Source organism: Sphingomonas sp. RIT328, from assembly GCF_000632225.1.
Classification (GTDB): domain Bacteria; phylum Pseudomonadota; class Alphaproteobacteria; order Sphingomonadales; family Sphingomonadaceae; genus Sphingomonas; species Sphingomonas kyungheensis.
This window is the reverse complement of record NZ_JFYV01000021.1, coordinates 1-56261: the sequence shown is the minus strand read 5'-3', so window position 1 is coordinate 56261 and position 56261 is coordinate 1. Positions and strand designations below refer to the sequence as shown.

The following is a 56261-nucleotide window of genomic DNA, read 5'->3' as shown; positions in this document are numbered from 1 at the left end:
GCCAGTCTAGCCGGGGGATTATTGCCAAGGTCTTGTTAGAACGTTGCTTTTGTCGCCCTGCTGGCACGGTTCGGCGCGGCGTCGGCAAACCCGGGCGTGCCTCGTCACCACTTCGTTGCAACACGTGGCGCAGGCGGCGCGACCGTCGATGTCAGCGGTCCTTCCAGGGGTGAGCGAATGCGACCATGGCGGGTCGCCGCGTCCCGGCGGCCCGGTACGAGCTATCCCTTCATCGCCAGCGCCCGCGCGTAGAGGATCTTGCGATCGAGCCCGAACGCCTTGGCTACCTCGCCCGCCGCCTTGGCGACGGGGAGCCGGGTCAGCGCCTCGGCGAGCGCGGCGTCGGCGTCGAGCGGGTCCGGCGGCGGCGGTGCGATCGGCGGGGCGATGACGATGACGATCTCCCCCTTGGGCGGCGCATCGGCATAACGGGCGGCGAGCTGGTCGAGCGTCCCGGTGACGGCTTCCTCGAACCGCTTGCTGATCTCGCGCGTCACCGCCGCGTCGCGATTGCCGAGTCCCTCCGAAAGCGCGGCGAGGCAGGCGGCGAGTCGGGGCCCGGACTCGTACAGCACCAGCGTCGCGCGCACCGGGGCGATCTCGGCGATCGCCTGCGCCCGCGCCTGGGCCTTGCTCGGCAGGAAGCCGACGAAGAGGAAGCGATCGGTCGGCAGGCCGGCGAGCGTCAGCGCCGCGATCGCCGCGCACGGCCCCGGGATGGTGACGACATGCCGTCCGGCGGCACGGGCATCACGCACCAGTTTATAGCCCGGATCGGAGATCAGCGGCGTTCCCGCGTCGGAGACGAGCGCGACCGACTCGGTCGCCATGCGCGCGATCAGGCCGGGGCGCATGCCTTCCGCATTATGGTCGTGATAGGGGATCATCGGCCGCTTGACGCCGATATGGCGGAGCAGCCCGGCGGTGACGCGGCTGTCTTCCACCGCTATCACGTCGGTGCGGGACAAAATGTCGGCGGCGCGCGGTGATAGGTCAGCAAGATTGCCGATCGGCGTCGCGACGATGTAGAGCCCGGCTTCTAAAGGTTCGGATATGGCCACGGGGGACGTCATGGCAGAGGCAGCGACACTTGGACAGCCGGGGATGACCCGGCGCTGGCTGCGGCGAAGCGTCGCCCTGGTCGCGGCGAGCCTGCTCGCGGCCTGTTCGACGGTGGTGCCGCGTGCACCGGTGACCGCGCCCGACCGGCCGACCCGGCCGGCGGTCAATCGCCCCGAGCCGGTCGAGGCGGGGCTGCCGCGCGATACGCAGCGCAACCGCGTCGCGCTGCTCGTGCCGCTGTCGGGCAGCAACGCCGGCGTCGGTCGCTCGATCGCCAATGCGACGATGCTCGCGGTGCTCGATACCGGCACCGACAAGGTGCGGATCACCAATTACGACACCGCGACCGGTGCGGCGGCGGCGGCGAATCGCGCGATCGGGGAGGGCGCGCAGCTGATCCTCGGGCCGCTGCTTGCCGACGACGTGCGCGCGGTCGCGCCGATCGCCAAGGCGGCAAACGTGCCGGTGCTGAGCTTCTCCAACGATTCGTCGGTGGCGGGTAACGGCACCTATCTGATGGGCTATGCGCCGTCGCAGTCGATCGATCGGGTGGTGCGCTATGCCGCCGGTCGCGGCGTGACGAGCTTCGCCGGGCTGATCCCCAACGGCCTGTACGGCGAGCGTGCCTCGACCGCCTTCCTCCGCTCGGTCGAGGGAGCGGGGGGATCGGTCGTCTCGCTGCAGACCTATGGCCGCACCGCGGGCGGCATCGCCGGCGCGGTGACGCGGCTCACTGCCAAGGCGCCCTATGGCGCGGTGCTGATCGCCGACGGCGGCACGAGCGCCGCCACCGCTGCACCGCTGATCAAGCGCGGCAGCGGTGCGACGACGCACATCCTCGGCACCGAATTGTGGAATTCGGAGACGAGCATCGCCGCCAAGCCGGCGCTCAACGGCGCCTGGTTCGCGAGCGTCGCCGACGGGCTCTATCGGCAATATGCCGCCAAATACCGCGCCCGCTACAATGCCGCGCCCTATCGCCTGTCGAGCCTGGGCTATGACGCGGTCCTGTTGACGGTACGGATCTCGCGCGACTGGCCGGTCGGGCGACCCTTCCCCGAGGCGCGCCTGCGCGACGCCGACGGCTTCGCCGGGATCGACGGCGCCTTCCGCTTCGGCCGGGACGGCATCGCCGAGCGGGCGCTGGAGGTGCAGGAGATCCAGAACGGCACGACCGTGACGGTCTCGCCGGCACCGGCCGGGTTCGGGAAGTAGGGTGACCGGCCGGATGACCGGCGGCTGAGCGGCAGGCTTGGGTTCACGCGAAGACGCGACGACGCGAAGATGGTGCGCGTGAGTGCCGTGCTGCACTTGCACCATCGACGGTGGGACCGCGCGCTATCGTGTCGTGCATCTTCTCCGCGCCTCCGCGCCTCCGCGTGACCATCTGTTTCGTCGTGTCCTGGCGGCTTCGCACGAATGACCCGGCGTCGGCACGCTGCGCGATCGGCATTTTGACTCATGCGGAGGCGCGGAGGCGCGGAGGCGCGATCGGGAAGGGTGCTGGCTTTCCCTGACGGTACGAAGCGACGTTGGAATATTGCTATCGCGCGAGAGCGTTGATCTTGCATCAGTGCTCCCGCGGAGGCGGGAGCCCAGTGTTCTTCACGCCGTCAGCCATTGCTCTGCTTGGCCACTGGATTCCCGCCTGCGCGGGAATACTGCGAAACGTCATCCCGGACGTGTCTCGGCATCCATTGCTCCGCTAGAGCGTAAGGCGTTGCTTTCGCGGCACGGTGGACCCCGGAACACGTCGGGGGTGACGGCGCATTTTGGGCGAGGCCAGGACTTTTGCAGAGGTCTTGCCCGCGCGGGAATACTGCACCTTGAGCAATCGTCGTCGCAAAATGAAAGGACGCGGCTTCGCGGCATCGCCGTGAAGACTGGCGGCCAGCCCTATCCTCGCACCTCCGCATGCAGGACGAAGCCGGCAGCAGGGACGCCAGCGGGCGCCCCCCGATCACCCACTCACGCCAGCACCGCATCGCGCACCACCAGCGGCAGGATCGCGTCGAGCAGCAGCGTGCCTGCCGCCGTCACGATCAGTCGGGCGTCGGTGCGGGCGACGAGGCCTTGCGTCTCGAGCCGTGCCACCGCGCTCCAGTCGACCGGCGCCTCGCCGCCGGCGAGCGCGGCGACATGGGAGAGGTCGACGCCCTCGCGCAGCCGCAGGCCCATCACCAGCGCCTCGCTGGCGCGGTCGTGCGCGATCAGCGGCTCCTCGATCTGCAGGCCGTGGCCGTTGCGTGCCACCGCGGCGAGCCAATTCTCCGGCTTCTTATGGCGCTGCGTCGCGAGGCCGCCGCGGCGGCCGTGCGCACCCGGGCCGATGCCGGCATAGTCGCGGTAGCGCCAATACGTGAGATTATGGCGGCTCTCCGCGCCGGGGCGGGCGTGGTTGGAGGTCTCATAGGCGGGCAGGCCGGCGGCGTCGGTCAGCGTGCGCGTCGCCTCGAACAGATCGGCGGCGGCATCGCCGTCCGGCAGCACCAGCCGCCCCTTCGCCGCCTCCGTCGCGAAGCGCGTCCCCGGCTCGATGGTCAGCTGGTAGAGCGAGAGATGCTCGGTGCCGAGCGCCAGCGCGCGGGCGAGCTCCGCCTCCCAGTCCGCCAGCCGCTGGCCGGGCAGGGCGTAGATCAGATCGAAGCTGACGCGCGCGAACGCCGCCTGCGCGGTGGCGAGCGCCGCCAGCCCCTCGTCGACGCCATGCGCGCGATCGAGGAAGCGCAGCGCCGCCTCGTCGAGCGATTGCAACCCGAGCGAGACGCGGTTGACCCCCGCCGCGGCGATGTCGGCGAAGCGCGCCGCCTCGACCGAGGAGGGGTTGGCCTCGAGCGTGATCTCGATATCCGCGGTCGGCGGCCAGTAGCGCTGCGCCGCGTCGAGGATCGCGGCGACGGTGGCAGGCGGCATCAGCGACGGCGTGCCGCCGCCGAAGAAGATCGAGCCGAGCCGCCGCCCCGGCAGCGCCCGCGCCTCATGCGCCAGATCGGCGAGCAGCGCGTCGCGCCACGCCTGCTGATCGACGCTGTCGCGGACGTGGCTGTTGAAGTCGCAATAGGGGCATTTGGACACGCAGAACGGCCAGTGAACGTAGAGCGCGAGCGGCGTCTTGTCGGAATCCATGATGACGCCGATATGGCGGCGATGATCGCAAAACGCCACTCATGGCTCGCCGCGGCGATGCTGCTGCTCGGCTGTTCGCAGGTGCCCGAGCGGCCCGAGCGGGTGGTCGAGCCGCGCGCCGCCGAAGGGCCCGCCCCGCGCGGATCGCTGCTGCTGCGGCAGGCGATGCTCGCCGGCCAGAATGCGGCGCGGGCCGATGTCGGTGTGCCGCCGCTGACGTGGAGCGAGCCGCTCGCCGCCGCCGCTTTGTCCTATGCGCAGGAGATGGCCCGCACCGGCCGCTTCGCGCATGCCGACCAGCCGCAGGGGATGACCCGGCAGGGCGAAAACCTGTGGATGGGATCGCGCGGCGCCTATCGGTTCGACGAGATGGTCGGCCATTGGGTCGCGGAGAAGAAGGACTTCCTCAACCTGCCCGTGCCGCAGTCGAGCCGCACCGGGCGCTGGCAGGACATCGGCCATTATTCGCAGATAGTCTGGCGCGGCACGACGCAGGTCGGCTGCGCGATCGCCAGCAATGCCAAGGACGATTATGTCGTCTGCCGCTATTCGCCGCCGGGCAACGTCTGGGGGTCGATCGCCTATTGAGGCCGCTCACCCGCGGTTTTCGTAGCGTCTGGCGATCTCGCCGCTGGTCTTTTCGATGCCCGGATAGATGGTGCTCGACTTGATGTTCATCCAGTGCAGCGTGGCGAGGATCGCCGCCTTGTTGCGGATCGTGATCCGTCGGACCTCCAGGTTGCTGTGCCCGGTTTCGGGCAGCAGCGCGTCGTGACCGAAGAGCAGGAAGGCGCCGGACTGCGAGGCGATCCGCGCGTGAGTGTTGCGCCCCTTGATGAAGACGATGCCGCTGAGATCGGCAGGGTTGATGCACGGCTTGAAATACGGTTTCTCCGCCCGGATGACGTGCAGCAGGCGTTTGGCTTCGTCGGTCTCATTGAACTCGGCGATCGACAGATCGGTGCGCATCTTGTTCTTATGGTCGTCTTCCAGCATCGCGAGATTGGCGATGCAGCTGACGGTGTCCGAGTCGAAGAATTTGATGTCGGCGCGCTTGGTGGTGATGATGACCACCTGACCGTCGACTGCCTCGCCCGCCGCATCCAACGGGCTTTCCGAGCAACAGAAATAGAGTGCGACGAGCGGATTGGACGTCACGTCGAGCAGGCGCGTCGGCAGGCCGTAATGCTGCATGCGGACCAGCCGGTCGATCATGAAGGTATCGGAGCGGAATTCGTCGGGATGCGCGGTCAGCAGTTCGCGGACCATCACCGCCTCGTTGCGCAGATACCGCGGCACGCCGCCGTCCGGATGGCGCCGGAACAGCGAGGGTTCGAGCGCGTAGCGATGATCGGCATGGCCGCGGTAGAAGACGTCTTCGGCGTCGATGGTCCCGCCGAGCACATGGGCCAGGAAGCTCTCGACGCTGTCGGCGACCGGATAGGCGACCGGGACCTCGCCGGCCGGCTCGAGCGTCACCGGCTGCGCCGCGGCGCCGTGACGGCGATCGGTCAAGCCGAGCGCGAGGAGGCTATCCTCCAGTGCGCCATCCTTGATCGCCCAATGCGTGCGGGTGAATTCCCATTTGCCGAGATGCAGCGCCCCTTCGAATGCGTCGCGGTCCTCGACCGGCAGGCAGCCGAAATGACGGTCGAGCGCGAAGGTGTAGCGGATGACGTTGCGGTCGACCCGCAGATCGGAGACGCGGCCGGTCCGCATCGTGACATAGAGGGTGCCGGCGTCGGTGGAACGCAACTCGCTCATGAACACGGCCGGCAAGCTGCCGACCTGCGCCAGACTGGCCGCATCGACCGGTTTCAACCGCTCGGCGATCGCGACGTCGGTGTATTCGAGATAGCGGGAGAGCGGGAAACTGGCGACGTGCGGCTCGCCGATCGGTACGTCCCAATCCTCGTCGCGTCCCATCATCACCAGGTTGAACATGGATTTACCGTCGCTTGCCTCGTCCGATCACCCTTGTGCAGGATGACGGTCGGCGAGGGGCGAAAGACCGCGCCGTTATGGAGGAAACGGCACCCGGTCGAAGCTATCCGATCATCGCCGTCGTGTATGGCGCATAGACCCGCCACCCCAGCGTCGCGTACAGAGCGGCGCCCATCTGCGTCGCGGTGAGCACCTGCCGCGCGGCGGGATCGGCCTGCGCGCCCAGCGCGAGCATCAGCGCACGGCCGAGGCCGCGGCGGCGATGCGCGTCCTCCACCACGATCCGGTCGTAGACGAAGATGCCGTCATGCTGCGCCGCATAGCCGCTCGCCGCCGCCGCGCCATCGTCGGTGGTGATGACGGCATGCATCACCGCGCCACGTCGCGTCACGCTCAGCCGGTAATCCATTGGGAGGACGGGGACGGCCGCCACCGGCCGATCGGGCACCATCATGCAATTGGCGTCGGTGATCGTCCAGCCGGGCGGCAGCAGCGCGCGAAACGTCGCCGCGTCGGCGCATAATTTGACGAAGATGCCCGGCGCATCGATCGACCCGAGCAGTGTGGTGAGGCCCGGCCCCGGCGTGGCGAAGAGATAGCGCCGGCGCTCGATCGTGCCGCCGGTATCGACGCGCCAGCCGCCGTGATCGTCGACCGGCGCGGGTAGGTCGCGCGACAGCGAGCGGGCGGCGAGCCAGCCCCGCACCAGGACCGGATCGACGCCCGCCATCGCCTTACAGCACCGCGGCGACCAATTGCCGGAAGGCATCGGCGCGGTGGCTGATCGCATGTTTGGCGGCGGCGTCCATCTCGCCGAACGTCTGCTCGCCGCCGATCGGCAGGAACATCGCGTCATAGCCGAAGCCGTTGCCGCCGCGCGGCGGCCACACCAACGTGCCGTCGACGCGGCCTTCGAACCATTCGACATGGCCATCGGGCCAGGCGAGTGCCAGCGCGCAGACAAAATGCGCAGCGCGCGGCATGTCGGGCTCTTCGTTGAGCCGATCCTCGACCAGCCGCATCGCCAGATCGAAGTCCTTGGCTTCCCCCGCCCAGCGCGCCGAGAAGATGCCGGGATCGCCGCCGAGCGCATCGACGCACAGGCCGCTGTCGTCGGCGAGCGCAGGCAGGCCGGACAGGTCCGCCGCCTGCAACGCCTTGAGTTCGGCATTGGCGACGAAGGTGGTGCCGGTCTCCTCGGGCTCGGGCAGGTCGAGTTCGCCCGCCGACACCGGCTCGATGCCGTAGGGCCCGAGCAATTCGGCGATCTCGCGCACCTTGCCGGCATTGTGGCTGGCGATCACCAGCCGGCCGGGGCTGAGCTTGCGGATCGCCTGCGGCGTATCGCCTTCGCCGCTCATCGGCTCGCCCGGTCCTGCGCCGCGAAGATCTCCGCGCAGCCGATCCGCGCGAGGCGGAGCAGGCGGAGCAGTGCCTCCTCGTCATAAGTGGCGTGTTCGGCGGTCGCCTGCGCCTCGGCGATATTGCCGTTTTCGAGCAGCACGAAATTGCCGTCCGCATCCGCCGCTGAATCCTCGGCATAATCGAGGTCGAGGACCGGCGTACCCTGGTAGATGCCGCAGCTGACCGCGGCGACCTTCTGCCGGATCGGATCGGCGGTAAGCTTGCCGCTGGTCAGCAGCGTGTTGACCGCGAGGCGCAGCGCCACCCAGGCACCCGAGATCGCCGCGGTGCGCGTGCCGCCGTCGGCCTGGATCACGTCGCAGTCGAGCGTGATCTGGCGTTCGCCGAGCAGCTTCATGTCGACCACCGAGCGCAGCGAGCGGCCGATCAGCCGCTGGATTTCCTGCGTGCGGCCCGATTGCTTGCCCTTGGCGGCCTCGCGGCTGCCGCGGGTGTGGGTGGCGCGGGGCAGCATGCCATATTCGGCGGTCACCCAGCCTTCGCCCTTGCCGCGCAGGAACGGCGGCACCCGCTCTTCGAGACTGGCGGTGACGAGCACCTTGGTGTCGCCGAAGCCGACCAGCACCGATCCTTCGGCATGGCGGGTGAAATTGGGTTCGATGCTGATCGTGCGCATCTGGTCCGGGGCGCGGCCGCTGGGGCGCATGCAATTCTCCTCGTGGGTCTCTTTGCGCAGCCCTAGACGGCGGGGCGGGCCCGCGCCAGTCGCCAGATGGCGAACGGCCAGCCGCCGCTGTTGCCGCATCGCGCGGCACGTCTACATAAGGAGTCATGGCTACGCCCGTCACCGAACTGACCGATCGTGCGCGCGACATCTTCCGCGCGGTGGTCGACGGCTATGTCGCGAGCGGGATGCCGGTGGGGTCGAAGACGATCGCGGTCGCCTCGGGGCTCAACCTGTCGCCCGCGTCGATCCGCGGGGTGATGCAGGAGCTGGAGGAGCTGGGACTGCTCGCCAGCCCGCATACCAGTGCCGGCCGCATCCCGACCGAACGCGGGCTGCGGCTGTTCGTCGACGGCATGATGCAGGCGCTCGAACCGTCGGCGGAGGAACGCGCGGCGATCGAGGCGCGCGCCGGCCATCGCGGCCCGGTCGAGGAGGCGCTCGCCGCGACCACCGCGGCGCTGTCCGGCCTGTCGGCCTGCGCCGGGTTGGTGATGGTGCCCAAGCGCGAGCTGGCGCTGCGCTCGATCGGCTTCGTCGCGCTGTCTCCCGATCAGGCGATGGCAGTGCTGGTCAGCGAAGACGGATCGGTGGAGAACCGCGTCATCCGATTGCCGGCGGGCATGACGCCCTCGGCATTGATAGAGGCGGGCAATTACATGACCGCGACCTTGTCCGGCCTGACGCTCGCCGAGGCGCGCGCGCGCGTCGGGCGGCAACTCGCCGAAGGCGAGGCGGCGCTGGACGGCGCGGCGCGTGCGCTGGTCGAGGCGGGGCTGGCGGTGTGGAGCGAGGATGGCGCGCGCCGCCCGGTGCTGATCGTGCGCGGGCAGGGGCGGCTGATCGACGCCGCCGCCGCCGCGGATCTCGACCGGGTGCGCGACCTGCTCGACGATCTCGAGGGCAAGCAGGACATCGCGCGCCTGCTCGACAGCGCCAGCGCCGGTGACGCCACCCGAATCTTCATCGGCGCGGAGAACAATCTGTTCGCGCTGTCGGGCTCGTCGGTGATCGCCCGGCCGTTCCGCGGGGCGGGCGGACGGGTGATCGGCGTGGTCGGGGTCATCGGCCCGACGCGGTTGAACTATGCGCGCGTCGTGCCCATGGTGGATTTCACGGCGGCAACGCTCGCCCGTTTGATGGGCTGAACACAGGGACCTACATGACCGAAGACACCAAGATCGACGTGGACACGCTGCGCCAGGATACGGCGGAGGCCGCTCCGGAAGTGGCCGAGCATGACGATAGCGCCGCGCGGATCGCCGACCTCGAAAACCAGCTAGCCGATGCCAAGCAGCAGACGCTGTATGCGCAGGCGGAAATTCAGAACGTCCGTCGCCGCGCCGAGAAGGAAGTGGCCGACGCGCGTAACTATGCGACCACCTCGTTCGCGCGCGACATCCTGTCGGTCGCCGACAATCTGGCGCGCGGCCTGTCGGCGATCCCCGCCGATCTGCGGGAGGACGAACGGCTCAAGGGGCTGATCACCGGACTGGAAGCGACCGGGCGCGAGCTGGAGAGCGTGTTCGCGCGCAATGGCATCACCAAGGTCGAGGCGATGGGCGCGCTGCTCGATCCCAACAAGCATCAGGCGATGATGGAAGTGGCAAGCGATGCCGAGCCCGGCACGATCGTGCAGGAAATGCAGGCGGGCTATATGCTCAAGGACCGATTGCTGCGGCCGGCGCTGGTCGGCGTGGCGAAGAAGCCGGCGTAAGGCGGATCGGCCGGCCTTCGTGGGCCGGCCGGGTTCGAGCGCGAGGTCGACGCGCGGTGGGTTTGACTGAGGCCCTTTGCCTGTCGGCCAATAGGACCAACAGGTCGTCAGACCTGCGCCGCCCTGAGCACCGCGTTGATCCGCGCCTGCCAGCCGGGTCCGGTCTCCCGAAATTTGGCGAGCACGTCGCGGTCGAGGCGTAGCGTCACCTGCTGCTTGGTCGGTGCCGCCTGCGCGCCGCGCATCCGCATCCGCTCGCGCCGCTCGATCAGCGACTGTTCGAGCGCTTCTTCGGTGATGTCAAAGTCCTCAGGATCGTTCGGATCAGCGGGGATTGCGATGGTATCCGCGAGCTTCTGCATCGTTACTTCTCCTCACCGAGATGAACCTCGTCGTGTTTGCGCGCTCGACGAAGACGGCCGTCCACAGGCGGTCGTCGACCATGCCGACCGCTTTCCAACGCACCTCGCCATCTTCCGGTCGCGGGGATGGAATGCGCAGCACGCCAGCGTCAGCGAAGATCCGCGCGCCGAACGCCAGCGGCACGCCGTGCTTGGCGCGGTTGATCACGTCCTTGGCCGGATCGAACGTGACGTCCATGGCTGATTGTAACTACGATCAGCCTGTCAATCAAGTGGACGCTATGTGCCTGATCCGGCTAGGATCGCTGCCATGAACCCCAATCTCACCATCGATCGCCCGACCTTCGTCACGCATCTGGAATGCTCGCTGACCGGCGAACGTTATGAGGCGGACCGGCTGCATGGCCTGTCGCGCGCCGGGCGGCCGTTGCTGGTGCGCTACGATCTGGCAAGGGTGCAGGCGAGCCTGTCGCGCGAGGCGCTGACGGCGCGGCCGACCGATCTGTGGCGGTGGCGCGAGCTGCTGCCGGTGCGGCGGACGGACGATATCGTCAGCCTCGGCGAGATCGAGACGCCGCTGGTGCCCTTGCGGCGCTGCGTCGACGGGCCCGACGTCTGGGTCAAGGACGAGGGGCGGTTGCCGACCGGCAGCTTCAAGGCGCGCGGACTGGTGATGGCGGTGGCGATGGCCAAGGAGCTCGGCGTCACCCGCATCGCGATGCCCACCAACGGCAATGCCGGCGCGGCGCTGGCGGCCTATGCGACGCGGGTGGGGATCGAGACGATCGTCTTCTGTCCGGAGGATACGCCCGAGGTGAACGTGCGCGAGATCGCGATGCAGGGCGCGCGGGTGTGGCGGGTCAACGGCCTGATCGACGATTGCGGCGCGATCGTCGGCAAGGGCGCGGCGGAAGGGCGCTGGTTCGACTTTTCGACGCTGAAAGAGCCCTATCGGATCGAGGGCAAGAAGACGATGGGGCTGGAGCTCGCCGCGCAATTCGGCTGGCACCTGCCCGATGCGATCTTCTACCCGACCGGCGGCGGCACCGGGTTGATCGGGATGTGGAAGGCGTTCGACGAGCTGGAAGCGCTCGGCTGGATCGGATCGAAGCGGCCGCGCATGTATGCGGTGCAGGCGAGCGGTTGCGCGCCGATCGTCCGCGCGTTCGAGGCGGGCGAGGAGCATGCCGAGCGCTGGGAGGACGCGCATACCGTCGCCGCGGGCATCCGCGTGCCGCGCGCGGTCGGCGACTTCCTGATCCTGCGCGCGGTGCGGGCGAGCGGCGGCAAGGCGGTGGGCGTGGGCGATCCTGCGATCCTCAAGGCGGTCGACGATGCGGCGCGCAAGGATGGACTACTGCTCTGCCCCGAGGGCGGCGCGACGCTCGCCGCCTATCGCGATGCGCTGCGGACCGGCGAGGTCGACGAGGAGGAGCGCGTCGTGCTGTTCAATTGCGCGACCGGGCTCAAATATCCGATGCCCGAGGCGCCGCGGACGCTCGACCGGCATGGGGTGATCGACTTCGACGCCTTGTGAGGGATGATGCACCACTTCGGGAGAGGGTGACGCGTCACCCCCCAACCCTCGTCATCCCCCAACCTTCGTCATCCCGGCGAAAGCCGGGATGACGAAAATGAGAGGGCCTCTTTCAACGTCAGAGGATCCGGATCGAGGGATCCGAAACCGCCCGCCGTTGCTCACCGGAACGGCAGCAACGTCTCATATTGCGCGAGCGGCGGTGCGCCGGGGACGCGGGCGCCATGGCGGAGGAGGAAGGCGTGGCGGACGATCTCGCCCTGCTGTTCGATCCCATAGCGGTGCAGCGGCTGGCCGGGCTTGATCGCATAATCGTAACGGCACCAGGGATGGCGCGCGAGCGGCAGGAAGATGCCGCGCTGATGCTGCCAGATGTGCACCATCTCGTGGATGAACAATCCCTGGTCGGTCAGCGCCGCGGTGCCAAAATCGTCGCGCCACTGCGAGCCCTTGGGGTGGAAATGGATACAGCCGCGCGGCGCCATCACCGTGTCGCGCGGCTGGAAGAAGGCCCATTTCGTCCGCGACAGCCGCACCGCGTCATAATCGATCGTGTCGTGGAAGACCGATCGGGCGAGGTCGCGTTCGGCGGGCGTGAGCGGGCGGGCGGGGGCGCTCATTCTTCGTCATCCCCGCACAGGCGGGGACCCGGACGCACCGGTCGTTCGTCGGCCGCGCCGACGGTGTCTACACGCACCTGCCCGCGCCGGATGGACACTGTGGCTCGGCCGCCCATTCTCAGAACGACGGTGCCGGCGCCGCTGCCGCCACCGCCGTCGCGCCGACATAGATGCGCCCGCCATTGGCGAAGTTGAGCGTCAGATTGTAGATCCGCCCCGCCTTGGCCTTGGGGTTGATGTCGAACAGCATGACGTGGCGGCCACCGGGGGCGAAGACGACCTTGGCCTTGGCGGGGACCGCGACGCTGGCGAGCGGTGTCATCGCCGCCATGCCGCCGGCCCCGGTCATGCTCTCGTGCATTTCGCCGCGGACGGCGATGTCGGCGGAAACGTCGATCAGCGTCGCGTCGGAGCGGCCGCCGTGCAGCGTGAAATAGGCCGCGCCCGGCCGACCCGGCACCGCCGGCAGCCGGATCCAGGCATCATCCGCCGTGACCCGCTCCGGCCCGCCGCAGCCGCCCAGCGCCGCGACGAGCACCAGCGCCACTCCCACTCCCGTCCGGCGCATCCCCGGCTCCTTCCCGCAAAAGCGATCGTTTCCTTCGCAAGCCCTATGGCGCACGCCGTCTTGCGGCAAGCGGAACCCCACCTATATCGCCGCCATACATCGGAGCCTTCCGCTGCCGTAACGGGGCAAAGGTTCCATGGTTTTTGTATGTGAGGGGCTAAGCAAGCACACATGGCTAAAGTAATCGGTATCGACCTCGGCACGACCAACAGCTGCGTTGCGGTGATGGAGGGCGGCAAGCCCAAGGTGATCGAGAATGCGGAAGGCGCGCGCACCACGCCGTCGATCGTCGCCTTCGCCAAGGACGGCGAGCGGCTGGTCGGCCAGCCGGCGAAGCGGCAGGCGGTGACCAACGGCGACAACACGATCTTCGCGGTGAAGCGCCTGATCGGCCGCCGGTTCGACGATCCGATCACCAAGAAGGACACCGAGCTGGTCCCGTACCATATCGTCCGTGGTCCGAACGGCGACGCCTGGGTCCAGGCCGGCGGCAAGGATTATTCGCCGTCGCAGATCAGCGCCTTCACGCTGCAGAAGATGAAGGAAACCGCCGAGAGCTATCTCGGCGAGACGGTGACGCAGGCGGTCATCACCGTGCCGGCGTACTTCAACGACGCGCAGCGTCAGGCGACCAAGGACGCCGGCCAGATCGCCGGCCTCGAAGTGCTGCGCATCATCAACGAGCCGACCGCGGCGGCGCTGGCCTATGGCCTCGAGAAGCAGGACGGCAAGACGATTGCGGTCTACGACCTCGGCGGCGGCACCTTCGACGTCTCGATCCTCGAGATCGGCGACGGCGTGTTCGAGGTGAAGGCGACCAACGGCGACACCTTCCTGGGCGGCGAGGATTTCGACAACAAGCTGGTCGATTATCTCGCCGAGGGCTTCAAGAAGGATGAGGGCATCGACCTCACCAAGGACAAGCTCGCGCTCCAGCGCCTCAAGGAAGCGGCCGAAAAGGCGAAGATCGAGCTATCGTCGGCCGCCTCGACCGAGGTCAACCTGCCGTTCATCACCGCCGACCAGAACGGCCCGAAGCATCTCGTCAAGACGATCAGCCGCGCCGATCTGGAGCGTCTCGTCGACGACCTGATCAAGCGCACGATCGAGCCGATGAAGAAGGCGCTCGCCGATGCCGGCGTCAAGACCGACGACATCAGCGAAGTCGTCCTCGTCGGCGGCATGACCCGCATGCCCAAGGTGCGCGAGGCGGTGAAGCAGTTCTTCGGCAAGGAACCGCACACCGGCGTCAACCCGGATGAGGTCGTCGCCATGGGCGCCGCGATCCAGGCGGGCGTGTTGCAGGGCGACGTCAAGGACGTGCTGCTGCTCGACGTGACGCCGCTGTCGCTCGGCATCGAGACCCTGGGTGGCGTGTTCACCCGGATGATCGATCGCAACACGACGATCCCGACCAAGAAGTCGCAGACCTATTCGACCGCGGACGACAACCAGGGCGCGGTGACGATCCGCGTCTTCCAGGGCGAGCGCGAGATGGCGGCGGACAACAAGCTGCTCGGCCAGTTCGATCTGGTCGGCATCCCGCCGGCGCCGCGCGGCGTGCCGCAGATCGAGGTGACGTTCGACATCGACGCCAACGGCATCGTCAACGTCTCCGCCAAGGACAAGGGCACCGGCAAGGAGCAGCAGATCCGCATCCAGGCCTCGGGCGGCCTGTCGGACAGCGACATCGACCAGATGGTCCGTGACGCCGAGCGCTTTGCCGAGGAAGACAAGAAGCGTCGGGCCGGCGCCGAGGCGAAGAACAACGCCGAATCGCTGATCCACACCACCGAGCGGCAGCTCGCCGACAATGGCGACAAGGTCGATGCCGCGCTCAAGGGCGAGATCCAGTCGGCGATCGATGCCGCCAAGGCGGCGGTCGCGACCGGCGATGCCGATCAGATGACCGAGAAGAGCCAGGCGCTCGCCCAGTCGGCGATGAAGCTCGGCGAGGCGATCTACAAGCAGGGTCAGGCCGATGCCGCGCCCGAGTCCGCCGGTGCCGAGGCGCCCAAGGACGATGTGGTCGACGCCGAATTTTCGGAAGTCGACGACCACAAGGCGTAAGTGACGTCAGGCCCCTTCTCCGGTGGAGAGGGGGCCATGTCTCCGGGGGCGCCGCCCTGGACTATCGTCTCGCGCTAGAGGACCGGCATGAGCAGCACAGTCGATTATTACGAATTGCTCGAATGCGAGCGGGGCGCGGACGGGGCGACGATCAAGTCCGCCTATCGCAAGCTCGCGATGAAATACCATCCGGACAAGAACGCCGGATGCAAGGACAGCGAAGCCAAGTTCAAGGCGGTCAGCGAGGCCTATGAGGTGCTCAAGGACCCGCAGAAGCGTGCCGCCTATGATCGCTACGGCCATGCCGCCTTTCAGAACGGCGGCGGCGGCGGTCCGCAGGATTTCAGCGGCTTCTCCGACATCTTCGAATCGGTGTTCGGCGAATTCATGGGCGGGGCGCGCGGCGGTGGCCGGGCCCAGCAGCGCCGCGGCGCCGACCTGCGTTACGACATGGAAGTGACGCTCGAGGAAGCCTATCACGGCAAGGCAACCGAGATCACCGTCGACGTGTCGGCGCAATGCGACACCTGTCACGGCTCGGGCGCCAAGCCCGGCACCCATGCGTCGACCTGCCGCCAATGCAACGGCCATGGCAAGGTGCGCGCGCAACAGGGATTCTTCGTCGTCGAGCGGGCCTGTCCGGTGTGCCAGGGCGCGGGCGAGATCATCGCCGATCCGTGCGGCGACTGCCGTGGCGAGGGCCGGGTCGACAAGACCAAGACGCTCAGCGTCAACGTGCCGCCGGGCGTCGACGAGGGCACGCGCATCCGCCTGTCCGGCGAAGGCGAGGCGGGACCGCGCGGCGCGCCGGCGGGCGATCTCTACATCTTCCTCCATGTCAAACGTCACCCGATCTTCGAACGCGAGGGCACGACGCTGTTCGCGCGCGCGCCGATCAGCTTCACCACCGCGGCGTTGGGCGGCGCGCTGTCGATCCCGGGGCTCGACGGGCGGACGCACGACATCAAGATTCCGGCGGGCATCCAGTCGGGCAAGCAATTGCGCCAGCGCGGCGCGGGCATGCCGGTGCTGCAAGGCCGCGGCCAGGGCGATCTGGTGATCCAGATCGAAGTCGAGACGCCGACCAAATTGTCGGTGCGCCAGCGCGAATTGCTCGAACTGTTCCGCGAGACGGAGACGGGCGACGAATGTCCCGACAGCCAGGGCTTCTTCGCCAAGCTGAAGGGCGTGTTCGCGGCGGAATAGGATGGGCCGGGCGGGCGCAGCCATCTTGCGCGCGTCCGGCAAATCCGGAAGATGCCGGCTCGGCTTGACGGGGGTGGCATGCGCGGACAGGTTTTGGGTGTCGACCAGCGAAGTGGCGACGGACTCGTCGCTGGCGAGGATGGACAGCGGTACCGCTTCACGCCGGCGGATTGGGCGCAGCGCGGCGAGCCCGCGATCGGTGTCACCGTCGATTTCGAAACCGCCGGCGACCATGCGCTCAACGTCTTTCCGCTGCCCGTGCCCGGGGGCGATCGGCACGTCCTCGCTGCGCCGCCGACGCGGGTGGTGGCGAGCGACCGCAACAAATTCGTCGCCGCGCTGCTGGCGTTTTTCCTCGGCACGCTCGGCGTGCATCGTTTCTATCTGGGGCGCACCGGATCGGCGGTGACGATGCTGGTGCTGACCTTCACCGTCGTCGGCATGCTGGTCAGCGGCCCTTGGGCGCTGATCGACGCGTTGCGCTATCTCTTCATGTCGGAGCGGGAGTTTGCCGTACGCTATGCGCGCCCTGCTTGAACGACTGTGCCCCTCGGCCCGGTCGGGCAAAGGGGCTGTCGGTCTGGCTTACAGCGTCGAGATGATCATCCCGACCACCAGCGCCTGAGCCGCGATCGCCAGCACACTGCTGGCCGCGGTTTCGAACATACGCATGGACGGTCTCCGATGCCGGAGGAATATCCGGCAAGAGGGAGATGGTATTTATTGCTTTTAAGCGCAACTTTGTTGCTTGCATGCGAGGATGCGTTTCCCGCAACCGTAACAAGAGCTGCGCCGCAGCGTAGATCTCATATCTTGCCACGGTCCGCCGCGCGCTGTCAGACTGGCGCTTTGTCCTCGGAGACCGCCATGTTCCGTGCCCTGTCCCTCGCCACCGCGATCGCGCTGACCGCGGCGCCCGCCGCCATCGCCGACGCGCGTGTCGCCGCGCCGCGCCTGACCCAGACCTCGTTCGAGCAGCTCAAGCAGCCGCTGCCTCTGCCCTATGACGCCAGCGCGGATGCGACCGCCGCGGTTGCCGCTGCCAAGGCGCGGGCGCTCAGGGGCCACAAGAAATTGCTGATCGATCTCGGCGGCAATTGGTGCCTCGACTGCCGCTTGCTTGCCGGGGTGATGGAACTGCCGGCGATGCGCGGCTTCGTCGCGCGTCATTATGAGGTGGTCACCGTCGATATCGGCCGGTTCGACAAGAACCTCGCGATCCCGGCGCATTACGGCATCAAAGGGCGGCTCGCCGGCGTGCCGGCGCTGCTCGTCGTCGATCCGAAGACCGACCGGCTGGTCAACGCCGGACGCGAGACCGCGCTGGCGGATGCGCGCTCGCTGTCGCCGCAGGGCCTCGCCGACTGGCTGGCGCAATGGGTGTGAGCTAAATCCTCCCCGGCATGGGGAGGTGGCACCGCGCAGCGGTGACGGAGGGGGGCTTCCACAGGCGCGGCGCGTCTGGAAGCCCCCTATACAGTGCCGGGGAGGAGTGGTTCAGCCGAACACCCGCGCGAAGATCGTATCGACGTGCTTGAGGTGATAGCCGAGGTCGAACTTCTCCTCGAGCTGCGCCGGCGACAGCGCCGCGGTCACCTCGGGGTCGGCCTTGAGCAGGTCGAGCAGCGACAACTGCCCGTCCGACTCCCACACCTTCATCGCGTTGCGCTGGACGAGGCGATAGGAATCCTCGCGGCTCACCCCCGCCTGGGTCAGCGCGAGCAGCACGCGCTGTGAATGGACGAGGCCACCCATCTTGTTGAGGTTCTTGTCCATCCGCTCCGGATAGACGAGCAGTTTGTCGATCACGCCGGTCAGCCGGGCGAGCGCGAAGTCGAGCGTGATCGTCGCATCGGGGCCGATATATCGCTCGACCGACGAATGCGAGATGTCGCGCTCATGCCACAGCGCGACATTCTCCAGCGCCGGGGTGACATAGCCGCGCACCATCCGCGCGAGGCCGGTGAGATTCTCGGTCAGCACCGGATTGCGCTTGTGCGGCATCGCCGACGAGCCCTTCTGGCCGGGCGAGAAATATTCCTCCGCTTCCAGCACCTCGGTACGCTGGAGATGGCGGACCTCGGTCGCCAGCCGCTCGATCGACGAGGCGATGACGCCGAGCGTCGCGAAGAACATTGCATGCCGGTCGCGCGGGATGACCTGTGTCGACACCGGTTCGACGGTCAGGCCGAGCTTGGCGGCGACATGCTCCTCCACCGAGGGATCGATGTTCGCGAAGGTGCCGACCGCGCCCGAGATCGCACAGGTGGCGATATCGGCCCGCGCCGCCACCAGCCGCGCGCGGCAGCGGGCGAACTCGGCATAGGCCTGGGCGAGTTTGAGGCCGAAGGTGACCGGCTCGGCATGGATGCCGTGGCTGCGGCCGATCGTCGGCGTCATCTTATGCTCGATCGCGCGCCGCTTGAGCACGGCGAGCAGCGCGTCGAGATCGGTGAGCAGGATATCGGCGGCGCGCGCGAGCTGCACCGCGAGGCAGGTGTCGAGAACGTCGGACGAGGTCATGCCCTGATGCATGAAGCGCGCCTGGTCGCCGACATTGTCCGCGACCCAGGTGAGGAAGGCGATGACGTCATGCTTGGTCACCGCCTCGATCGCATCGATCGCCGGCACGTCGATCGCCGGATTCGTGCGCCACCAGGCCCATAGCGCCTCGGCGGCATCTTTCGGCACGACGCCGAGCTCGGCGAGCGCATCGGTGGCATGGGCTTCGATCTCGAACCAGATGCGAAAGCGCGCCTCGGGCGTCCAGATCGCGGTCATCTCGGGGCGGGAATAGCGGGGGACCATGATGTTCCTTCGTCCAGGAGTCCGCCGCGCCCCTAGCAGCGTCGCCGCGCCGCCACAAATGCTCCGGCGCGCGTCAGATCAGCCCCTGTGCCTTGAGGCTGACGTGGCTGTTGCGGCCGATGATGATGTGATCGTGGACGAGGACGCCGAGCGCTGCGCCCGCATCGGCGATCGCGCGGGTGACGGCGACGTCGGCGCGGCTCGGCGCGGGGTCGCCGGAGGGATGGTTGTGGACGAGGATGATCGCCGCCGATCCCAGGTCCATCGCGCGCCGCAGCACCTCGCGGACGTGGACCGCCGCCTGATCGATCGAGCCTTCGCTCATCACCTCGTCGCGGATCAGCATGTTGCGTGTGTTGAGGTGGAGCACGCGGAACCGCTCGACCCCGCCATAGGCCATGTCGGCGCGCAGATAGTCGAGCAGCGCCTGCCAGTTGCTCAATATCGGCCGGTCGAGCGTCTCGCTGCGGAGCAGCCGCACCGCGATCGCCTGGACGATCTTGATCGCCGCCGCGGCGGACGCGCCGACGCCCTTGACGCGGGTGAGCGCCGCGGCATCGGCGGCGAGCAGCCCGCCGATGCCGCCGAACTCGCGCAGCAGCGCCTTGGCGATCGGCTTGGTGTCGATCCGCGGGATCGCCAGCATCAGCAGATATTCGATCAGCTCATGGTCGAGCAGCGCTTCGCCGCCGCCGCCGAGCAGGCGCTGGCGCAGCCGTTCGCGGTGACCGGCGGTGTCGTCCGGCGGGGGAGGGGGCGCGGCCATCGCGCCGGAGGCTATCGTCGTGCCGGGACGGACGCAATTGCGTCGATGCGCCGCCCCCGCCTATGAGGGGTGGTGATGGGAGAGGGCGAGGACGATTGGACCGAAGCGTCCCCGCCACGGCGGGTCGCGGGATGGCGGCGACGACAGCGGGTTGCGCTGCTCGTCGGCGGGACGCTGTTCGTCGGGCTTGCCGGCCTGTGGATCGAGCGCAAGCCGATCGCCGGCCGCGTCATCGATTCGGAACTCGGCAAGCGCGGCGTTGTCGCCCGCTATGACGTGCACGACCTCGGCTTCGGCCGGCAACGGCTGACCCATGTCGTCATCGGCGATCCGCGTGACCCCGATCTGGTCGCCGACTGGCTCGAGACGCGGACGCGGATCGGCCTCGACGGTGCGCAGCTGACCGGCGTGCGTGCCGGTCACGTCCGGCTGCGCGCGCGGATGGTCGACGGGCGGGTGACGCTGGGCGAGATCGACAAATTGCTGCCCGCGCCATCGGGCAAGCCGTTCGCGCTGCCCGCGCTCGACGTTGCGCTCGCCGACGCGCGGCTGCGTCTCGAAACGCCTTATGGGGTCGCGGGCCTGCGGCTGGCCGGGCGCGGCCGGCTCGACGGCGGCTTCGCCGGGACGCTGGCGGTGGTCAGCGATGGCCTCGCGCAAGGCGGCTGCGGCGCGCAGGGCGTGCGGGCGGCGTTGAAGGTGTCCGTCACCGCCGCCGCACCGCGGCTGAGCGGCCCGGTGCAGGTCGCCGCGGTCCGCTGCGCCGGGGTGACGCTGGCGCGGAGCGGCGCGAGCGTCGACGTGCGGCTGTCGCCGGCGCTCGATGGCTGGCGAGGCGATCTGCGGCTCGCCAGCGGCGCCATCGCAGGCGCGGGCGCGCGCAGTGCGGGGATCGACGGCACGATCCGCTTCGCCGGATCGGCAAAGGCGACCGAGGGCGCGGTCGACCTCGTCGCGCGTCAGGCGACGGTCGCGCCGCTGCAGGCCGGGCGCGCCGCGATCCGCGGCCGCTATCGCCTCGGCGAGCAGCAGGCGTTTACGGGGAGCGTCGCGGTGCAGGGTGCGGTCATCGACGCGGATCGACTGCCCGCGCCGGTCGCCGCCGCCGGTACGCCGGTCGCGCCGTTGCTCGCCGCGGCGACCCAGGCGCTGCGCCGCGCCGCGCAGGGCTTCGACGGCAAGGCCGACGTCAGGCTCGTGCAGGCGAACGGCCGCGGGCAGGCACGGGTTACCGCGGCGACGGCGCGGGCGGCGAGCGGCGCACGGATCGATCTCAACGGCGGTAGCGGGGTGAGCATCGGCTGGCCCGGTATGCCGCTGCGGCTCGATACCCGATTGGCGCTGCAGGGCGGCGGCCTGCCCAACGCGCAGGTCGCGTTGAGTCAGCCGAAGCCGGGTGGCGCGATCTCCGGCCGTGCGGTGATCGCGCCTTATGCCGCCGGCGCGGCGCGCGTCGCGCTCGCCCCCGTCCTGTTCCGGACGATGCCGGGCGGCGCGACGCAGGTGACGACGCGCGCGACGCTGTCGGGGCCGCTCGGTGACGGGCGCGTCGACGGGCTGGCGCTGCCGCTCGACCTGCGCTGGCAGCGCGGGCGGCTCGTCGCCAATCCGGGGTGCACGCCGCTGGCGATCGCGCGTCTCGCGATCGCCGGGCTGGTGCTCGATCCGCTGCGCAGCGAATTGTGCGCACTGTCGGGCGGGCTGGTCACGCTGGATCGCGGCGCGCTGACGGGTGGCGCGCGACTGCCGGCGACGCGATTGACCGGGCGGCTCGGCACGACCCCGATCAGCGTCGCGGCGAGCGGGGCGGAGGTGCATCTCGCCGACCGCGGCTTTACGCTGACCAGCGTCGCGGCGCGGCTCGGCGCGCCGGAGCGGGTGACACGGATCGACCTTGCGGCGCTGACCGGTCGGATCACCGCGGGCGGCGTCGCCGGACAGTTCACCGGTGGCGCCGGGCAGATCGCCAACGTGCCGTTGCTGCTCGGTGCGGCGGCGGGGGATTGGTCGCTGCGCAAGGGGGCGCTCAATCTCGCCGCGACAATGACCGTCGACGATGCCGCGCCCGATCCGCGCTTCAAGACGCTCGCCGCGCGCGACGTCACCCTGTCGCTGATCGATGGCGCGATCGCCGCGCGCGGCACGCTGTTCGAGCCGACCGCGGACGTCAAGGTCGCCGACGTGACGATCGATCACCGGCTGGCGAGCGGGCAGGGCAAGGCGGATATCGCGGTGCCCGGCATCACCTTCACCAAGACGTTCCAGCCCGATCTGCTCACCCGGCTGACCTTCGGCGTCGTCGCCGACGTGCGCGGCACGGTGAGCGGCGAAGGTCATATCGGCTGGGATGCGGCGGGCGTCCGCTCGACCGGGCGGTTCGCCACCAAGGACACCGACCTTGCCGCCGCCTTCGGGCCGGTCACCGGCATCAGCACGACGCTGACCTTTACCGATCTGCTCAACCTGGTCAGCGCGCCGGCGCAGGTCGCGACGATCAAGACGGTCAATCCCGGTATCGCCGTCACCGACGGGACGATCGTCTACCGGCTGCTCCCCGATCTGCAGGTCGGCATCGACGGCGGTCGCTGGCCGTTCGCCGGCGGCACGATGACGCTGCTGCCGACGACGCTCGACTTCACCGAGACCGCGGCGCGGCGGCTGACCTTCCGGATCGAGGGCGCCGCCGCCGACCAGTTCCTCGAACAGTTCGACTTCAAGAACCTCACCGCCACCGGCGTGTTCGACGGTGAGCTGCCGATGGTGTTCGACGCCCAGGGCGGCCGAATCGAGGGCGGGCGGCTCGTCGTGCGGCAAGGCGGCGGCAGCCTCGCCTATGTCGGCGACCTGTCGCAGAAGGACCTCGGCCTGTGGGGCAATATCGCGTTCCAGGCGCTCAAGTCGCTGCGCTATCGCAACCTGACGATCGGCATGAACGGGCCGCTCGCCGGCGAGATGATCACCGAGGTGCGCTTCGCCGGGGTGACGCAAGGGCAGGGGGCGAAGAGCAACTTCATCGTCAAGCGGCTGCAACGGCTGCCGTTCGTGTTCAATATCCGGATCAAGGCGCCGTTCCGCGGGCTGCTCGATTCGGCGCAGTCGTTCTACGACCCGAGCCGGTTGATCCAGCGCAACCTGCCCGCCCTGCTCGAACGCCAGCGGCAGCAAGAGCAACAGGGCGCGCCCATTCAGCCTTCGGCAAGCGCAACCGTGCCACAAGCGAAACAGGATTGAAGATGGGGCAGCGAATCACGACCTTTGCAAGCATGACGAGGCTGATGGCGATCGGTCTGACGGCGACGACGGGCGGCTGCATCAACGTGTCGGCGCCCGACAAGCCGATCGAGATCAACCTCAACATCAGCGTGACGCAGGAGGTGGTCTATCGCCTCGATGGCGAGGCGAAGTCGCTGATCCAGCAAAATCCGGGGATATTCTAAGATGAAGACGATGGTGATCGGTATCGGTGCGCTCGCCCTGGCGGCGCTGTCCACGGCGGCGATCGCGCAGCGCGACCCCGCCTATGCCGCGGCGCGCGAGGCCAAGCAGGTCGGCGAACAGCCCGACGGCTATCTCGGCGTGGTGAGCGGCGGCGCCTCGGTGCAGGCTTTGGTCCGCGACATCAACATCAAGCGCAAGGCGGCTTATACCGCGAGCGCGCAGGCGAGCGGCGCGACGGTGGAGCAATTCGCCTTCACCAGCGGTTGCAACCTCGTCGCCAAGGTCGGGCGCGGCGAGATGTACAAGACGCCGTCGGGCCAGTGGAAGGAGAATACCGGCACGCCGGAACTCGACCCGCGCTGCAAATAAGCCTGTTCCTTTGGGCTGCGGGGAGGGGGACCACTGCCGCCGGTCGAGGGGGCTCTCAACCAGCGTAGCGCCTGCGGAAGCCCCCCTTCGTCGGCACTGACGTGCCGCCACCTCCCCGTGTCGGCGAGGATTGGGGCAGGAACCAGACGGTTGACACCCTGTCACCCCTTACCTAAACGACCCTTGCCTTGGCGGGATCGGTCGCCCTGCGCGCTTTCTCCCCCGGCTGACGAGACCAGACGAGGGGGTGCGCGTGGCGGACGACGGAACCGGACGAGACTTCACCAGCGCGGACGATCCGCGGCTTTCCGCGCTCGACGAGCGGTTGAAGGAAGCCCGGCATCAGGAGGCGTTGCGGACGGGGCAGGGGGCGCCGACGGCCGATGCGGGATATTCGCTCGGCAATCGCGTGCTCGCCGCCCTGATCGGGAGTCTGGTCGGCAGTGCGCTGATCGGCTGGTGTATTGACCGCTGGTTCGGCACGACGCCCTGGGCACTGATCGTGATGCTGTTCCTCGGAATCGCCGTCGCGTTCAGGCAGATCATTCGGATTGCAGGCGAACGCCCGGAATAACCGGGCGTTTGTCGTATTAGGGAGCGAAAGACCCGCGTGGCGGCAGAATCGGGCAGCAAGATCGATCCGATGCACCAGTTCCTGATCGAACCTTTGTTCGGTCGGCATTGGATCGTCGCGGGGTACGACATCTCGTTCACCAACTCCGCGTTGTGGATGGTGATCACGCTCGTCAGCCTGTGGCTGTTCATGCTGGGCGGGATGAAGCGCGAGCTCGTCCCCGGCCGCTGGCAGGCCGCGGTGGAGGGCTTCACCGGCTTCGTCTCCAACATGCTCACCTCGAACATCGGGCCGGCCGGCAAGCGCTTCGTGCCCTATGTCTTCTCGCTGTTCATGTTCATCCTGTTCGCCAACGTCTGGGGCCTGACCCCGGTCGGCGTGGTGCCGGGCTGGCATCCGTTCACCATCACCAGCCACCTCACCGTCACCGGTGTGCTGGCGATCATCAGCTTCGCGATCGTGCTGATCGTCGGTTTCGGCAAGCACGGCTTCCACTTCTTCAGCCTGTTCGTGCCCCACGGCACGCCCAAGCTGATGATCCCGCTGATCTTCGTCGTCGAGCTGATGAGCTTTCTGGTGCGGCCGTTCAGCCTTGGCCTGCGACTGTTCGTGGCGATGACCGCCGGGCATATCCTGCTCAAGGTGCTCGCGGCGTTCGTCATCAACGGCCTCAACCTCGGCATCGGCTATGGCCTGCTCGTGTCGCTGCCCAGCTTCCTGCTGATGATCGGCATCACCTTGCTCGAGCTGCTGGTCGCCGCCATCCAAGCCTATGTCTTTGCGCTGCTGACGAGCGTCTATCTCAACGACGCCGTCAACCTGCACTGAGTTTCTTTCCAACCTAACTGATATGATACGGGAGTTTTGACATGGACGCAGAAGCCGCCAAGATGATCGGTGCCGGTCTGGCCGCGATCGGCATGGGCGTGGCCTCGCTCGGCGTGGGCAACGTGTTCGCCAAGTTCCTCGAGGGCGCACTGCGCAATCCGGGTGCCGCGGACAGCCAGCAGGGCCGTCTGTTCATCGGTTTCGCGGGCGCCGAGCTGCTCGGCCTGCTCGCCTTCGTGACGATGATCATCCTGCTGTTCGTCGCCTGATTCCTCGCTGTCGGGCCGGGGTGTCCCCGGCCTGACGCTCGGTCGCGCTAAAGGTCTTCAATGCCTCAGATTTCGCAGATCGCTGCTACCTACGCCTCGCAGATCTTCTGGCTGCTCATCACCTTCGGCATCCTGTATTTCGGGATCGGCAAGGTCATGGTGCCGAAGGTCATCGCGACCGTGGACGCGCGGGAAGGCCAGATCGCGGCGGACCTCGCCGCGGCCGAACAGGCGCGTGTCGCCGCCGACCAGGTCGAAGCCGCCTGGCGGCTGAGGATGGACGAGGCGCGCGCCGCGGCGCTCGCCGAGACCAGCGCCGCCAAGGCGCAGGCCGCCAAGGCCGCCGAAAGCCAGATCCGCTCGGCCGACGCCGAGCTCGCCGAGCGGCTTGCGCATCATGACCTTGCGGTTGGCAATGCCAAGGCGCAGGCGATGCTCAACCTCCAGTCGGTCGCGGCGGATGTCGCGCAGGAGCTGGTCGCCAAGGTCGCCGGGCTCACCGTCAGTATCGATGCCGCCGCAGACGCGGTGCGCCGGAGCAATGCGCATGGCTAATGCCGCCAGCAACCCCAACGCCACCGTCGCCGCCAATCTGTCCGACGCCGCGTCGTCGGAGGCGATGCAGCCGCGCGACGTCCGCGACGGCAGCCAGCTCACCGCCAACGTCTCCGAACCGGCGGCGGACCATGTCGTGGAGCCGACCGCGCTCGGCTTCAACACCACCGGCTGGGTGGGTATCGCCGCGCTGGTCGTGCTGATCGGCATGATCATCGTCAAGGTGCCCGCCAAGATCGCCGCCGGCCTCGACAAGCAGATCGCCGCGGTGCGGCAGCAGCTCGACGAGGCGAAGAAGTTGCGTGCCGAGGCCGAGGTGCTGCGCAACGAATATGCCGCCAAGGCCAAGGCCGCCGAGGCGGACGCCGCGACGATGCGTCACCATGCGCAGCAGGAGGCGAACCAGATCATCGCCAAGGCCAAGCATGATGCGGAGGAGCTGATGGCCCGCCGCACCAAGCGCGCCGAGGACAAGATCGCCGCCGCCGAGCGCACCGCGATTGCCGAGGTCCGCGCGCTCGCCGCCGAAACGGCCGCCAAGGCCGCCGCGGTACTGATCGCCGAGCAGCTCGACGCGCAAGCCGACCGCACGATGATCGACCGCTCGATCGCCGGACTCGGCCGACCCAATTAATCCTCCCCGGCACGGGGAGGTGGCAGCGCGCCAGCGCTGACGGAGGGGGGCTTGCAGGCGTAAGCGCGTGTGGAAGCCCCTCCGCCGCCTGCCGCACGGTGGTCCGTGCCGGGCAGGATCACGACGCGCGTCTCTTCCCGGGTTTCCGGCGCCGTCCCGACCGAATGAGCCCGTACAGGAGATATCCTATGTCGTGGCTCATCCTCGCCGTTGCCGTATTCACCGAGATCTGCTGGGCGCTCAGCCTGAAATGGGCGGCGACGGTCGCGTCGTGGCAGGCGTCGAGCGTTCCGATCATCCTGTCGTTCGTCAACATGGGGCTGCTCGCGCTGGCGATGCGCGGGCTGCCCGCCGGCACCGCTTATGCGGTGTGGACCGGCTGCGGCGCGGTCGGCGTCATCATCGGCGGCGTGCTGCTTTTTGGCGACAAGGTCAGCGGGATGCAGGCGGCGTTCATGGCGCTCACCGTGATCGGCATCGTCGGCACCAAGCTGTTCGCGCAAGCCTGACCCTTTCGCGCGCGCGCCGGGCTGCTACAAGGCGGTGCGGCGCGGCTCGATGCGCCGCTGTCGAGGTGGCCCGATGTCGATCCTTCTGCTCGCCGCGCTGACGCTGGGTCAGGCACAATCGTCGCAGGCCGCGCAGGCGGCGGACAAATTTGCGCTCGATCTGCCAGCGGGCGACGCCGCGGCGCCCGGGCCGTCACCGAACACGGCGCAGGAGCCCCAGCCGGAGCCGGTGACGACGCCGGCACCGGCGCCGGTCGGCGGCTATTCGCTCGACACGCCGATCGCGCAGCTGATCGCCGATCCGCGCACCAAGGCGATTCTCGATCGCGACGTGCCGGGGATGAGCGACGATCCCAATCTGCCCAAATTCCAGACGCTGTCGCTGCGCAAGCTCGCCCCGCTGAGCGGCGGGCAGATGACGCCGGCGCTGCTCAAGAAGCTGGGCACCGACCTCGCCGCGATTGAGGGCGCGCCGCCCGAGCCGGCGCTGCCGAAGGTGCAGACGCGCCGCGCGCTCCCGAGCGGCCGGTAGGCGACCCGATCGCCCGAGGGCATCGGGCGAACGCGCAGCGACGCTTCCGCCCCCCAAGCCTCTGGTCCTCCCCGCCGTCGACTCCTACATGGCGCAGATGTCCGGTTACGGTCCCCCCGATCGATTCAACGAAGAGCGCGCCACTTTCACCGTCCGCGGGTCCGATACGCCGGATCTCGATGCGGGCGTCGCGGCGATCCGCAACGTGCTGTCGACCTTGCCCAGCCGCTCCGGCGTGTATCGCATGCACGATGCCAAGGGCGACGTGCTCTACGTCGGCAAGGCGCGCTCGCTGAAGCAGCGCGTCGCCAATTATACGCAGGTCAAGGGGCTGACCAAGCGGCTGCAGCGGATGATCGCGCAGACCCGCTCGATGACGATCGTCACCACCAACAACGAGGCGGAGGCGCTGCTGCTCGAGGCGCAGCTGATCAAACGCTACCGCCCGGCGTATAACGTGCTGCTGCGCGACGACAAAAGCTTCCCCTTCATCCTGCTGCGCGGCGATCATGACTTCCCGCGCGTGCAGAAGCATCGCGGCGCCCGCCGCGCGCCCGGCAATTACTACGGCCCCTTCGCCAGCGCGGGCAGCGTCAACAACACGCTCAACGCGCTGCAGAAGCTGTTCCTGCTGCGCTCGTGCACCGACGGTTTCTTCAAGACCCGCGACCGGCCGTGCCTGCTCTATCAGATCAAGCGCTGCTCAGCGCCGTGCGTCGGGCGGGTCGGCAAAGAGGAATATCAGGAACTGGTCGCCGACTGCCGCGACTTCCTCGCCGGCAAATCGACCAAGGTACAGGCCAAGCTCGGCGTGCAGATGCAGGCGGCGGCGGAGAACATGGACTTCGAGCTGGCCGCGCTGCTGCGGGACCGGCTGAAGGCGCTCACCTTCGTCCAGGGATCGCAGGCGATCAACGCGGAAGGGGTCGGCGACGCCGATGTCTTCGCGCTCGCCTGCAAGGACGGGACGATCGGCATCCAGGCCTTCTTCATCCGCGGCGGCCAGAATTGGGGGCATCGCAGCTTCTTCCCGCAGCATACCAACGACGTGCCGGAAGACGAGGTGCTGGTCAGCTTCCTCACCCAATTCTACGAGGAGGTGCCGCCGCCCAAGACGATCCTGCTCGATCGCGAGCTGGGCGAGGGCATGCTGCTCGGCGAGGCGCTCGGCGAACGGGCCGGCTATAAGGTGGCGCTGTCGGTGCCGCAGCGTGGCGACCGGCGTCGGCTGATGGACCAGGCCAAGCGCAACGCGATCGAGGCGCTCGAACGGCGGCTGGCGGAGAGCACGACGCAGGCGCGGCTGCTGCGCGAGGTCGCGGAGCTGTTCGATCTGCCCGAACCGCCCGACCGGATCGAGGTGTACGACAACAGCCATATCCAGGGGACGAACGCGCTCGGCGCGATGGTCGTCGCCGGGCCGGAGGGCTTCCGCAAGGGCCAGTATCGCAAGTTCAACATCAAGGGCAACGAGGCGGCGACCGACAGCGACGTCGGCATGATGCGCGAGGTGTTCCGCCGCCGCTTCGCCCGCCAGCTCGACGAGGCGCCGGATCGCGACGACGGCACCTGGCCCGACCTCGTGCTGATCGACGGCGGCAAGCCGCAGCTCAACGCGGCCAAGGCGGTGCTCGAGGATCTCGGTATCGAGGACGTGTGCATGGTCGGCGTCGCCAAGGGGCCGCATCACGGTCGCGACGGGCGCGAGGTGTTCCATATGCTCGACGGGCGCGAGTTCCAGCTGCCGGTCAATGCGCCGGTGCTCTTCTACCTCCAGCGGCTGCGCGACGAGGTGCACCGGTTCGCGATCGGCGCGCATCGCGACAAACGCTCAAAGGCGATCGGCGCGAGCCCGCTCGACGAAGTCCCCGGTATCGGCCCGGCGCGCAAGAAGGCGCTGCTGATGCATTTCGGCACCGGCCGCGCCGTCCGCAACGCCAGTCTGGAGGATCTCAAGAAGGCACCGGGCGTGTCGGCGGGTGTCGCGCAGCAGGTGTACGACTTCTACCACGCGCGGTGAAAGCCTACCAATAGTTCATCTTCCTGCCGTAAGGCGGGGTATGACGACGCGCGTCTTCCTGACCATCGACACCGAATTCGCCTGGCGGCACCATGCCGCCGGGCTGGATGTCGAGACGATCTATGCGCGCTCGATCGAGCCGGCCGGCGTCGGCCTCGGCTATCAGCTCGAACGACTCGCCGCGCACGGGCTGAAGGCGTGTTTCTTCGTCGATCCGATGCCGGCGCTCGTCTTCGGTCTCGCACCGGTCAAGCGGATGGTCGAGACGATCCTCGCCGCCGGGCAGGAGGTGCAGCTCCACCTCCATCCGAACTGGACCGCGGCGCGGGTCGGCGATCGCGGCGCGCATCACGGCCGCTTCCAATTGTACGAATATGGCCGTGACGCGCAGCGCGACCTGCTCCGCGGCGCGGTGGAACTGCTCGTCGCGGCGGGGGCGCCGCTGCCGATCGCCTTCCGCGCGGGCGGCTACGCGGCGAATGAGGATACGCTGCGCGCGCTCGCCGATCTGGGCTTCGTCTATGACAGCAGCCATAACGGCGGCGAACCCGAGGAGAGCCGTATCGCGCTGCCGCCGGCGCAGATCGCGCCGGTCGCGCATCATCTGGTCGAGGTGCCGGTGACGGTGATCGAGGATGCGCCGGGGCTGTGGCGGACCTTTCAATTGTGCGCCCTGTCCGGGGCGGAGACCGCCGCCGCGCTCGATCATGCCGTGGCGGAGGATCATGCCGCGGTGACGATCGTCAGCCACGGCTTCGAACTCGCCAACCGGCTGGGCACGCGCGCGAACGGCGTTCATGTCCGTCGGTTCGATACGCTGTGCCGGCTGCTTGCGTTGCGCACCGAGGCGCTGCCGACGACGCATTTCGCCGACCGTCCGACGCTCGCGCTCGATCGCGACGATCGCCCGCTCGGCGCCAATGCGCTGCGTCGGCGACTGCGGCAGGCGGAGCAGCTCTGGTCGAATTGGGTGGGGGAACGCGCCGGATGAGCCGGATCGCGCTGAGGTTCCAGATCGGCGCGCGCACGATCCTCACCGTCCACCGCAGCCTGACCCGCCTCGCGCTGTCGCTCGACGCGGCGCTCGCGGGCGCGGTGCCGTCGCTTCCGCCGCAGGAAGGCGAGGGTTACCTCATCACCTCGCTTCCCGCCGCGCTGATCGACCGGATCGATCGCAGCGGCCGGGTGGCGCTGGTGCGGCAGCGCTACACGCGCTTCTACACCGATCTCACCATCGGCCATGACGCCTGGCTCGCTTCCTTGTCGGGGTCGACGCGCGCGACGCTCCGCCGCAAGGTTCGCAAGGCCGAGGCGGCGGGGATGACGATCCGCGCCTACCGGACTGCCGCAGACTTCGCGGCCTTCCACCCGCTGGCCCGCGCCGTCTCGGCGACCACCTATCAGGAGCGGCTGCTCGACGCCGGCCTGCCCGACGATCCGGCAGCGGTCGCGCACCTTGCCGCCTGCGCCGCGGCAGACGGGCTGCGCGCATGGCTGATGCGGATCGACGACGCACCGGTCGCCTATCTCTGCTGCACCGCACAGGGCAGCGCGCTGCGCTACGATCATGTCGGCCACGATCCGGCCTATGGCGATCTCTCGCCCGGCACCGTGCTGCACGCCGCGGCGTTGCGCGACCTGTTCGGCGACCGCTTCGCCCGCTTCGACTTCACCGAGGGCGAGGGCCAGCACAAACGCCAGTTCGCCACCGGCGGCATCGCCTGCGTCGACCTGCTGCTGCTGCGCCCGACCCTGTCGAATCGCGCGCTGGCGCTGGCGCTGGCGACGTTCGACGGGATGATCGCGCGGGCGAAGCGCGCCGCCGTTGATCCGCGCATCGCCGCTCTGGCCAGAAGAGTGCGACGGTAGACGCCGAGCAACCGCGGGTTTTCTGCCATCATGACGGATATCCGATATCGCTGAACCGATAAAAACGGCGTTCCGAGGGTCGAATCGCTTTCCGCCCGGCAAGGTCTCGTCCGGGTTACACCCCAGGCTAGCCGAGTCTGGCCCGACGGCGTCCGCGCCAGATGGCGTAGCTGACCCATATGGTGGATGCGGTGGTGACGAAGGTCATGCCGGCGCCGGGGATGATTTGCGCGACGACGAACGACGCTCCGGCGATGACGAACGCGACGACGACATAGACCCATATTGGCATCATCATCCGGCTCCTGATCCGCTGGGTAAGAATAGGCCGGGACGCGGAGGCCGTCCATATTCGACGGACCGCAGGGGCGGTGCCCTGGCATTCTCAGGCCGGCACCGCAGGCGAAGGAACACGCCCTGACTCTTGGCCCTCCGCAGCCTATATCCTCCAAATGCACCTGCGCGCCGAAGCCATCGTCCTCGCGACCCGTGCGCATGGCGAGCATGGCGCGGTGGTGCGGGCACTGACCCGCGGTGATGGCGTCCAGCCGGGCTATGTCCGCGGCGGCCGGTCGCGGCAGCTGCGGCCGGTGCTCCAGCCCGCCAACGCCATCGCCGGCGAATGGCGCGCCCGCACCGGCGAACAGCTCGCCGCGCTCACCGTCGAGCCGCTGCACAGCCGCGCCGCGCTGCACGGCGAGCCGCTCCCCGCCGCGGCGCTCGCCTGGCTGACCGCGCTGACCGCTGCCGCCTTGCCCGAGGCGCAGCCCTATCCGCGGCTCTACGACGCCTTGGGCGCGGTGCTCGATGCGGTGGAGGCGGCGCCGGCGGCGCGCGGCTGGGCGAGCGCGCTGGCACGCTACGAGCTGCTGTTGCTCGCCGAGCTCGGCTTCGGCCTCGATCTCAGCGCCTGCGTCGTCACCGGCGGCGGCGACGATCTCGCCTTCGTCAGCCCGCGCAGCGGGGGGGCGGTCAGCCGCGGCGCGGCCTTCGGCTATGAGGAGCGGCTGTTCGCGCTGCCCGCTTTTCTGACCGAGGGCGGTGCGGCCGACTGGCCCGATATCCTCGCCGGGCTCGCGATCACCGGCCATTTCCTCGCCCGCGACCTGCTGGTCGAGCGGCGGGCCGATCCGCTCGTCGCGCGCGAACGGCTGGTCGCGATGCTCAAAAGGGCCGTTGCGTAAGTAGCGGCGGCACGGCTAGGCAGCGCCATGGCATTGATCGCACTCCTGCCCGGCGACGGCATCGGTCCCGAAGTCATCACAGAGGCGCGCCGCGTGCTCGACGCGCTCGACCTCGACCTCCGCTACGAGGAGGCGCCGGTCGGCGGCGTCGCCTATCATCAGGCCGGCCACCCGCTGCCCGAGGCGACGCTCGATCTCGCACGCCGCGCCGACGCCTTGCTGTTCGGCGCAGTCGGCGATCCGCGCTGCGACTCGCTGGAGCGCGCGCTGCGCCCTGAACAGGCGATCCTCGGCCTGCGCAAGCATCTCGGCCTGTTCTCCAACCTGCGCCCGGCGACGCTGTTCGCCGGGCTGGAGGACGCCTCGGCGCTCAAGCCCGAGGTGGCGCGGGCGATCGATCTCGTCATCGTCCGTGAGCTCAACGGCGACGTCTATTTCGGCGACAAGGGCCGCCGCACCACCGCCGACGGCCAGCGCGAAGGCTATGATATCATGAGCTACAGCGAGGCGGAGGTGCGCCGCATCGCCCGCGTCGGCTTCGCGACGGCGCGCAAGCGGCGCGGCCGGCTCTGCTCGGTCGACAAGGCGAACGTGCTCGAAACCTCGCAATTGTGGCGCGACGTGGTGGTCGAGGTCGCGGCCGATTATTCCGACGTCACGCTCACCCATATGTACGTCGACAATGCGGCGATGCAGCTGGTGCGCGATCCGGGTCAGTTCGACGTCATCGTCACCGGCAATCTGTTCGGCGACATCCTGTCGGATCAGGCGTCGATGTGCGTCGGGTCGATCGGCATGCTGCCGTCGGCGAGCCTCGATGACGCGGGCAAGGGGCTGTACGAGCCGATCCACGGCTCCGCCCCGGACATCGCCGGCCAGGGCAAGGCCAATCCGTGCGCGGCGATCCTCTCTGCTGCGATGATGCTGCGCCATTCGCTGGGGCAGGCCGCGCCGGCCGACCGGATCGAGGCGGCGGTGGCGCAGGCGATCCGCGGCGGCGCGCGCACCGCCGATCTCGGCGGGACGATGTCGACCTCCGCGATGGGGGATGCGGTGCTCGCCGGTCTGTGATCGCGCCCGCGTGAGCGCCCCGCTCGAGATCGCCGTCGTCATCCCGACGTTCAACGAGCGCGCCAACGTGCCGCTGCTGGTCGCGCGGCTTGACCAGGCGCTCGCCGGCCGCGGCTGGGAGGCGATCTTCGTCGACGACGACAGCCCGGACGGCACCGCCGAGGCTGCCCGCGAGATCGGCCGCGTCGATCCCCGCGTGCGGGTGATCCACCGCATCGGCCGGCGTGGCCTGTCCTCGGCGTGTATCGAGGGGATGTGTGCCACCGCCGCGCCCGTCGTCGCGGTGATCGACGGTGACCTTCAGCATGACGAGAGGCTGCTGCCGCGCATGCTCGACCGGCTCCAGCAGGATGCCGAGCTCGACCTCGTCGTCGGCTCGCGCTTCGTCGACGGTGGCGGCACCGGCGACTGGGATCGCGACCGCGTCGCCAAATCGGCCCTCGCCACTCGCCTGTCGCGGCGCGTGCTCAAGGGCGACCTCAGCGATCCGATGAGCGGCTTCTTCGCGATCCGCACCCAGCAGGCGCGGCGGCTCGCCCCCGAATTGTCGGCGATCGGCTTCAAGATCCTGCTCGACCTGATGACCGCGGCGCCCGAGCCGCTGCGCTTCGCCGAACTGCCCTATACCTTCCGCTGCCGCAGCGAGGGCGAGTCGAAGCTCGATCACGTCGTCGCGATGGAATATCTGATCGCGCTCTACGACCGGATGTTCGGCCGCTTTGTGCCGGTGCGGTTCGCGATGTTCTCCGGCATCGGCGTGCTCGGCGTCGGCGTGCATATGAGCGTGCTCGCCGCGGCGATGCTCGCCGGCGCGCATTTCCTGTTCGCGCAGATCCTCGGCGCGCTGGCGGCGATGACGTTCAACTTCTTCCTCAACAACGCGCTCACCTATCGCGACCGGCGGCTGCGCGGCGCGAGGGCGCTGGTCGACGGCTGGGTGTCCTTCTGCGTCGTCTGCTCGGTCGGCGTCGTCGCCAATGTCGGCGTCGCCGCCTTCGTCCACGACGTGCACAACGAGGGCGCGGCGGCCTCCGCGCTGCTCGGCATCCTCGTCGGCGCGGTGTGGAATTACGCTTTGTCGTCGAAGTTCGTCTGGGGGCGGTATTAGGATCCGCGCTGGTGCGCGAACCGGGTCAGATCCAGCTCTTGAGCCACATCCAGCCGTGGAACGACTGCGGCCCGCGCAGCGCCGCGGCGGAGAGGATGGGATAGAAGTGGATGAACAGCACCGCGCTCGCTGCCAGGAACGCCTCGTCCCAATAGCGCAGCCGGTCGCGCCAGTGATCGAAGGCGGCGGCGATCACCAGCGCCAGCCAGATGCTCGATAGATAGTAATAATAATAGAAGCCGAGCGATTTGGGGATCAGCGCCCACATCGCGACGCTGGCGATCCACAGCAAGGCGATGCCGCCGGCGCGCGCGTCGCGGCCGCGTGCCCAGGCGATCAGGCAGGCGATCACCGCGACCAGCCCGCCCCACATCACCACCGGATTGCCGAGCATCAGGATGCCGCGCTGCGCGCCGTCGGCGGGCTCGTAGAGATACCAGACCGGGCGCCAGTCGAACGGCCAGGTCCACCAGTTCGACTGATAGGTATGCGGCGGCAGCACCTGCGTCTGCTGATGGTACATGTCGATCTGGAAGGGCAGCAGCCGCGCCAGCGTCAGCGGCTGGTCGGCGTAGAGGAAGGCGGGCCAGAAGGTCGCGAAATAGGTCGCCGCCGCGACGCCGCCGAGCAGCGCCAGCCCGGCGAGCGTCGGCAGCCCCGGCCACAGATCCGGATGACGGCGGCGGACGAGCAGGAAGGCGGCGCCCGCCATGCCGAGATAGGGCAGCGCCGTCCATTTGGTGCCGATCGCCAGGCCGAGCAGCACCGTGCCGCCCAGCCACCGCCGCCAGACCGCGCCGCCCTCGCTCCGCATCGCCCACAGCAGCATCGCCAGCCCGCCGACGACGAAGGCCGCCATGAAGCCGTCGAGCATCGCGATCCGCGCCTGGATGAAGATGGTGAAGTTGAGCAGCGCCAGCACCGCGCCGATATTGGCGGTGCGCACCCGCCGGAAGATCTGCCACAGCATCGCATGCACGCCGACCACCACCCCGGTCGCCGCCACCGTCGACAGCGCCCGCCAGCCGAGCGGCCCGTCGCCGAAGATCAGCATGCCGAGCGTGATCAGCGTCTTGCCCAGCAAGGGATGTTCGATGTTCACCGGCCCGGCGAGATCGCGCAGCATCCGCGCCGCCGGCACGTAATGCACCTCGTCGAACACCAGCATATGCGGCGTCGTCAGCCGCCAGCAGAACAGCAGTTCGGCGACGAGCCCGATCGTCAGCGCGGCGGGGAGGGGGCGGGACAGCAGACGCACGCGACCTTGTCTCCGCCGCCCGCACGATTGGCAAGAGGGGGCAAACGGCGCTCGGGCATCGCTGGCCCCATCGCGCCGCCGGATCGCATTCCTTCTCCTAATCGGCAGCGAGTCACGGTTCCCGATGCAATCCCCGCGCCTCCGTTTGTATCCTCGCCGGGCGAATGTACGGGTGAACGAGGATGGGTCAGGCGAAGTCGCGGAGAAGCGGGTTTGCGGAGGCGCGGAGGACATAGCGGGACGGCGCGAATTGCGAACGGTCGCTGGGGAGGGAGGCGCAGGGGGGGGGGCAAATGCCTCGCCGCCCGACACCAAGGATTTTCCTCCCGCGGATCGGTAAGAGCCGGGAGAGACCCGGTCGGCACGAGACCGAGACGCGGCGGATCGGGCATCGCGCCAGCGCCCGCGCGTCCTGCCGGAACGTGCGGACCCTTGCACCGTCCGCGCCGCAGCGGCTAAGCGCGTCGCATGAAGCGCAAGGCAGGACAGGACCGTTCGATCACCGCCAACTGGCGTCCGGCGACGCTCGCCGTGCGTGGCGGTACCGCGCGCAGCGAATATGGCGAGACCAGCGAGGCGCTGTTCCTGACCTCGGGCTATACCTACGACAAGGCCGCCGATGCCGCGGCGCGCTTCGCCGGCGAGCAGGAGGGGATGACCTATTCCCGGCTGCAAAACCCGACGGTCGAGATGCTTGAACAGCGGATCGCGCTGCTCGAAGGGGCCGAGGCGTGCCGGACGATGGCGACCGGCATGGCGGCGATGACCGCGGCGCTGCTTTGCCAGTTGCAGGCGGGCGACCATCTCGTCGGCGGCCGCGCCGCCTTTGGCTCGTGCCGCTGGCTCACCGATACAATGCTGCCCAAGTTCGGCATCGCCACCACCGTCGTCGATGCGCGCGATCCGCAGGCGTTCCTCGACGCGGTGCGGCCAGAGACCAAGGTCTTCTTCTTCGAGACGCCCGCCAATCCGACGATGGACGTCGTCGATCTGCGCGCGGTCTGCGGCATCGCGCGCGAGCGCGGCATCACCACCGTCGTCGACAATGCCTTCGCCACCCCGGCGTTGCAGCGGCCGATGGAGTTCGGCGCCGACGTCACCGCCTATTCGGCGACCAAGATGATGGACGGGCAGGGCCGCGTGCTCGCCGGCGCGGTGTGCGGCAGCCAGGACTTCATCGACAACACGCTGCTGCCCTTCACCCGCAACACCGGCCCGACGCTGTCGCCGTTCAACGCCTGGGTCGTGCTCAAGGGGCTTGAGACGCTCGACCTGCGGATCCGCCGTCAGTCGGAGAGCGCGGTCGCCGTCGGCCGCTTCCTCGAAGCCCGCGTGCCGCGCATCCTGCATCCGGGGCTCGCCAGCCATCCGCAGCACGATCTCGCGATGCGCCAGATGAGCGCGGCCGGCCCGATCTTCGCCTTCGAGGTCGCCGATCGCGCGCAGGCGCATGGCCTGCTCGACGCGCTCGCGCTGATCGACATCTCGAATAACATCGGCGATTCGCGTTCGCTGATGACGCATCCCGCCTCGACCACCCATTCGGGCGTCGCCGAGGACAAGCGGATCGAGATGGGGATCGGCGAGGGCATGTTGCGGCTCAACGTCGGGCTCGAGGATCCGCAGGACCTGATCGACGATCTCGACCAGGCGCTCCGCCAGGTCGGACTGTGAAGCAATTCTTCCCGCATGCCGCGACCACCGATGGGGTGACCGTGCGCGTCGCGGTGAGCTATCTGCCCGAACAGTCGGAGCCGCGGCGGGGCCGCTGGTTCTGGGCCTATCATATCCGCATCGAGAACGACACGGCGCGCGCCGTGCAGCTGCTCACCCGCCATTGGGTGATCATCGACGGACGCGGCGCGCGCCATTCGGTGGAGGGCGAAGGCGTCGTCGGTGAACAGCCGCTGATCGCACCGGGCGCGAGCTTCGACTATGTCTCGGGCTGCCCCTTGCAGACGCCGAGCGGCGCGATGCAGGGCAGCTATCGCATGATCGACGAGGACGGCGCCTTCTTCGACGCGACCATCCCGAAATTCGCGCTCTTCGCCTCGGCGGTCGAATCGTGAAGCGGACGCACCTGCCGCTCAACGGGCTGCGCGTGCTCGATGCCGCGGCGCGCCACCTCAGCTTCACCCGCGCCGCCGACGAACTGGCGGTGACGCCCGCCGCGGTCGGCCAGCAGATCCGCGCGCTCGAAGATACGCTCGGCGTCGTGCTGTTCCGCCGCACGACGCGAGGACTGGAGCTGACGTCGGAGGCGGAGGCGGGGCTCGGCGCGCTGCGGGGGGGCTTCCTCCAGTTCGAGGAAGCGGTGCGGGCGATGCAGGCGGGCCAGTCGTCCAAGTCGCTGACCATCGCCGCGCCGCGCGACCTGACCGAAAAATGGCTGATGCCGCGCCTCGCCGAGGTCGCGCAGGCGGACGGCGAGCTGCGCTTCGTGCTGATCGCCGCCGACGATGCGGTCGATTTCACCGAGGCGAACCTCGATCTCGCGATCCGCTGGGGCGAAGGGCCGGGCGAGCATGAGGGCGAGGCGCTCGAATCGGAGGGGATGGTGACGATTGCCGCCCCCGGCGCGAGCGACGCGGTGATCGCCTGGCCCGGCGCGCCCAATGGCGAGGGTCATGCGCTGGTCCGTGTCGCCGATGCCGGTCTCGCGATCGACGCGGCGGTGGCCGGACTCGGTCGCGCCACCGTCTCCGAACTGCTCGCCGCGCGGGCGATCGCTGGCGGTCAGGTGTCGGTGATCGGTGATCCGCAGCCGTCGCGCTTCGGCTATTGGCTGGTCGCGCCGCTGCCGCAATGGCGGCAGGCGAAGGTGCGGGCGCTGGTCGACGCGCTGACCGGGTGAGCGATACGCCGACGCTGGCGACGCCACGGCTGACGCTGCGGTGCCTCGCGCCGGATGATGCCGCGGCGCTGTTCCCGGCGATGGCCGATCCGGCTGTGATGCGCTGGTGGTCGCGCGGGCCGTTCGTCGACGAGGCCGAGCTGCGCCGCTATTTCGCCGATCGTGCTGCTGAAGTTCGGTATTGGGCGGTGACGGACGCCCGTGGCGTGATCGGCTTCGTCTTCGCGGCGGAACGCCGGTCGGGGGTGAGCGAGATCGGCTATCTCATCGGCCCGGCGCATTGGGGCCGCGGCGTCGCGCGCGAAGCGGTGTCGGCGGTGATAACCCATCTGTTCGCCAGCGGCACGCGGCGGATCTTCGCCGACGTCGATCCCGACGCGCAGGCGTCGGCGCGGCTGCTCGAACGGCTCGGCTTCGTCTGCGAAGGCCGGTTACGCGAGGAGTGGCAGACGCATATCGGCATCCGCGACACGTTGCTCTACGCCTTGCTCGCCCGCGAGTGGCGCGGTTAGTCTTTCGGTCCCTCGTCCGCCACCAGCGCCGCGGCGCGTGTCACCAGCGCGAGCAGGCGTGGTTCGTCGATTCCTTCGGCGTGGTGCCAGCCGGCGCTGAGCGCATACCAGCGGTCGCCGCGCGTATGCAGCAGCAGGTTGAGCGTGACGACTCCCGGTTCGGCGCCGCCCTTGAAGCCGACATAGGCGAAGCGCGCCGCGGTCGCCGGGTCGATCCCCGGATTGACCGCGAGGATCGCGCGCACCACCGGCCCGGCGTCCCGCAGCGAGGCGAGCAGCCGCGCCATGTCGCGCGGCGCGGCGAACCATTCGACCGACTCGCTCGCCACCGCGCCGGACGAGAACATCAGCGGATCGAGTCGCGCCGCCGCGATCCGGGAGGCCTCCGCATCGAGCAGCGCGCGTCGTCCGGCGGCGTCGCTGGCGGTCCAGCGCTTGGTCAGGGCCGCGTCGGCTTTGATCGCGAAGGCTTCGCGCGTTGTCGGCACCGGAGTCGCGCCACCGAATCTGGCGGCGATCGCATCGAGCCCGTCGTGGCCGAGCACGCGCATCAGCGTGTCGGTCGCGGTATTATCGCTGATGGAGATCATCAGCGTCGCCAGCGTCTGCAGCGTCACCGGCGTCTTCGCGGGCCAGCTCTGGAGCATGCCCGAGGGAAGCGAGGGCGGACCGACCGGCACCACCTCGTCCCAGCGATGCCGCCCCGCCGCGACCTGCCGCGCCGCCTCGGCCAGCACCCACAATTTGAACGCCGAGCCGAGCGGCATCGGCCGGTCGTCATCGCGCGCGATCGCCGGCGCGGTGGTCGCGTCGAGCGGGTAGAGGCCGAACGACACGCCGGCGGGCAGCGCTGCGAGATCGGCGCGCAGCTTGGCGAGACTGTCGCCGGTGAGCGTCGTGCCGGTGATCCGCAAGCCGGCGATACGATGGGGCACGGCAGGGTCGAGCGCGACCAGCATCGTCGCGCGGCCACGGGCGTAATCGATCACCCAGATCGCCGCCCAGCGCCCGGCGGGCGCGATCCGCGCCACCCGCTGCGGCGCACCGAGCGTCGTGCGCAGCTGCGCGGTGATCGCCGTCCATTGCGCCTCCGGCACCGCCGCCCGGAACGAGTCGGTGAACAGCGCCGCATAACCGGGCTGGCCGGCGAGCACCGGTAGCAGCGCCGCCGCCTGCGTCGTCATCGCCGGATCGGCGGTCGCGGTCGCGGCCGGTGCCTGCGCCGCTGCGGCTGCGGACAGCATCGGCGAAACCGCCGCTGCCGCCGCGAACAGGATCAGTTTTTGAGCTTCCAGCCGCGCTTGAGCAAGAGATAGCATGTCACCCCCAAAGCGATATCGACCGCTAGTACCGCGATGCTGCCGATCGCCACCGGAGAATCGGCGGTGCCGAGGAAGCCGTAGCGGAAGCCGGAAATGATGTAGAAGAAGGGATTGGCGTGGCTGAACGCGCGGAAGGCGGGCGCCAGCCGGTCGACCGAATAGAAGGTGCCCGAGAGCAGCGACAATGGCGCGATGACGAAATTGGTCACCGCCGCGGCATGATCGAATTTCTCCGCCCAGATCGAGGTCAGCACGCCGAGGAAGGCGAGGAATCCCGCGCCGAGCAGCCCGAACCACAGGATCGCGAGCGGATGCGCGGGGGTGACGTGGACGCCGGGGTAGAGCGCCATCGCGCACCAGCAGATGAAGCCGACGATGAACGCACGCGTCATCGCTCCGCCGACCAGCGCGGTGAGCAGCTCCGCGGTCGACAGCGGCGGCTGGAGGTAATCGACGATCGTCCCCTGGATCTTGCCGACGAGCAGCGAGAAGCTGGCGTTGGCGAAGGCGGGCCCCATCATCCCCTGGCTGATGATCAGCCCGGGCGCGATGAAATCGGCGAACGGCACGGTGACGCCGCCGACCAACACCGGCCGCTTGGCGCCGGTCGCGATGGTGAAGACGATGAGAAACAGCAAAGTGGTGATCGCCGGCGCCCACACGGTCTGGAGCTGGACCTTGAAGAAGCGGCGCACCTCCTTCACATAGAGGGTTCTCAGACCGCCCCAATTGACGTTCCGGATGACCGGGACACCGGGGGCGGACCGGATCGCCGATTGGATTTCGCCGATTGGGGGCTGGCTGCTCATGGGCCAAGCGGGTAACCGCAGCCGCAGCCGCCCGCAACCCGGCGCAGGAATAAGGAAGTACGAATGTCGTGGACCGACGAGCGGATCGATGCGCTCAAGACGATGTGGGAGGCGGGGCAGACCGCCAGCCAGATCGCCGAGGCGCTGGGCGGCGTCAGCCGCAACGCCGTGATCGGCAAGGCGCACCGGCTGGGGCTGCAATCGCGGCCGTCGCCGGTCAAGCCCAACGAGGCCGCGCCGCTCGATGTCCCGGCCGAGGCCGAGCCCGAGATCGTCGCAGCGCCGGTTGCCGCCCCGGCCAGCCCGGCGCCCGCGCCGGCACCCGAACCGGTCACCGCTGCGCCCGCCATGGCGGCAGAGGACGATACGGTCGAGGACGAGGCGGACGAGGATGAGGACGAGGATGTCGCCGCCGCGCCGGTGCGTCGCGAACCGCAGCAGCCGGTGCTGCGCTCGGTCGGCCCGGGCGGCTTCGTCCGTCAGTCGCCCGGCGAGCAGCAGCCGCCCTCCACCCCGGCGCCGCCGCGTCGGCTCGTCCCGGCCAAGCCCTCGCCCGAGATCGCCGGCAAGACGACCTTGCTCGATCTCAACGACCGGATCTGCAAATGGCCGCTCGGCCATCCCGGTGAGCCCGACTTCCACTTCTGCGGCGACAAGGTGAACCCCGGTTTCCCCTATTGCGTCGCGCATTGCGGCCACGCCTATCAGGCGCAGCTGCCCCGTCGCGACCGCCGCCCGCCGCCGCCGCTGCCGTTCGGCGGCCCGCGGGTCCGCTGAGCCAGCGTCGCATCCGAACAACCCGCGCCGAGTGATCGGCGCGGGTTTTTCGTGCCTCAGCGCTTCGTTCAGAAGCGGAAGGCGGCGGTGGCGCGGAGCGAATGCCAGCGGAACATCGTGTCCGACCGGCGGAAGTCGGTGGAATTGCCACCCGCGGCGATGATGAACGGATTGGTCGCGGGCGCGCTGCCTTGCGTCACGCGGACGCGGGCGTCGTCGTCGCGATATTGATGGTAGCTATATTCCATCCCGATCGAGAAATGCTCGCCGAGCTTCTGCTCGACGCCGCCCCCGCCGACGATGCCGAACTGCTTGCGCTTGCCGAACTGGCTGAACGCATTGGCGGTGTTGGTCGAGGTGAAGCTGCGATCGATATTGGCATAGCCCGGACCGAAGGTGCCGTAGAACAGCGTCGTGCCGGGAGCATAGCCGATCCGTCCGCGGACGCTCGCCTCCCACTTGACCTCACGCGTCATCACGTAATTGGCGGGCGTGGTCGAGAAGCCGCTGACGCTGTCGGTGATCTCGGTCTTGCCGAATTCGCCGAGCGCGCCGACGACGACGTTGCCGATCTGCGAATCGAAGCCGACGCGACCGTAATAGGACCAGCCGTCGCGATCGTTGGCGCAGCCGCCCGCCTGCGGCGTCGCGCCGCGCGCGCGTCCGTTGCAGAAGCCGGGCGAGAAGGCGTTGGCGCCCGCCGCCGTCGTCACCGTATCGCCGAAGCTGCCGTTCGAGCCGCGATCGAACAGGATCGACGATCCGACATCGTTGGGCTGAACGTCATAGCCGCCGGCGCCGCCGATATAAAGGCCGGAGAAGGGCAGCGGCTCGCCGCCGTCTTGTGCCTGCGCGGCAGTGGCAAAGGATGCGGCGACGATTGCGCCGAGTAACAGGGTCTTGCGCATATTCTCTCCCGGAGTGTTGCAGCGTCGCAGGAACGAGTCAGTGCGGCGGGATATGCATGGTCAGACGGATTCACCTATAGTGTTGCAAATATGCACCACCTGAGCAATAATCGAGCAACATGTGGGTGTGGCGGCGGAACCGAACGAAGGTCGGCGGGCGGCTGGCGTTGGGCGCTCTGTTCCCGTATGGTTCCCGGTAATGGCCAAAGACCTTTTCGCGTCCGCCGCGGCGCCCGACAGTTCGTATGACGCCTCTTCGATCGAAGTGCTGGAGGGGCTGGAGCCCGTTCGTCGCCGCCCCGGCATGTATGTCGGCGGCACCGACGAGCGCGCGCTGCATCATCTCGCCGCCGAGGTGCTCGACAATGCGATGGACGAGGCGGTCGCCGGCCATGCGACGCGGATCGAGGTGACGCTGGAGCCGGGCAACCGGCTGACGATCGTCGACAACGGCCGCGGCATTCCGGTCGATCCGCATCCGAAATTCCCCGACAAGAGCGCGCTCGAGGTCATCCTGTCGACGCTCCATTCGGGCGGCAAGTTCGCGGGCAAGGCCTATGCGACCAGCGGCGGTTTGCACGGCGTCGGCGTCTCGGTGGTCAACGCGCTGTCGTCGGACACGATCGTCGAGGTCGCGCGCGATCGGCAGCTCTATCGCCAGCGGTTCAGCCGCGGCGTGACGCAGGGGCCGCTCGACCATGTCGGCGCGGCGCCCAACCGGCGCGGCACCTCGGTCGCCTTCACCCCCGATACCGAAATCTTCGGCCCCGATCTCGGCTTCAAGCCCAAGCGGCTCTATCAGCTCGCCCGCTCCAAGGCCTATCTGTTCGCCGGGGTCGAGATCCGCTGGCATTGCGCGCCCGAACTGGTCGAGGGGACCGACACGCCTGCCGAGGCGGTGTTCCAGTTTCCCGGCGGTCTCGGCGATCATCTCAAGGAGCAGCTCGGCACGCGCGAATGCGCGACCTCCGATTTCTTCGCCGGCAGCCAGGACTTCCCCAACGAACAGGGGCGGGTCGAATGGGCGGTCGCCTGGCCGCTGTGGAGCGACGGCAGCTATAGCTGGTATTGCAACACCATCCCGACGCCGGACGGCGGCACCCACGAACAGGGGCTGCGGCAGGCGCTGGTGCGCGGGCTGCGCGCGTTCGGCGAGCTCGTCCACCAGAAGAAGGCGAAGGAAATCACCGCCGACGACGTGATGATCGGCAGCGAGCTGATGCTCAGCGTCTTCATCCGCGATCCGCAATTCCAGAGCCAGACCAAGGACCGGCTGACCAGTCCGGAGGCGGCGGGACTGGTCGAGAAGGCGGTGCGCGATCATTTCGACCATTGGCTCGGCCATAATATGGAGCGCGGCAAGGCGCTGCTCGGCTATGTGCTCGACCGGATGGACGAACGGCTGCGCCGCAAGGCGGAGCGCGAGGTCAAGCGCAAGACCGCGACCAGCGCGCGCAAGCTGCGCCTGCCCGGCAAGCTCACCGACTGCGCCAGCGACGGCAACGAGGGCACCGAGCTGTTCATCGTCGAAGGCGATTCGGCGGGCGGCTCGGCGAAACAGGCGCGCGACCGCAAGACGCAGGCGATCCTGCCGATCCGTGGCAAGATCCTCAACGTCGCCAGCGCGACCAGCGCCAAGATCATCGCCAATCAGGAGATCGCCGACCTGATCCAGGCGCTCGGCTGCGGTACGCGCAAGGATTGCGACGCGAGCCAGCTGCGCTACGAACGCGTCGTCATCATGACCGACGCCGATGTCGACGGCGCGCATATCGCGACGCTGCTGATGACCTTCTTCTTCCAGGAAATGCCCGACCTCGTTCGCCGCGGGCATCTCTATCTGGCGCAGCCGCCGCTCTACCGGCTCACCGTCGGCGCGAAGTCGCTTTACGCCCGCGACGATGCGCATCGCGAGGAGATCGAGCGGACCGCCTTCAAGGGCAAGAAGGTCGAGGTCGCGCGTTTCAAGGGTCTCGGCGAAATGAACCCGTCGCAGCTGCGCGAGACGACGATGGACCCCAAGACGCGCGGCATGATCCGCATCACCCTGCCGCAGGAATATGAGGAGCGGGCCGGGGTGAAGGATCTGGTCGACCGGTTGATGGGCAACAATCCCGCCCACCGCTTCGCCTTCATCCAGGAGAATGCGGCGCGGCTCGACGAGGAAGCGATCGACGCCTGATCGGCAGGATCAGGCGCGGGCGGCGGCCAGCGAGGCGAGCGCGTTCTGCGGGGCACCGCGCAGGTGGATGGTCACGTCGTCTTCGTCGACGACGAACCCGATATCCTCAAGCGCGAGCTTGAGATGGATGCGGGTGAGGTGATCATTTTCCCGCAACGCAAAGACGGTGTCGGCTTCGGTCATCGCGGTCCAACTCCACCCCGACGGCGCCGTTCCTCCGGTTAACTATCAAATTGGTTCGATTCGTCGCGTTGGCCGGCATTCCTGCTCTGCATCAGGACGATCGTCTCCCCGACCGCTGCGGGCGTGGCGCGGCGCATCCGCCTCATCCCCGCACCGGGCCGGGCGCAAAGTCCTGCGGCTCGGCGGCGGCCTGCGCGCCGGAGGGCGGGTCGAACAGATGGTCGAGCATCGCCGCCATCGCCTGATAGCCCTTGCCGGTGAGCCGAACGCGGACGCGGCGGTGGTCGGCAGGATCGGCGTGGCGCGACAGCAGCCCGGCTTCCTGCAGGCGGTCGATCCGCCGCATCGCGCTGGTCGTGCTCTCGCCCGACATCAGCGTCAGGTCCTTGACGTAGAGGCGCTCGCCGGTGCCCGCCGCGACGAACAGGTCGATCATCATGTCCCAGGCGGGATCGACCAGCAGGTCGCGCGGCAGGAAATGGCTCATCCGCGCGCGCAGCTGCCGCGCCTGCCGCGCGCGGGCGAGCAGCGCCGGCGGGAAGCTCGGCTGCACCGCCTCCGGCGCATTGGCATCGGCGGCGATCGCTGCGGCGAAGGCGGCGTGATCGAGCGGCGGGCTCATCGTTCGCGCAGCGCCTCCTGCGCGCGGTTGAGCGGTTTGAGCAGATACTGCAGCACCGTCTTGCTGCCGGTGTGGATGTCGACCGTCGCGACCATGCCCGGCGTGATCGGGAAGCGCCGCCCCGCCGTGTTGACCAGCGAATCCGCCTTGGTGCGCACGAAGACGCGATAATAGAGCAGCTCGGGCTTCACCTCGTCGCGGATCGTATCGGGCGAGATGGTGGTGACGACGCCGTCGAGCCCGCCGTAGATCGAATAGTCATAGGCCGTCACCTTGACCTTGGCGGGCTGGCCGGGGCGGATGAAGGCGATGTCGCGCGGCTGGATGCGCGCCTCGATCAGCAGCCGGTCGTCGAGCGGCACGATCTCCATCACCTTGCCGTTGGGCGGGATCACCCCGCCGATCGTCGACACCTCGATGTTCTTGACGACGCCGCGTACCGGCGAGCGCAGGGTGAGGCGGCTCAGCGTGTCGGCGCGGCCGCGGATCACCGGGCCGAGCGTGTCGACCTGCTCCATCACCTTGGCGAGGTCCTGCCGCGCCTCGACCGAATATTGCGAGCGAAGGTCGGCCTTCTTGAGTTCGAGGTCGGCGCGCTGGCGTTGCAGGCGCAGCACCTCGACGTTGCTCGCCGCGCCGACGGTGATCAGCGACTGGCCGATCGACACCTCGCGGCCGATCAGCGCGAGGCTCTGATCGATGAGACCGACCGAGGATTGCAGGCTGCGTCGCCGCGTCTCGTACAATCGTGTCTCCGCGGCCTTGAGGTCGGGAAAGCGGTCGAGCTCGGGCGAAAAGCGCAGCGGCGTGCCGTTCGCCTCCGCGGTCAGCCGCGCGGCGCTGGCGAGGGCGGCGCGATATTTGGCGGCGCTCTCCTCGACGGTCGATCCCGCCTGCGTCGGGTCGAGCTGCGCGAGCAACTGCCCCGGTGTGACGATATCATCCTGGTGGACGAGCAGCGTGGCGAGGATGCCGCCCTCGAGCGATTGCAGCACCTGTTCGTGGCTGGTCGGCACGACGCGCGCCTCGCCGGTCGCGACTTCGTCGAGGCTGGCGAACGCCGCCCAGCCGAGCAGGACGACGAACAGTCCGGCGAGCAGCCACACCAGCCGCGTCGCGGTGATCCGCGCCGCCTCGCCGTCGCCGCCGAACAGATGGTCGTCGTCCATCGCGATGCTGGTCATGCCGCCGCGCTCCGCGTGCCGCGCATCGTCGCGAGGATCTGGTCGCGCGGCCCGTCGAGCACGATGCCGCCCTGATCGATGACGATGATCCGGTCCATGATGTCGAGCATCCGCGTCCGGTGCGTCGCGACGACGATCGTCCGGTCCTGCCCCCATTGGCCGAGCCGCTGGATGAACAGCCGCTCGGTCGCCTCGTCCATCGCCGCGGTCGGTTCGTCGAGCAGCGCCACCATCGGCTGGCGCAGCAGCAGCCGGGCGAGCAGCAGCGCCTGCACCTGCCCGCCGGACAGGCCGCGCCCGCCTTCCTGGATGACATGGCCGAGGCCGTCGCGCAGCCGGCGCAGCATCGGCTCGGCACCGACCATGTTGAGCGCGGCCATGATTTCGGCGTCGCTCGCCGCGGGGGCGCCGAGCGTCAGATTCTCGCGCAGCGTGCCGTGGAACAGGCGGCTTGATTGGGTGAGCAGGCCGACGTCGCGGCGGACGTCGGCGGGGTCGATCTGATGCAGCGCGAGCCCGTCGAGCAGCACCTCGCCCGACACCGGCCGCAGCATGCCCGACAGACCCTGGAGCAGCGTCGACTTGCCCGCGCCGTTGCGGCCGAGGAGCGCGATACGCTCGCCCGCGGCGATGTCGAGCCCGGCGACGGTGAGCGCCGGCGGGGCATTGGGATCGGCATAGCTGAACACCGCATGGCGCAGCGTGAAGGCACCGTTGACCGCGGGCAGGGGGATGCGGTGATCGGCATCGGCGCTGTCGACGGGCAGCGCCATGATCTGGTCGAGGCTGCCCATCGCGACCCGGGCATGCTGCCAGCGGCCGAGCAATTGCGTCACCTGCGCCATCGGCGCCATCATCCGCGATCCGAGGATCGACGTGGCGACGAGCACGCCGGTGGTGATGCTGCCGGCGATGACCAGCGGCGCACCGACGAAGATGATCGCGGCATAGACGCCGTTCTGCACGCTCTGCGTCCACACCGACAGGCTGTTGGTCAGCCCGCGCAGCCGCAATTGCGCCTCGCCCGCGACAGCATTGTAGTGGTTCCACTGGCGGTGGAACCGCTCCTCCGCCTGCAAGGCCTTGATGTCCTCGATCCCCTGGATCGCCTCGACCAGCATCGCGTTGCGCAGCGACGATTCGCGCATCGATTCGGTCGCGAGCTGGCGGAGCCGGCGCTGGGCGAGCAGGCCGGGGAGCAGCAGCATCACCAGCGCGACCAGCGGCACCAGCGCGAGCATCCCGCCGATATACCAGAGCAGGCCGAGGAACATCAGGAAGAAGGGCAGATCGGCGACCGCCGCGATCGTCGTCGAGGTCAGCATGTCGCGCACCTGATCGAGATCGCGGAGCTGGGCGATGAAGGTGCCGGTCGAGGCGGGGCGCGCGGCGTTGCGGACGCGCAATGCATGGCCGAATACCCGGTCGGAGATGCGCAGGTCGGCGCGCTTGCCGAGCACATCGACGATATTGGTGCGCAGCCGCCGCAGGGCATAGTCGAAGCCGATCGCGACGAGCACGCCGACGAACAGGATGGTCAGCGTCGGGATCGACGCCGCCGGCACGACGCGGTCATAGACCTGCATCGAGAACAGCACGCCGGCGAGGCCGAGCAGATTGGTGACGACCGAGGTGACCATGACATGGCTGTAGGCGGGGGCGTCGCGCATCAGGATCTGGCGCAGCCAATGCTCCTGATAGGGGCGGATATAGGTATCGACCCGCGCATCGGGCGCGGCGCGCGCCGGTCGCGGCACGACGAATCCGGTCGCCGCGGCGCGCAGCTCGGCGACGGGGCGGCGGGTCTGGCCGCCGCGGTCGCCGGGGAGGATCAGTTGCGCATGGTCCTCGCCGTCGATCCCCTGGATCAGCGCGATCTCGCCGTCGCCGAAGCGGGCGATCATCGGCAGCCGCCAGCCACTCAGCCGCGCCTCCTGCGGCGAGACGAAGCGGAGGATAAGACCGGTCGCGCGCGCCAGTGCCTGGATGCGCGCCTCCTCGCTGCCGCCGAGATCCCATTGCGCGGCGAGCCGCGCGCTCTGGTCGGAAACCGGCAGGCGATAGGCGCGCGCGACGCGGCCGAGCAGTTCGAGCCAGGCATCGACCGCGCCCGGCGGCGCGAAGGCGACGCTCACAGCGTCACCCCGCGGATCGCGGTGCCGGCCAGCCCGAACGCGTCGCGCATCCGCCCGGCCGTGAACAGGCAGTCGATATGCAGTCGACGCAAGTTCTGCGTGGTATTGACCGCGTCGAAGCGCACCTGTTGCAATTCCTGTTCGGCATTCAGCAGGTCGACCAAGGTCCGGGTCCCCATTTCGAGATATTGGATGCGGTAGAGCCGCCCGGTCTCGCGCATGTTGGTCTCGCGCGAGCCGAGCGTCGCGGCGAGGCGCGACAGGCTGTCGATCTGCTGCTGCGCCTCGGCGAGCTGCGCGCTGCTTTCGTTGCGGACGCGGCGCGCGCCCGCCTCGGCGGCGGCGAGGCGGAAGCCGGCGCTGCGCACCCGCGCCTTGGTGAGGCCGCCGGCGAAGATGTTGCTGCTGACGCGCAGCCCGAAATTGTAGATGCTGCGATCGCCGAACGGCGATCCGACGTCGGTCGAGGCATCGCCGCCGAGCGACAGCGTCGGATAACGGTCGGCGCGGCTGCGGCGCAGCTCGGCGGCGGCGCGCTCGGTCTGCGCATCGGCGGCGGCGATGGCGGGGACGCCCTGCCACGCCGGTGGCGGCCCGGCGCAGCCCTGATCCAGCCAGCCCGGAACATCGCTCGCCACGCCGGCGGGGGGCAGCGGATGGCCGAGCAGGAAGACGAGGTTGCTGGTCCAGCGCCGCTCCTCCGCCTCGACCTGCGTCAGGCTCGCCTGCGCCGCCTCGACGCGGGCCTGCGCCTGCAACGCATCCGATTGGGTGGCGGCGCCCATCGTCGATCGCTGGCCGACGAGGTTGCTGATCTCGGCGATCCGGGCGAGCTGGTCCTGCGCGATCAGCCGCTGCGCGCTGGCGCGTTGCAGTTCGATGATCGCATAGGCGGTGTCGCGGATCAGCGTATCGACCGCGAGCAGCAACTCGGCGCGGCTGACGCGGGTGCCGGCGCGTGCCGCGGCGACGTCGCTCGACACCTTGCCGAAGTCGTAGAGCATCTGCGACGCGCCGAACTGCGGCCGCGGCCGCCAGGTGCCGCTGACCCGGCTGTCATAGCCGCTGCCGAGGCCGGCGCTCAGCGTCGGGCGATAGCCGGCGCGGGCCGCGGCGACATCGGCGTCGCTCGCCGCGAGCGTGCCCGCCGCCTCGATCACCGACGGGTGCCAGGCGACCGCATCGCGTGCCGCCGCCTCCAGCGTCAGCGCGTCGCCGCTCGCCGCCCGACCGGCCGCGCCGACGAGCAGGCCCGCCGCCGCCATCCCCACTAGAACTCGCATCGAACGCATCGGGACCTCTCCTGCGCCGCAGGAAAGGCCCGTTCGCTTAACAAATGATATAGTTCAATGTGTCAGCAGCAATACTTTAGATGCACTTTGGATTGCTTATACAACATGATTGACGACTGACTGATGATGGGTCGGATCGTCCGGCGTGGCGAGATAGTCGAGCGGATCGGCGACCGGCGCGGGGGCGGCGGCGATCGTCGTGTCGGTCGTTGTCGTCTGGGTCGTGCTGCCCGACACATGCGTATCGAGGTAGCGTGAGAGGACGATGCCGATGTCGCCTTGCCCTTCGAACAGGTCATAGGTGGCGAGGCTCTGCGCGGTGGCGACGCTGCTGTCCGCCCCCGTCGCGGCCGTGGCGGTATGGCCGTCGAGCGCGACAGTGTGGCTGTCATTTGCAATCATTGTCGTATCGATCGACACCACATCGGGTTCGATACTTTGCACCGGCGCGATCGCATAATGGACCGCCGCCGACGCATTGTCGCCGGGGACGTCGATCGTCACCGTCAGAGTCGTGGTCGCGACACTGCCGTTGGGCTGGACAAGCTGATAGGTGAAAGTGTCGCTGAGGTCGGTCGTCGAATAGGCGAGCGATGCGCTCGGCTGGTAGACGTAATGGCCGACCTCGTCGACGGTCAGCGTGCCGTGCGCGCCGGTCAGCGTCACCGGCGTCTCGCCGACCTCGGTCAGCGTCGTCGCCGCGGCGCCGCTGCCGACCCGCACCGCGATGAAATCGCTGTGGGCATTGTCGTTGGCGAGGAGGTTGCCCTCGACCGCCGCCGGACTGACGACGACATGGCTGTCGAGCAAGGTCGTCGTGCGTCCCAGCGTCACATTGGTGCCGAAGCTGGTGCTGACCGTGCTGTCCGCCGCCAGCCGGTAGCTGTAATGGCCGGCGGGCAGGTCGTTAAGCGCGAAGCTGGTCGACGCCGTGCCGCCGAGCAGCGCCAGTTGCCGCACCGTCGTCGTCGCATTGGTATCGGTGTTGGTCAGCGTCAGCGTATAGGTCGGCGCGACCGACAGCGCGCTGGTCGAGGTGGCGCTGAGCGTGATGTTGGCCTTGGTTGCGGGATTGATGACGAACGCCCCCGTTCCCTCGCCGTGCGCCCCGACTGCGATCGGCGCCAGCGGCAGCTGCACCAAGGGCGTCGCCGTGAAGCTGGTCGATGCGACCGGCGCGGTCACCTCGACGACGTTCTGATAGGTCACCGGGGCGATCGCGACGTCCGCCGTCACCACCGGCGGTCCGCTGATCGCGCCGCTGCCGATCGTGATCGACAGATTGGCGGTCTCGCGTTCGCCGTCGCTCGGATCGAGCAGCGTATAGGCGAAGACGTCGGTATGGCCGATCGCGGTGGCGCTGGTCGATGGCGTGTAGCTGTAGCTGCCGTCGAGATTGATGACGAGCGTGCCCCATTGGCCGGCGACGACCGTGCCGTTGGCGGTGACGTCGGTCACCGTCGTGCCGTTGGTCACCTGGGTGATCGTCGTGCCGGGGGCGACGACGTCCACCGCGCCGGTGGGCCCGGCATCGCTGACGACGTTCCCCGTCACCGCCACCGGGCGGACGCCGCCGACATCGGTATAGTCGATGTCGACGCCGCTGACCGACAGGCTGCCGAGCACGCCGGCGCCGACGCCGAGCCCGCTCTGATAGGTGACGAAGGCGCGATATTCGCCGGGTGCGAGTGTCTGCGCCGCAGTGAGATCGCCGTTGAGCAGGCCGAGTTCGAGCAGCGACCCGCCCGATGCGCCGTTGACGGCGACCCATTGCGTGCCGTCGAACCGTTGCACGACGACGCTGTAGCCGCTCGTCGCCCCGATGCTGATCGCCGAGTCATAGGTGAAGGTGGCGGCGAGGTTATGCCCCTGTGCGACGGTGAAGCGGATATTCGCCTCGCCAAGCGCCTCGGCCTGCAGGTTGAGCGCCCCTGCGGACAGCAGCGCGCCATAGGTGACGCTGCCGATCGGCGTGGGCGCCGCGGCGACGACGGGAAGCAGGTCGATGGTCGCATTGGCCGCATTGTCGAACGCCTGGATATCGAACGGAGCGATGACCGAGGCGGTGGGGGAGACGTTGCCGGCGGGGTCCGCCTGCGTCACCGTCAGCGTCGCGCCGGTCAGCTGCGCCGCGGTCAGCGCCACGGTGAAACTGCCGTCGTTCGCCACCGTCGCCTCGCCGAGCAGCGTCGTGCCGCTGCGGACCGAGACGCGTGCGCCGCTCTCGCCGACGCCGGTCAGCGTCGTGCCGGCCGCGCTGACCGCGAGGGCGGTCGGTGCAAGCGGTGCGGTGATGTCGGGCGCGACCAGCGCCACCGCCGGCGAGGGGTTGTTCGCCGGATCGGTCTGCACCGCGGTCAGCGATTCGCCATTGCGCTGCGGCGTCGTCAGCTCGGCGACGTAACTGCCGGAAACGGCGACGATCGCGCTGCCGATCTCGACCCCGGCGGCGGAGCGGATCGAGACGCGTGCGCCGGCCTCGCCGGTGCCGATCACCTGCGTGCCGCCGCCGATCACGCTCGCGGTCGGCGCGGCGGGGGCGGTGAGGTCGGGCGCGATCGCCAGCACCGGCGTCGAGGGCGTCCCGCCGCCGACCGACTGGGTGACGTCGAGCAGTTCGCCGTTGCGCTGCGGGACTGTCAGCGTCACCGAATAGGCGCCGGTGCCATCGGCGGTGCCGGTGCCGACCGTCACTCCGTTGAGCATTACCACGATCGCCGCATCGGCGGCGGCGGTGCCGGTCACCGCCACCCCGTCCGCGGTCACGCTCGCGGTCAGCGCGACCGTGGTGGCGAGGTCGGGGGCCGCCGCCTGCACCGTCGGCGACGTGTTGGTCGCGGCATCGGTTTGCCGGACGGTGAGCAGTTCGCCATTCACCTGCGGCGTGGCGAGCTGCACAGCATAGCTGCCGGTCGCGGTGACCACGCCGCTGCCGAGCGGCGTGCCGTTGGCGGCAAGGACGGTGACGGTCGCGCCCGCCTCACCGGCGCCGATCACGAACTGGCCGTCGCCGGTGACGCTCGCGCTCGGTGCGTCCGGTGCGGTGAAGTCGGGCGCGGTGACCGCCGTCGCGGCGGAGGTGCCGCCGCCGTCGCTCGCGGTGGCGGCGAGCAGTTCGCCATTGCCCTGGGCGGGCGTGAGCGTGACGCTGTAGCTGCCGTCCGCCGCGGCGGTCGCACGCCCGAGGACATCGCCGTCCGGCGCGGTGACGGTCACCGTCGCGCCTGCCTCGGCGATGCCGGAGACGGTGGTGCCGTCGAGGGACACCGTCGCGCTCGGCGCCGGCGGCGCGAACAGGTCGGGCGCGGTCAGCGCGATACCCGGCGAGACGTTGTTCGACACGTCGGTCTGGGAGACGGTGAGCGGCTCGCCGTCGACCTGTGCCGGGGTCAGCGCGATCGTGTAGCTGCCGTCCGCCGCCACCGTCGTGGTGCCGAGCACGGTCGCCGTGCCGGCGGCGGTGACGGTGACCGTCGCGCCGACCTCGCCGGTGCCGGAGATGCTCGCGCCGTCGGCGGCGATCGTCGCGGTCGGCGCGAGGGCGAGGAGATCGGGCGCCTGCGCGCTCGTCGGCAGCGAGCTGTTGAGCGCGGCATCGGTCTGCACCGCGGTGAAGGTCTCGCCGTCGAGCCGCGCCGGATCGATCGCGACGCTGTAGACGCCATTGGCGTCGGCGGTGACCGTCGCGGTGAAGTTCGGTCCGGTCACGGTGACGCTCGCCCCGGCCTCGGCGATGCCGCCAGCGCTGGCGCCGTCCGCGGCGACGATCAGCGTCGGTGCGGCGGGCGCGGGGATGTCGGGGGCGAAGGCGGCCACCGGCGGCGAGACGTTGCCGCCGCCATCGGTCTGCGTCGCAATCAGCCGCTCGCCATTCGCCTGCGGGCTGGTCAGCGTCACGCTATAGCTGCCGGCGTCGGTGACCACGGCCACGCCGAGCGGCGATCCTGTCGCATCGGTGACGGTGATCCGCGCGCCGGGCTCGCCGGTACCGGTGACGAACAGGCCGTCGGCCGAGATCCCCGCGGTCGGCGCGGCCGGGGCGATCAGGTCGGGCGCGGTGACGGTGGCGGCGGGCGAGACATTGCCCGCCGCATCCGCCTGCGTCGCGCTCAGCGTGCCGCCGTTGTTCTGCTGCGCGCTCAGCGTCACCGTATAGCTGCCGTCCGCAGCGACGGTGGCGGAGCCGAGCGGCGTGGTGCCGGCGGCGATCGTCACGACCGCGCCGGGCTCGCCGGTGCCGGTCACCACCGTCCCGTCGGGATTGACCGCGAGGCCCGGCGCAGCGGGGGCGGTGACGTCGGGCGCGGGCGCGGTCACCGACGGCGAGACGTTGCCGCTCGCATCGGACAGCGTCACGCGCACCGTCTCGCCGTTCAGCTGCGCCGGGGTGAGCGCGACGGAGAAGCTGCCGTTCGTCGCCACCGTCGCGGTGCCGAGCAGGGTTCCGCCGGCATCGCGGACCATCACCATCGTGCCGGGCTCGCCGCTGCCGTTGACGAAGGCGCCGTCGCCGCTGACGCTCGCCACCGGGGCGAGCGGTGCGGTGGTGTCGCCCGCGACCAGTCCGATCGGCGGCGAGACATTGCCGGTCGGATCGGCCTGGGTCACGCTCAGCAGCTCGCCGTTGGTCTGCGCGGTCGCCAGCGTCACCGCATAGCCGCCGGCGCTCGAGACGATGGCGGTGCCGAGCGGATTGCCCGCGACGTCCCGGACGACGATCGCCGCGCCGGGCTCGCCGCTGCCGGTGACGATCGCACCGGTCGCATCGAGCGTCGCGCTCGGCGCCGCCGGTGCGGTGAGGTCGGGGGCAATCGTCTGCGTCGGAGCGGAGGCGCCGACGATATCGGTCTGGGTGACGTACAGCGTCTCATGGTCGACCCGCGCGGGGCTGAGCGTGACGCTGTAGCTGCCGTCGGCGGCGGCGGTGCCGGTGGCGATCACCGTACCGGCGGCGTCATAGACGGTGATCGTCGCGGCTCCGACGCCGCGTCCGGCCACCGCCGTGCCATCCGGGGCGACCTCGGCCGAGGGCGGCGGGGGCAGGGTCGCCGGATTGAGATCGGGCGCGACCGCGCTGATCACCGGCGAGACATTGCCGGCCGCGTCGCTCTGCCGGACGGTCAGCACCTCGCCGTCCGCCTGCCGGGTCGCGAGCTGTACGGTATAGCTGCCGTCGGCGGCGACGGTCGCGCTGCCGATCTCCAGTCCGACCGGGCTGCGCACCACCACGGTCGCGCCGGCCTCGCCGGTGCCGCTCAGCGTCAGCCCGTCGCCCGCGACGCTGCCGGTGGGTGCAGCGGGGGCGGCGAGGTCGGGCGCGGTCAGCGGCGTCGCCCGCGAGGCGTTGCCGCCGGCATCGCTCTGCGTCACGCTCAGCGCCCTGCTGTC

The 56261-nt window shown here is 69.2% G+C and carries 54 protein-coding genes; 31 read left to right on the top strand and 23 right to left on the bottom strand.

Annotated elements, in window-relative coordinates:
• Positions 1–221: 221 nt before the first annotated feature.
• Complete coding sequence (gene rsmI, locus BW41_RS10575) at positions 222–1073, bottom strand: 16S rRNA (cytidine(1402)-2'-O)-methyltransferase (RefSeq protein WP_037534271.1); 852 nt, start codon at positions 1071–1073, stop codon at positions 222–224.
• Here rsmI and BW41_RS10570 point away from each other — a divergent pair.
• The gene (locus BW41_RS10570; RefSeq protein ID WP_037534270.1) at positions 1072–2277 is read left to right on the top strand and encodes a penicillin-binding protein activator; all 1206 of its coding nucleotides are present in this window, start codon (positions 1072–1074) and stop codon (positions 2275–2277) included. The genes rsmI and BW41_RS10570 overlap by 2 nt on opposite strands.
• 753 nt (positions 2278–3030) lie before the next feature.
• On the opposite strand, the gene hemW is transcribed toward BW41_RS10570, so the two are convergent.
• The gene (gene hemW / locus BW41_RS10565; RefSeq protein WP_037534283.1) at positions 3031–4188 is read right to left on the bottom strand and encodes a radical SAM family heme chaperone HemW; all 1158 of its coding nucleotides are present in this window, start codon (positions 4186–4188) and stop codon (positions 3031–3033) included.
• Positions 4189–4200: 12 nt separating this feature from the next.
• On the opposite strand from hemW, the gene BW41_RS10560 reads away from it, so the two are divergent.
• Positions 4201–4776, top strand: a complete 576-nt coding sequence (locus tag BW41_RS10560; protein ID WP_037534269.1) for a CAP domain-containing protein — start codon at positions 4201–4203, stop codon at positions 4774–4776.
• A 6-nt stretch (positions 4777–4782) separates the two neighbouring features.
• Here the strand turns inward: BW41_RS10560 and BW41_RS10555 are convergent, their stop codons facing one another.
• The 4 genes from BW41_RS10555 to rph all read right to left on the bottom strand — a co-directional run bounded on the left by BW41_RS10555 (position 4783) and on the right by rph (position 8203).
• A complete protein-coding gene (locus tag BW41_RS10555) occupies positions 4783–6132 on the bottom strand; it encodes an FRG domain-containing protein (RefSeq protein ID WP_037534268.1) in 1350 nt (449 codons plus the stop codon).
• A gap of 103 nt (positions 6133–6235) precedes the next feature.
• Positions 6236–6862, bottom strand: a complete 627-nt coding sequence (locus BW41_RS10550; protein WP_037534266.1) for a GNAT family N-acetyltransferase — start codon at positions 6860–6862, stop codon at positions 6236–6238.
• A 4-nt stretch (positions 6863–6866) separates the two neighbouring features.
• Positions 6867–7493, bottom strand: coding sequence for an RdgB/HAM1 family non-canonical purine NTP pyrophosphatase (gene rdgB / locus BW41_RS10545; RefSeq protein WP_037534264.1), 627 nt, complete (start codon positions 7491–7493; stop codon positions 6867–6869).
• Positions 7490–8203, bottom strand: a complete 714-nt coding sequence (gene rph, locus BW41_RS10540; protein ID WP_037534263.1) for a ribonuclease PH — start codon at positions 8201–8203, stop codon at positions 7490–7492. Before rph ends, rdgB begins: the two co-directional genes overlap by 4 nt.
• A 125-nt stretch (positions 8204–8328) precedes the next feature.
• On the opposite strand from rph, the gene hrcA reads away from it, so the two are divergent.
• Both hrcA and grpE read left to right on the top strand, forming a co-directional pair.
• The gene (gene hrcA / locus BW41_RS10535) at positions 8329–9369 is read left to right on the top strand and encodes a heat-inducible transcriptional repressor HrcA (RefSeq protein ID WP_037534261.1); all 1041 of its coding nucleotides are present in this window, start codon (positions 8329–8331) and stop codon (positions 9367–9369) included.
• A gap of 14 nt (positions 9370–9383) precedes the next feature.
• Positions 9384–9938: a nucleotide exchange factor GrpE gene (gene grpE, locus BW41_RS10530; protein ID WP_037534260.1), complete on the top strand. Its 555-nt coding sequence runs from the start codon at positions 9384–9386 to the stop codon at positions 9936–9938.
• A gap of 107 nt (positions 9939–10045) precedes the next feature.
• Here the strand turns inward: grpE and BW41_RS10525 are convergent, their stop codons facing one another.
• Both BW41_RS10525 and BW41_RS10520 read right to left on the bottom strand, forming a co-directional pair.
• Positions 10046–10300 (bottom strand): BrnA antitoxin family protein, encoded by a 255-nt coding sequence (locus BW41_RS10525; RefSeq protein ID WP_051583432.1) that lies wholly within the window; start codon positions 10298–10300, stop codon positions 10046–10048.
• Positions 10263–10538 carry a BrnT family toxin gene (locus BW41_RS10520; RefSeq protein WP_037534259.1) on the bottom strand — a complete coding sequence of 92 codons (276 nt, stop codon included), beginning with the start codon at positions 10536–10538 and terminating at the stop codon, positions 10263–10265. The genes BW41_RS10525 and BW41_RS10520 overlap by 38 nt, the downstream gene beginning before the upstream one ends.
• 72 nt (positions 10539–10610) lie before the next feature.
• Here BW41_RS10520 and BW41_RS10515 point away from each other — a divergent pair, with 72 nt between their 5' ends.
• The gene (locus tag BW41_RS10515) at positions 10611–11837 is read left to right on the top strand and encodes a threonine synthase (protein WP_037534257.1); all 1227 of its coding nucleotides are present in this window, start codon (positions 10611–10613) and stop codon (positions 11835–11837) included.
• 161 nt (positions 11838–11998) lie between these two features.
• Here BW41_RS10515 and BW41_RS10510 read toward each other — a convergent pair whose 3' ends face one another.
• Positions 11999–12457 carry a hypothetical protein gene (locus tag BW41_RS10510; RefSeq protein WP_037534256.1) on the bottom strand — a complete coding sequence of 153 codons (459 nt, stop codon included), beginning with the start codon at positions 12455–12457 and terminating at the stop codon, positions 11999–12001.
• 118 nt (positions 12458–12575) lie between these two features.
• A complete protein-coding gene (locus tag BW41_RS10505; RefSeq protein ID WP_037534255.1) occupies positions 12576–13025 on the bottom strand; it encodes a copper chaperone PCu(A)C in 450 nt (149 codons plus the stop codon).
• Positions 13026–13196: 171 nt separating this feature from the next.
• Between BW41_RS10505 and dnaK the strand changes: the two genes are divergently transcribed.
• The 4 genes from dnaK (at position 13197) to BW41_RS10485 (ending at position 17687) form a co-directional block, all read left to right on the top strand.
• The gene (dnaK, locus tag BW41_RS10500; RefSeq protein ID WP_037534253.1) at positions 13197–15095 is read left to right on the top strand and encodes a molecular chaperone DnaK; all 1899 of its coding nucleotides are present in this window, start codon (positions 13197–13199) and stop codon (positions 15093–15095) included.
• An 87-nt stretch (positions 15096–15182) separates the two neighbouring features.
• Positions 15183–16301, top strand: a complete 1119-nt coding sequence (gene dnaJ / locus BW41_RS10495) for a molecular chaperone DnaJ (RefSeq protein WP_037534251.1) — start codon at positions 15183–15185, stop codon at positions 16299–16301.
• Between the two features lie 78 nt (positions 16302–16379).
• Entirely contained in the window at positions 16380–16838 is a 459-nt protein-coding gene (locus BW41_RS10490; protein WP_037534249.1) for a TM2 domain-containing protein, read from the top strand.
• A 330-nt stretch (positions 16839–17168) separates the two neighbouring features.
• Positions 17169–17687: a thioredoxin family protein gene (locus BW41_RS10485; protein ID WP_037534247.1), complete on the top strand. Its 519-nt coding sequence runs from the start codon at positions 17169–17171 to the stop codon at positions 17685–17687.
• A 111-nt stretch (positions 17688–17798) separates the two neighbouring features.
• On the opposite strand, the gene purB is transcribed toward BW41_RS10485, so the two are convergent.
• On the bottom strand, positions 17799–19109 hold the full coding sequence (gene purB / locus BW41_RS10480; RefSeq protein WP_037534246.1) for an adenylosuccinate lyase: 1311 nt from the start codon (positions 19107–19109) through the stop codon (positions 17799–17801).
• Between the two features lie 73 nt (positions 19110–19182).
• Entirely contained in the window at positions 19183–19875 is a 693-nt protein-coding gene (gene radC, locus BW41_RS10475; RefSeq protein ID WP_037534245.1) for a RadC family protein, read from the bottom strand.
• A gap of 75 nt (positions 19876–19950) precedes the next feature.
• Here radC and BW41_RS10470 point away from each other — a divergent pair, with 75 nt between their 5' ends.
• The 13 genes from BW41_RS10470 (at position 19951) to BW41_RS10410 (ending at position 31472) form a co-directional block, all read left to right on the top strand.
• Positions 19951–23106: a YdbH domain-containing protein gene (locus BW41_RS10470; protein WP_081793040.1), complete on the top strand. Its 3156-nt coding sequence runs from the start codon at positions 19951–19953 to the stop codon at positions 23104–23106.
• Positions 23107–23150: 44 nt separating this feature from the next.
• A complete protein-coding gene (locus tag BW41_RS10465; protein WP_200870400.1) occupies positions 23151–23312 on the top strand; it encodes a YnbE family lipoprotein in 162 nt (53 codons plus the stop codon).
• A gap of 1 nt (position 23313) precedes the next feature.
• Positions 23314–23682, top strand: coding sequence for a YdbL family protein (locus BW41_RS10460; protein ID WP_037534243.1), 369 nt, complete (start codon positions 23314–23316; stop codon positions 23680–23682).
• A 247-nt stretch (positions 23683–23929) separates the two neighbouring features.
• The gene (locus BW41_RS10455) at positions 23930–24256 is read left to right on the top strand and encodes an AtpZ/AtpI family protein (protein WP_037534241.1); all 327 of its coding nucleotides are present in this window, start codon (positions 23930–23932) and stop codon (positions 24254–24256) included.
• A 36-nt stretch (positions 24257–24292) separates the two neighbouring features.
• Positions 24293–25084 (top strand): F0F1 ATP synthase subunit A, encoded by a 792-nt coding sequence (locus BW41_RS10450; RefSeq protein WP_037534239.1) that lies wholly within the window; start codon positions 24293–24295, stop codon positions 25082–25084.
• A 41-nt stretch (positions 25085–25125) separates the two neighbouring features.
• Positions 25126–25353: a F0F1 ATP synthase subunit C gene (locus BW41_RS10445; RefSeq protein ID WP_037534237.1), complete on the top strand. Its 228-nt coding sequence runs from the start codon at positions 25126–25128 to the stop codon at positions 25351–25353.
• Positions 25354–25413: 60 nt separating this feature from the next.
• On the top strand, positions 25414–25908 hold the full coding sequence (locus BW41_RS10440; protein WP_037534236.1) for a F0F1 ATP synthase subunit B family protein: 495 nt from the start codon (positions 25414–25416) through the stop codon (positions 25906–25908).
• Positions 25901–26542, top strand: a complete 642-nt coding sequence (locus BW41_RS10435) for a F0F1 ATP synthase subunit B family protein (protein WP_037534235.1) — start codon at positions 25901–25903, stop codon at positions 26540–26542. Before BW41_RS10440 ends, BW41_RS10435 begins: the two co-directional genes overlap by 8 nt.
• Before the next feature lie 188 nt (positions 26543–26730).
• The gene (locus BW41_RS10430; protein WP_037534234.1) at positions 26731–27051 is read left to right on the top strand and encodes a DMT family transporter; all 321 of its coding nucleotides are present in this window, start codon (positions 26731–26733) and stop codon (positions 27049–27051) included.
• Positions 27052–27124: 73 nt separating this feature from the next.
• On the top strand, positions 27125–27583 hold the full coding sequence (locus BW41_RS10425; RefSeq protein ID WP_037534232.1) for a hypothetical protein: 459 nt from the start codon (positions 27125–27127) through the stop codon (positions 27581–27583).
• 97 nt (positions 27584–27680) lie between these two features.
• Complete coding sequence (uvrC, locus tag BW41_RS10420; protein WP_037534279.1) at positions 27681–29603, top strand: excinuclease ABC subunit UvrC; 1923 nt, start codon at positions 27681–27683, stop codon at positions 29601–29603.
• Positions 29604–29643: 40 nt separating this feature from the next.
• On the top strand, positions 29644–30594 hold the full coding sequence (locus tag BW41_RS10415; RefSeq protein WP_037534230.1) for a polysaccharide deacetylase: 951 nt from the start codon (positions 29644–29646) through the stop codon (positions 30592–30594).
• Positions 30591–31472, top strand: coding sequence for a GNAT family N-acetyltransferase (locus tag BW41_RS10410; RefSeq protein WP_081793039.1), 882 nt, complete (start codon positions 30591–30593; stop codon positions 31470–31472). Before BW41_RS10415 ends, BW41_RS10410 begins: the two co-directional genes overlap by 4 nt.
• A 127-nt stretch (positions 31473–31599) precedes the next feature.
• On the opposite strand, the gene BW41_RS21240 is transcribed toward BW41_RS10410, so the two are convergent.
• Entirely contained in the window at positions 31600–31767 is a 168-nt protein-coding gene (locus BW41_RS21240) for a hypothetical protein (RefSeq protein ID WP_153810800.1), read from the bottom strand.
• Positions 31768–31924: 157 nt separating this feature from the next.
• Here BW41_RS21240 and recO point away from each other — a divergent pair, with 157 nt between their 5' ends.
• The 3 genes from recO to BW41_RS10395 are packed head-to-tail and all read left to right on the top strand — an operon-like array spanning position 31925 to position 34835.
• The gene (recO, locus tag BW41_RS10405) at positions 31925–32656 is read left to right on the top strand and encodes a DNA repair protein RecO (RefSeq protein ID WP_037534229.1); all 732 of its coding nucleotides are present in this window, start codon (positions 31925–31927) and stop codon (positions 32654–32656) included.
• A gap of 27 nt (positions 32657–32683) precedes the next feature.
• Positions 32684–33727 (top strand): 3-isopropylmalate dehydrogenase, encoded by a 1044-nt coding sequence (gene leuB / locus BW41_RS10400; protein WP_037534228.1) that lies wholly within the window; start codon positions 32684–32686, stop codon positions 33725–33727.
• Positions 33728–33737: 10 nt separating this feature from the next.
• Complete coding sequence (locus BW41_RS10395) at positions 33738–34835, top strand: glycosyltransferase family 2 protein (protein WP_037534276.1); 1098 nt, start codon at positions 33738–33740, stop codon at positions 34833–34835.
• Positions 34836–34860: 25 nt separating this feature from the next.
• On the opposite strand, the gene BW41_RS10390 is transcribed toward BW41_RS10395, so the two are convergent.
• Positions 34861–36093, bottom strand: coding sequence for a phospholipid carrier-dependent glycosyltransferase (locus BW41_RS10390; protein ID WP_037534227.1), 1233 nt, complete (start codon positions 36091–36093; stop codon positions 34861–34863).
• A gap of 468 nt (positions 36094–36561) precedes the next feature.
• Here BW41_RS10390 and BW41_RS10385 point away from each other — a divergent pair, with 468 nt between their 5' ends.
• The 4 genes from BW41_RS10385 to BW41_RS10370 are packed head-to-tail and all read left to right on the top strand — an operon-like array spanning position 36562 to position 39459.
• The gene (locus tag BW41_RS10385) at positions 36562–37767 is read left to right on the top strand and encodes a trans-sulfuration enzyme family protein (RefSeq protein ID WP_037534225.1); all 1206 of its coding nucleotides are present in this window, start codon (positions 36562–36564) and stop codon (positions 37765–37767) included.
• Entirely contained in the window at positions 37764–38162 is a 399-nt protein-coding gene (gene apaG / locus BW41_RS10380; protein WP_037534223.1) for a Co2+/Mg2+ efflux protein ApaG, read from the top strand. Before BW41_RS10385 ends, apaG begins: the two co-directional genes overlap by 4 nt.
• Positions 38159–38947 carry a LysR family transcriptional regulator gene (locus tag BW41_RS10375; RefSeq protein ID WP_037534221.1) on the top strand — a complete coding sequence of 263 codons (789 nt, stop codon included), beginning with the start codon at positions 38159–38161 and terminating at the stop codon, positions 38945–38947. The genes apaG and BW41_RS10375 overlap by 4 nt, the downstream gene beginning before the upstream one ends.
• Positions 38944–39459, top strand: coding sequence for a GNAT family N-acetyltransferase (locus BW41_RS10370; RefSeq protein ID WP_037534219.1), 516 nt, complete (start codon positions 38944–38946; stop codon positions 39457–39459). The genes BW41_RS10375 and BW41_RS10370 overlap by 4 nt, the downstream gene beginning before the upstream one ends.
• Here the strand turns inward: BW41_RS10370 and BW41_RS10365 are convergent.
• Complete coding sequence (locus BW41_RS10365) at positions 39456–40778, bottom strand: serine hydrolase (protein WP_037534218.1); 1323 nt, start codon at positions 40776–40778, stop codon at positions 39456–39458. The genes BW41_RS10370 and BW41_RS10365 overlap by 4 nt on opposite strands.
• Positions 40736–41590 (bottom strand): ABC transporter permease, encoded by an 855-nt coding sequence (locus BW41_RS10360; RefSeq protein ID WP_037534216.1) that lies wholly within the window; start codon positions 41588–41590, stop codon positions 40736–40738. The genes BW41_RS10365 and BW41_RS10360 overlap by 43 nt, the downstream gene beginning before the upstream one ends.
• 63 nt (positions 41591–41653) lie before the next feature.
• Here BW41_RS10360 and BW41_RS10355 point away from each other — a divergent pair, with 63 nt between their 5' ends.
• Positions 41654–42367: a GcrA family cell cycle regulator gene (locus BW41_RS10355; RefSeq protein ID WP_037534215.1), complete on the top strand. Its 714-nt coding sequence runs from the start codon at positions 41654–41656 to the stop codon at positions 42365–42367.
• A 68-nt stretch (positions 42368–42435) separates the two neighbouring features.
• Here BW41_RS10355 and BW41_RS10350 read toward each other — a convergent pair whose 3' ends face one another.
• Positions 42436–43275 (bottom strand): outer membrane protein, encoded by an 840-nt coding sequence (locus tag BW41_RS10350; protein ID WP_037534213.1) that lies wholly within the window; start codon positions 43273–43275, stop codon positions 42436–42438.
• 199 nt (positions 43276–43474) lie between these two features.
• On the opposite strand from BW41_RS10350, the gene parE reads away from it, so the two are divergent.
• Positions 43475–45457 (top strand): DNA topoisomerase IV subunit B, encoded by a 1983-nt coding sequence (gene parE / locus BW41_RS10345; protein ID WP_037534211.1) that lies wholly within the window; start codon positions 43475–43477, stop codon positions 45455–45457.
• A gap of 9 nt (positions 45458–45466) precedes the next feature.
• Here the strand turns inward: parE and BW41_RS21235 are convergent, their stop codons facing one another.
• The 6 genes from BW41_RS21235 to BW41_RS10320 form a co-directional block, all read right to left on the bottom strand.
• Complete coding sequence (locus tag BW41_RS21235) at positions 45467–45640, bottom strand: hypothetical protein (protein ID WP_153810799.1); 174 nt, start codon at positions 45638–45640, stop codon at positions 45467–45469.
• 142 nt (positions 45641–45782) lie between these two features.
• The gene (locus BW41_RS10340) at positions 45783–46262 is read right to left on the bottom strand and encodes a MarR family winged helix-turn-helix transcriptional regulator (RefSeq protein WP_051583431.1); all 480 of its coding nucleotides are present in this window, start codon (positions 46260–46262) and stop codon (positions 45783–45785) included.
• Positions 46259–47446 carry an HlyD family type I secretion periplasmic adaptor subunit gene (locus BW41_RS10335; protein WP_037534210.1) on the bottom strand — a complete coding sequence of 396 codons (1188 nt, stop codon included), beginning with the start codon at positions 47444–47446 and terminating at the stop codon, positions 46259–46261. The genes BW41_RS10340 and BW41_RS10335 overlap by 4 nt, the downstream gene beginning before the upstream one ends.
• Positions 47443–49581, bottom strand: a complete 2139-nt coding sequence (locus tag BW41_RS10330; protein ID WP_037534208.1) for a type I secretion system permease/ATPase — start codon at positions 49579–49581, stop codon at positions 47443–47445. The genes BW41_RS10335 and BW41_RS10330 overlap by 4 nt, the downstream gene beginning before the upstream one ends.
• On the bottom strand, positions 49578–50873 hold the full coding sequence (locus BW41_RS10325) for a TolC family protein (protein WP_235199727.1): 1296 nt from the start codon (positions 50871–50873) through the stop codon (positions 49578–49580). Before BW41_RS10325 ends, BW41_RS10330 begins: the two co-directional genes overlap by 4 nt.
• A 96-nt stretch (positions 50874–50969) precedes the next feature.
• Positions 50970–56243, bottom strand: coding sequence for a BapA/Bap/LapF family large adhesin (locus BW41_RS10320; RefSeq protein WP_161773129.1), 5274 nt, complete (start codon positions 56241–56243; stop codon positions 50970–50972).
• Positions 56244–56261: the final 18 nt, after the last annotated feature.

Bases quoted from the DNA above. Each gene is read 5' to 3' on its own strand.
- BW41_RS10570 (WP_037534270.1), top strand. From the start codon at position 1,072: ATGGCAGAGGCAGCGACACTTGGACAGCCGGGGATGACCCGGCGCTGG.
- rsmI (WP_037534271.1), bottom strand. From the start codon at position 1,073: ATGACGTCCCCCGTGGCCATATCCGAACCTTTAGAAGCCGGGCTCTAC.
- hemW (WP_037534283.1), bottom strand. From the start codon at position 4,188: ATGGATTCCGACAAGACGCCGCTCGCGCTCTACGTTCACTGGCCGTTC.
- BW41_RS10560 (WP_037534269.1), top strand. From the start codon at position 4,201: ATGGCGGCGATGATCGCAAAACGCCACTCATGGCTCGCCGCGGCGATG.
- BW41_RS10555 (WP_037534268.1), bottom strand. From the start codon at position 6,132: ATGTTCAACCTGGTGATGATGGGACGCGACGAGGATTGGGACGTACCG.
- BW41_RS10550 (WP_037534266.1), bottom strand. From the start codon at position 6,862: ATGGCGGGCGTCGATCCGGTCCTGGTGCGGGGCTGGCTCGCCGCCCGC.
- rdgB (WP_037534264.1), bottom strand. From the start codon at position 7,493: ATGAGCGGCGAAGGCGATACGCCGCAGGCGATCCGCAAGCTCAGCCCC.
- rph (WP_037534263.1), bottom strand. From the start codon at position 8,203: ATGCGCCCCAGCGGCCGCGCCCCGGACCAGATGCGCACGATCAGCATC.
- hrcA (WP_037534261.1), top strand. From the start codon at position 8,329: ATGGCTACGCCCGTCACCGAACTGACCGATCGTGCGCGCGACATCTTC.
- grpE (WP_037534260.1), top strand. From the start codon at position 9,384: ATGACCGAAGACACCAAGATCGACGTGGACACGCTGCGCCAGGATACG.
- BW41_RS10525 (WP_051583432.1), bottom strand. From the start codon at position 10,300: ATGCAGAAGCTCGCGGATACCATCGCAATCCCCGCTGATCCGAACGAT.
- BW41_RS10520 (WP_037534259.1), bottom strand. From the start codon at position 10,538: ATGGACGTCACGTTCGATCCGGCCAAGGACGTGATCAACCGCGCCAAG.
- BW41_RS10515 (WP_037534257.1), top strand. From the start codon at position 10,611: ATGAACCCCAATCTCACCATCGATCGCCCGACCTTCGTCACGCATCTG.
- BW41_RS10510 (WP_037534256.1), bottom strand. From the start codon at position 12,457: ATGAGCGCCCCCGCCCGCCCGCTCACGCCCGCCGAACGCGACCTCGCC.
- BW41_RS10505 (WP_037534255.1), bottom strand. From the start codon at position 13,025: ATGCGCCGGACGGGAGTGGGAGTGGCGCTGGTGCTCGTCGCGGCGCTG.
- dnaK (WP_037534253.1), top strand. From the start codon at position 13,197: ATGGCTAAAGTAATCGGTATCGACCTCGGCACGACCAACAGCTGCGTT.
- dnaJ (WP_037534251.1), top strand. From the start codon at position 15,183: ATGAGCAGCACAGTCGATTATTACGAATTGCTCGAATGCGAGCGGGGC.
- BW41_RS10490 (WP_037534249.1), top strand. From the start codon at position 16,380: ATGCGCGGACAGGTTTTGGGTGTCGACCAGCGAAGTGGCGACGGACTC.
- BW41_RS10485 (WP_037534247.1), top strand. From the start codon at position 17,169: ATGTTCCGTGCCCTGTCCCTCGCCACCGCGATCGCGCTGACCGCGGCG.
- purB (WP_037534246.1), bottom strand. From the start codon at position 19,109: ATGGTCCCCCGCTATTCCCGCCCCGAGATGACCGCGATCTGGACGCCC.
- radC (WP_037534245.1), bottom strand. From the start codon at position 19,875: ATGGCCGCGCCCCCTCCCCCGCCGGACGACACCGCCGGTCACCGCGAA.
- BW41_RS10470 (WP_081793040.1), top strand. From the start codon at position 19,951: ATGGGAGAGGGCGAGGACGATTGGACCGAAGCGTCCCCGCCACGGCGG.
- BW41_RS10465 (WP_200870400.1), top strand. From the start codon at position 23,151: ATGGCGATCGGTCTGACGGCGACGACGGGCGGCTGCATCAACGTGTCG.
- BW41_RS10460 (WP_037534243.1), top strand. From the start codon at position 23,314: ATGAAGACGATGGTGATCGGTATCGGTGCGCTCGCCCTGGCGGCGCTG.
- BW41_RS10445 (WP_037534237.1), top strand. From the start codon at position 25,126: ATGGACGCAGAAGCCGCCAAGATGATCGGTGCCGGTCTGGCCGCGATC.
- BW41_RS10440 (WP_037534236.1), top strand. From the start codon at position 25,414: ATGCCTCAGATTTCGCAGATCGCTGCTACCTACGCCTCGCAGATCTTC.
- BW41_RS10435 (WP_037534235.1), top strand. From the start codon at position 25,901: ATGGCTAATGCCGCCAGCAACCCCAACGCCACCGTCGCCGCCAATCTG.
- BW41_RS10430 (WP_037534234.1), top strand. From the start codon at position 26,731: ATGTCGTGGCTCATCCTCGCCGTTGCCGTATTCACCGAGATCTGCTGG.
- BW41_RS10425 (WP_037534232.1), top strand. From the start codon at position 27,125: ATGTCGATCCTTCTGCTCGCCGCGCTGACGCTGGGTCAGGCACAATCG.
- uvrC (WP_037534279.1), top strand. From the start codon at position 27,681: ATGTCCGGTTACGGTCCCCCCGATCGATTCAACGAAGAGCGCGCCACT.
- BW41_RS10415 (WP_037534230.1), top strand. From the start codon at position 29,644: ATGACGACGCGCGTCTTCCTGACCATCGACACCGAATTCGCCTGGCGG.
- BW41_RS10410 (WP_081793039.1), top strand. From the start codon at position 30,591: ATGAGCCGGATCGCGCTGAGGTTCCAGATCGGCGCGCGCACGATCCTC.
- BW41_RS21240 (WP_153810800.1), bottom strand. From the start codon at position 31,767: ATGATGCCAATATGGGTCTATGTCGTCGTCGCGTTCGTCATCGCCGGA.
- recO (WP_037534229.1), top strand. From the start codon at position 31,925: ATGCACCTGCGCGCCGAAGCCATCGTCCTCGCGACCCGTGCGCATGGC.
- leuB (WP_037534228.1), top strand. From the start codon at position 32,684: ATGGCATTGATCGCACTCCTGCCCGGCGACGGCATCGGTCCCGAAGTC.
- BW41_RS10385 (WP_037534225.1), top strand. From the start codon at position 36,562: ATGAAGCGCAAGGCAGGACAGGACCGTTCGATCACCGCCAACTGGCGT.
- BW41_RS10365 (WP_037534218.1), bottom strand. From the start codon at position 40,778: ATGCTATCTCTTGCTCAAGCGCGGCTGGAAGCTCAAAAACTGATCCTG.
- BW41_RS10360 (WP_037534216.1), bottom strand. From the start codon at position 41,590: ATGAGCAGCCAGCCCCCAATCGGCGAAATCCAATCGGCGATCCGGTCC.
- BW41_RS10355 (WP_037534215.1), top strand. From the start codon at position 41,654: ATGTCGTGGACCGACGAGCGGATCGATGCGCTCAAGACGATGTGGGAG.
- BW41_RS10350 (WP_037534213.1), bottom strand. From the start codon at position 43,275: ATGCGCAAGACCCTGTTACTCGGCGCAATCGTCGCCGCATCCTTTGCC.
- parE (WP_037534211.1), top strand. From the start codon at position 43,475: ATGGCCAAAGACCTTTTCGCGTCCGCCGCGGCGCCCGACAGTTCGTAT.
- BW41_RS21235 (WP_153810799.1), bottom strand. From the start codon at position 45,640: ATGACCGAAGCCGACACCGTCTTTGCGTTGCGGGAAAATGATCACCTC.
- BW41_RS10340 (WP_051583431.1), bottom strand. From the start codon at position 46,262: ATGAGCCCGCCGCTCGATCACGCCGCCTTCGCCGCAGCGATCGCCGCC.
- BW41_RS10335 (WP_037534210.1), bottom strand. From the start codon at position 47,446: ATGACCAGCATCGCGATGGACGACGACCATCTGTTCGGCGGCGACGGC.
- BW41_RS10325 (WP_235199727.1), bottom strand. From the start codon at position 50,873: ATGCGTTCGATGCGAGTTCTAGTGGGGATGGCGGCGGCGGGCCTGCTC.